This is a genomic window from Stenotrophomonas sp. 14P6.2.3 (assembly GCF_057799055.1).
In genome coordinates this window covers 1-57,671 of record NZ_JBYOLA010000012.1, presented here as the reverse complement: position 1 = coordinate 57,671, position 57,671 = coordinate 1, and the positions used below count along the sequence as shown (strand labels likewise).

Here is a 57,671-nt window from a genome sequence, read left to right as displayed (position 1 = left end):
CAAGCCGCGCGAGTACGACGTGATCGTCACCGAGAACATGTTCGGCGACATCCTCACCGATGAAGCCTCGATGCTGGCCGGTTCGCTGGGCCTGCTGCCGTCGGCATCGCTGGGCGAGCCGGGAGCGGTCGGCATCTACGAACCGATCCACGGTTCGGCACCTGACATCGCCGGCAAGGGCATCGCCAACCCGTACGCGACGATCTTCAGTGCGGCGATGCTGCTGCGCCATTCGCTGGGGTTGGAAGCCGAAGCCGCAGCAGTGGAAGCGGCGGTGCACGCGGTGCTGGACGATGGCGTGTTCACCGCGGATCTGGCCGCCAAGGGGCACGCGGTGAGCACGGCGACGGCCACCGACGCGGTGCTGGCCAAGCTGGGATGAAGCACGCGGGTGCCGGGACATGCCCGGCACCCTTTGCATGTCCATCGGTAGCGGCGAGCCCTACCCCGCCTGCTGCTGGTTGCCCGGCACGAGATCCGCTCAGCGCGACGTGCTGCGCGCGTAGTCGCTGGCGCAACCGGCAACAACGCGACCTTCGTCGGTGCGCATCACGATGTGCTGCGGGATCCAACTACCACCGCTGAAAGCAACCGGCGGCAACAGGCGCTGCCACGCATCCTTGCCGACCGTATGCGAGGTGTCCATGCCCGCCTGGGCTAGCACTGGCGCAACCGCAACACCCCCCAGATCCGCGCCGAAGAATCCACCGAACGCCAGCGCAATCGTATGCGTGGAAACGCCGTACGCCTGGACAGGCACCTGCAACCCGATCAGCAGCAGGTGCAGATCATCATCACCAACGGTGTAGTTCACCTCGTTGACCGAACGGACATCCTGCGGCCATTCGAACTGCGGCTGTTCGGAAAGCCGCTGCCAGAACGCCTGCAGCCGGCGCATGCCGCCTTCATCGGCGCGGCAGTGAATGGCATCCTGCAGGTCCTGGACTTCAACAGCCGGCAGCTGACGCACCGCTGCCCTGTTACCGTTCGTGGAAGGAGCACAGCCCAGTCGATAGCCGTCGCCCACACTGCGTACGATGATCGGTGTGGTGGGCGTCGACCATAGCTCGAACGGCTCCTGCAGCGTGCTCGACTGCAGCCGCAAGCCGTGCGCAGCGACGATACGATCGCGCTGTGCGGGGTCCAGCGCAATCGAGAACCCGAACGCATCAGCGAACAGCCGTGGCACTTCGACACCGTGGACGGTGATCGACTGTGGCGGAGTGATGACGGTCACCCGGTGATCGTCATCCTCACCTTCCTGCTCGAATCGCCAGTCGCGCAGGTACGGCAGTCGTTCGGCAGCGTCGGCGTAGCGTGCCGCGCGCAGGCGGCTGACGACGGCCTCCTGGACGTCCGCGCTCGCGCCGCACTCAAGTACGTCCCGCAGGTCATGCTGGAACAGCAGAGCATCGGCGTCTGCCGGCTGCGCAATGGCAGAGCCGCTGCAGGCGACCAGCAGCAGCGCCGAGGCGCAGGTCGTACGGAAGAACATGGCAGGCGCTCCGGCCCTGGAACTGGCCGCTATTGTGCCCGTGAACGCTCTGAAGCTGTCCACTTGGGGACCAACAGTAGATCCACGCCATGCGTGAATGAAGCCAGGAGCATCCACGCATGGCGTGGAACTACGGCATGAACTCAAGCCTCGCGTGCCTCTACTTTGTGGTGTAACCACCATTGACCAGGATGGTCTGCCCGGTCATCCACCAGCCGTCGGTCACCAGGAAGCGGATCCACGGCACGATGTCGGCGATGTCGGTCAGGCCGGTGCGGGTGAACGCCGACAGCGCCGCGGCGGTCTTGTGATACGCCTGCGCATCGGCACTCTCGGCCGGATAGAAGAACGGCGTATCCATCGGCCCGGGGCCGATCGCGGTCACCGAAATCCCACGCTCGCCAAATTCCTTCGATGCTGCGCGGGTGAAGTGTTCCACCGGCGCCTTGGTGCCGGCATAGCTGGAGTAGAACGGAGTGAACGCGCCGAGCAGTGAAGTGACCAGCGTGCAGATGCGGCCACCTTCGTTGACATGGCGTCCGGCCTCCTTGAGAAAGAAGAACGCCGTCTTCGCGTTGACCGCGCTCATCTGGTCGTACTCCGCTTCGCTGATCTCCAGCATCGGCTTCTTCAGCACTTTGCCGACGGTGTTGATGGCGATGTCAGGGCGACCGACGGCGGCAACCGCGTCGGCGAACAGCCGCTCCATTGCCGCGGCCGAGGTCAGATCGGCCTGCAACGCCACGGCCTTTGCACCTGCGGCCTGCACGGCTGCAACGGTCGCCTCGGCATCGGCTTGGGTGACGGCGCTGTTGTAGTGGATGACGATGGCCTTGGCGCCCTGCTCGGCGAAGTCGCGGGCGATCAGCCCCCCGAGGTTCTTGGCACCGCCGGCGATCAGCACGGTCTTGCCCTGGATACGGTGGTCGGTCATGGCATCGGTCCCGGTAGGGGGCTGCCGGACTGGCAACCCTGTGCTGACGACGATATCGTGCAGAAATCGCGGATAAAGCCCGCAACATTGACTTAACTTTCCAGGGTGGGCGAACAATGGACCGGATCGAGCGTTTCCGCATCTTTGCCCGGGTGGTGGAGTGCACCAGCTTCACCCGCGCCGCCGACCAGCTCGGCCTGCCCCGCTCCACCGTCTCGGCGGCCGTGGCGGAACTGGAGCAGCGTCTGGGCACACGCCTGCTGCAGCGCTCCACCCGCAGGGTTTCCACCACGCACGATGGCGACACCTTCTACGTGCGCTGCCTGCGCCTGATCGCCGAAATGGAAGATGCCGAGTCGCTGTTCCGCCAGGACGACGCACAGCCGAAGGGCCTGTTGAAGATCGATGTGCCCAGCCGGATCGGTCGCCGCATCATCGCCCCGGCCCTGCCCGACTTCTTCGCACGGCATCCGCAGGTCGAGCTGGACCTGGGCATGACCGATCGCGCGGTGAATCTGATCGAGGACGGCTGCGATGCGGTGCTGAGGGTGGGCCAGCTGGGTGACTCCAGCCTGGTGGCCCGCACGCTGGGCCAGCTGGACTTCGTCAACGTTGCCGCGCCTGCGTATCTGCACGAGCACGGCGTACCGCAGCATCCTGCCGACCTGCAGCAGCACCGCGCGGTGAACTACGCATCGCCGACCACGGCGCGGGTGGAGGCGTGGGAATGGCAGGACGGCGCGCAGCTGCGCACGCTGCCGATGACCGGCTGGGTGCGGGTGAACAGCGCCGAGGCATCGATTGCCTGCTGCGTCGCAGGGCTGGGACTGCTGCAGATTCCGCGCTACGACGTGCAGGCCGAACTGCACTCCGGTGTACTGGTGGAAGTGATGCCGCAGCACGTCGCGCAGCCGCTGCCGGTGACCCTGTTGCTGCCGCATCGGCAGCATCGCGCGCAACGTGTGCAGGTGTTCCTGGATTGGCTGGAGCCCTTGTTGCGGGGCGGTTTGCACCTGCAGTAGATCCACGCCATGCGTGGATGGGCGGGCCAGGACATCCGCAGCCACCCATGGGGTGGCTCTACTGGTAGATCCACGCCATGCGTGGATGCATGCATCCGTGCCAACCAAGGTTGGCACCTACCAGGGCAGCGGCCAGTTGCAGTAGATCCACGCCATGGGTGGATGCATGCATCCGCGCCAACCAAGGTTGGCACCTACCAGGGCAATGGCCAGCTGCAGTAGATCCACGCCATGCGTGGATGACGGAGCCCGGAAGCCCGCAGCCACCCATGGGGTGGCTCTACTGGTAGATCCACGCCATGCGTGGATGCACGCATCCATGCCAACCAAGGTTGGCACCTACCAGGGGCGGCGGCCCGGGAAACCCGGGGCATTACGCCCCGGATTCGTCCGGCTTGACCCGGAACCACGCCGCATACAGCGCCGGCAGGAACACCAGCGTCAGCACCGTGCCCACGATCAATCCACCCATGATCGAAATCGCCATCGAGCCGTAGAACGCACTGCGCGACAGCGGAATCATTGCCAGCACCGCGGCCAGCGCGGTCAGCACGATCGGGCGGAAACGCCGCACCGTCGCATCGATGATCGAATGCCAGCGGTCATGCCCGGCATCGATGTCCTGCTGGATCTGGTCGATCAGGATCACTGAATTACGCATGATCATGCCCGCCAGCGCGATGGTGCCCAGCAACGCCACGAAGCCGAACGGCGCGCGGAACAGCAGCAGGAACAGCGTCGCACCGATGATGCCCAGCGGCGCGGTCACCAGCACCATCGCTGCACGCGAGAAGCTGCGCAGCTGCAGCATCAGCAACGTGGCCACCACGATCAGGAACAGCGGCATGCCGGCCTTGATCGAGTTCTGGCCGCGTGCCGAATCCTCCACCGAGCCGCCGGTTTCCAGCAGGTAGCCGCTGGGCAACTCGGCACGGATGCCATCCAGCGTCGGCACGATCTGCTGCACCACGTCCAACGGCTGCTTGCCATCACTGATGTCGGCACGCACGGTCACCGTCGGCAGGCGGTTGCGGTGCCAGATGATGCCGTCCTCGAAGGCGTATTCCAGCCGCGCGACCTGCGACAGCGTCACCGCGGTGCCACTGCTGGTCGGAATCGCCAGGCTGCCGAGCAGGTCCAGCTGCGCGCGCTCGTTGTCCGGGCCACGCAGCAGCATCTCGATCTGGCGGTTGCCTTCGCGATAGGTGCTCACGCTCATGCCCGACAACGAACTGCTGAGGAACTGGCTGACCTGCGCACTGCTGACACCCAGCGCGCGTGCGCGGTCCTGGTCGATCACCAGCCGCACCACCTTGCTCGGCTCGCTCCAGTCCAGGTTCACGTTCATCACGTGCGGGTTCTCGCGCACCTTGGCCTCGACCTTGCGCGCAATCGCCTGCACCTGTGCGATGTGCTCGCCGGACACGCGCATCTGCACCGGATAGCCGACCGGCGGCCCATTCTCCAGGCGCGTCACGCGCATCTGCACATCGGGGAACTGCTTTATAACTTCCTTCAGCATCCAGTCGCGGGTCGATTCCCGAGCCTTGGCGTCTTCGGTGAGCACCACGAACTGGGCGAAGTTGGTGGCCGGCAGCTGCTGGTCCAACGGCAGGTAGAAGCGCGGCGAACCGGTACCGACGTAGGCCACGAAGTTGCTGATGCCTTCGCGGCCCTTCAACAGCTTCTCCAGCTTGTCGGCCTGTGCCTGGGTCGCGGCCAGCGACGCACCTTCGGCCAGTTCGATGTCCACCATCAGTTCCGGGCGGGTCGAATCGGGGAAGAACTGCTGCGGCACGAAACGGAACAGCATCAGCGAGCCGATGAACAGTGCGATGGTCGCACCGATCACCCACCAGCGATGGCGCAGGCAGGTATCCAGGAACGACCGGAAGCGGGTGTAGAACGGCCGCTGGTACGGATCATGATCGTGCGCATGCTCCTTCGGCGCGATCCAGCGCGCGAGCGACGGATGGCGGTCAGCCCACTGCAGGCGTTTGGCGCGCCAACGGCCGGCCAGACTGTCCGGCTTGGGCAGCTGCGGATTGAACAGGTCCGGCAGCATCTTGTCGCCCAGGTACGGGATGAACAGCACTGCCGCGATCCACGACACCACCAGCGCGATGGTCACCACCTGGAACAGTGAGCGGGTGTATTCACCGGTGCTCGATGCGGCAGTGGCGATGGGCAGGAAGCCGGCAGCAGTGATCAGGGTGCCGGTCAACATCGGGAATGCAGTGGATTCCCAGGCGAAACTGGCCGCGCGCAGGCGGTCGTAGCCCTGCTCCATCTTGGTGGCCATCATCTCCACCGCGATGATCGCATCGTCCACCAGCAGGCCCAGCGCCAGCACCAGGGCACCCAGCGAAATCTTGTGCAGGCCGATATCGAAGTAGTGCATGACGAAGAAGGTCATCGCCAGCACCAGCGGAATGGTCACGCCCACCACCAGGCCAGTACGCAGGCCCAGAGAGAAGAAGCTGACCAGCAGCACGATCACCACCGCTTCGGTGAGCACCTGCACGAACTCGCCCACCGACTCTTCCACCGCATGTGGCTGGTCGGACACCTTGCGCAGCTGCATGCCGGCCGGCAGGGTCTTCTGCAGGCGTTCGAATTCGGCATCCAGGGTGGCGCCGAGCTTGAGGATGTCACCGCCGTCCTTCATCGCCACCGCCAGGCCGATTGCATCCTGGCCCATGAAGCGCATCTTCGGCGAAGAGGGGTCGGCAAAGCCGCGCTTGACCTCGGCGATGTCGCCCAGGTGCAGCGTGCGTTCGCCCGCCTGGATCGGGAATCTGCGGATGTCCTCGATCGAATCGAACTGCCCGGTCACGCGCAGCTGCACGCGGTCGGTCGGGGTTTCGAAGAAGCTGGTGGCGCTGACCGCATTCTGGTCGGCCAATGCCTGCTGCACCTGCTGCAGCGATACGCCCAGCGTGGCCAGCTTGGTGTTGGACAGCTCGATCCACACCTTCTCGTCCTGCAGGCCGACCAGGTCGATCTTGCCGACGTCGGGCACGCGCTGCAGCTCCAGCTGGATGCGGTCGGCATAGTCGCGCATCACGGCGTAGTCGAAGCCTTCGCCGGTCAGCGCATAGATGTTGCCGAACGTGTCGCCGAACTCATCGTTGTAGAAGGGCCCGACGATTTCCCTCGGCAGCGTCGCGCGGATATCGCCCACGCGCTTGCGCACCTGGTACCACAGGTCCGGGATCTGCTTGGAGCGCAGGCTGTCGCGCGCCATGAAGATCACCTGCGATTCGCCCGGCCGCGAGTACGAGCGGATGAACTCGTACTCGCCGGTGTTCATCAGTGCTTTTTCGATCGGCTCGGTCACCTGCCGCGAGACCTGCTCGGCGGTGGCGCCCGGCCACATCGTGCGTACCACCATCGCCTTGAAGGTGAACGGCGGATCTTCGGACTGGCCCAGGTGCTTGTACGACCAGGCACCGATGACGGCGAACGCCAGCATCGCGAACAACACCAGCGCACGGTTGCCCAGCGCCCATTCGGAGAGATTGAAGCGGCGCACGGGTCAGTGCCCCTTGCCTGCGGCCGGCGCCGGCGTGGCGGCCGACGGTGCCAGCACCGGGCGGTTCTGGCGATCGACCGGCGTCACCACCTGGCCTTCGCGCAGCAGATGGCCGCCGGCAGCGACCACCCAGTCCGCCGCGCCCACACCGGACACGACCGGCACGGCCTGCGCGCCATAGGCACCGACCTGCACGGGAGTTGCCTTCAGCGCACCATTGGACGGATTGACCACCCACACGCTGGCCTTGCCATCACTGCCGCGCAGTACGGCCGCCAGCGGCAGCTGCAACGCACCGCTGCGCCCGGCGGTGGCGAACACCCGCGCACTCTGGCCCAGTTCCACTTCGCTCAGCGCTTCCGGCGCCAGGCTGACCCGGGTGGCATAGGTGCGGGCCTGTGCATCGGCGGCCGGTGCGATCTCGCGCAGGGTGCCCGGCAGCAGCTGGCCCGGGCGGTTCCACAGTTCCACCTGTACCGACTGGCCGACCTTGTAGTCGCGGATGTTGCTTTCCGGCAGCGCGATCAGCACCTCGCGGCCACCGTCGGCGGCCAGGGTGAACACCGTCTGCCCAGCGCTCACGACCTGCCCGGCTTCGGCCTGGCGGCTGGCGATCACGCCATCGGCGGGCGCGCGCAGCTGCGCGTACTCGGCCTGGTTGCGGGCCACGGCAAGATTGGCCCGGGCGGCATTGGCCTGGCCTTGTGCGGCCTTGAACGCCGCCGTCTGCTGGTCCAGTGCCGAGCGGCTCACCAGCTGGTCTTCGGCCAGCTTGGCGTAGCGCTTCTGGTCATCACGGGCGCGTACCAGGTCTGCTTCCGCCGCCGCCAGCTGCGCCTGCGATGCCGCCGCCTGCGAGGCGTAGTCGGCCGCATCCAGCTCAGCCAGCAGCTGGCCCTTCTTCACCCGCTCGCCTGCGTCGACGTGACGCTTGACCAGATTGCCGCCAACGCGGAACGACAGCGGGCTTTCCTGGCGGGCACGCACCTCGCCGGGGTAGGCGGCCGCGGCTTGTCCGTCCTGCGTGGTGGGATGCACCACCAGCACCGGAATGGCCGCCACCGGCTCGGCAGCCTGTTTGCCGCACGCTGCCAACACCACGACCAGTACGCCTACGCCCAACCAACGCATGTTTTTCATGAGGTACAGGACCTGAAAAGAAATCCGGGGGGAACGCGCCGGCAACATACTGTTGCAACGCGGACATTAGTGAACCAGCCGGTATAGTATAAATATCGAACCGCTTGGTCTAGTATTAGCGGAATGAGTTCTCCCACTTCCCGAAAGCCGTCGGCCAAGCCCGCTGCCAAGGCTGCCGGTCCCGGGCGCCCCAAGGATCTGGGCAAGCGCGCGGCGATACTCGAGGCAGCCAAGACACTGTTCATCGAACAGGGCTACAGCGGCGTGAGCATGGACAGCATCGCGGCCCAGGCCGGCGTCTCGAAGCTGACCGTATACAGCCATTTCGGCGACAAAGAGACCCTGTTCTCCGAAGCTGTGCAGTCCAAGTGCATCGAGATGCTGCCCGACGCGCTGTTCGTGGCCGACGTCGAAGGCCCCCTGCGCGACCAGTTGCTGGGCATCGGCATGGCGTTCTTCGAGATGATCACCTCCGACGCGGCCCTGTCGATCCAGCGGGTGATGATGGCCCCGGAGACCGACGAGCGCCTGCGCGAACTGTTCTGGCAGGCCGGCCCCCAACGCACCTGCGAGGCGCTGGCCGATTTCATGCGCTTGCGTGCCGAGCGCGGCGAACTGGACATCCCCGACTGCTACATCGCCGGCCAGCAGTTCCTGACCCTGGTGAAGGGCGAAGTGCACATGCATATGATGTGCGGCATGCCACTGTCACCCGTCGAGACCGATGCTGCGATCCACGTGGCCGCCAGCGTGGATTTCTTCCTCCGCGCCTACGCCCCGCGAGAGGCTGGAACCGCTGGATAACCAAAACTGAACGAACCGGAGGTCGCGATGACTTCCGGCACTGCGACCCCGGCCACCCCGCAGCAGATGCTCTGGGCGCGCCGCCGGCCTCCGGCACCGGTAAAATGGCCGGCCCACTGCGCTGGATTTGAACCTCATGACGATTGATTACGCCCACGCCCGCGAACTGATGGTGGAACAGCAGATCCGTCCCTGGGACGTGCTGGACATCAAGGTGCTCGACGTCCTGGCCCGCCTGCCGCGCGAGGCCTTCGTCGCCGACGCGCACCGGGCGCTGGCCTATGCCGATGTCGAACTGCCGATCGGCAACGGCCAGAAGATGATGAAGCCGGTCGTCGAGGGTCGTACCCTGCAGGCACTGGATCTGCAGCCGGGTGACGAAGTGCTGGAAATCGGCACCGGCAGCGGCTTCCTGTCGGCCTGCATCGGCGCGCTCGCGCGCGACGTGCTGAGCCTGGAAATCGATCCGGAGCTGGCCGCCGCTGCGCGCGCCCGCCTGGATACCACCGGCCTGGGCACCAACGTGCGCGTGGAAGTGGCCGATGGCCTGGCCTGGCAGACCGAACGCCGCTTCGACGTGATCTGTGTCACTGGCGCCGTTGACGTGGTGCCGTCACAGTTCGCTTCGTGGTTGCGTCCGGGTGGTCGTCTGTATGTCATCCAGGGCCGTTCGCCGGCCATGGAAGCGCTGTTGGTGAAGGCCGATGGCAGCACCGAGTCGCTGTTCGAGACCGATATCGATTACCTGCGTGGTGCCGCCCCGGCCCCCCAGTTCCACCTCTGAGTCCAAGGAAGCCGCAATGATCCGCCGATCCCTCGCTGTTGCGCTGGCCACTGCCCTGCTGCCGTTGTCCGCCCATGCCGCCGACCTGCTGCAGGTCTATGAAATGGCGCGCAATGGCGACCCGCAGCTGTCCGCCGCCGAATCCACCCGGCTGTACGACAAGGAAGGCGCCGTGCAGGCGCGCGCTGCCCTGCTGCCGCAGATCAATGGCCAGGCCACGCTGAACCGCACGCGTAGCGAGGCCAATGCCGATGCCAACTCCGGTTCGGTCACCAGCAAGCGCCGCAACTACACGGTCGATGGCACCCAGACGCTGTTCAACTGGACGCAGATCAACAACCTGCGTTCGCAGCGCGAGCTGAGCAAGGCGGCTGATTTCACCCTCGACTCGGCCAACGACAACCTGATCGTGCGCACCTCGGCGGCCTACTTCAACGTGCTGGTGGCGATCGAATCGCTGAACGCCGCACAGACCAACGAAGCGGCCGCGAAGAAGCAGTTCGACTTCGCCGACAAGCGCCTGGAAGTGGGCCTGGCGCCGATCACCGACGTGCACGAAGCACGCGCCCAGTACGACCAGGCGCGCGCCAACGCGATCGTTGCGCAGAACACCCTGGCCGACAACTACCAGGCCCTGACCGAACTGACCGGCCAGCCGGTGATGAACCTGAAGGGCCTGCCGGCCGATTTCCGTCCGGAAGTGCCGGCCAACCGCGGCAACCTGGACCAGCTGGTGCAGCAGGCGACCACGCAGAACCCGGCGCTGAAGGCGCAGGAACTGAAGGTCGGTGCCGCCGAAGCCGGCGTGCAGGCGGCCCGTGGCGGCCACTATCCGACCCTGTCGCTGGGCGGCAGCTGGGGCAAGAGCGCGACCTGGGGCGACAGCGTCGGCGCCGGTTCGCTCTCACCCGATGCACGCACCAACAGCATCGGCCTGACCCTGAGCGTGCCGATCTTCTCTGGCGGCGCCACCCAGTCCGGCGTGCGCCAGGCCCTGGCCCAGCGTGATATCGCCCAGGATGGTTTCGAGCAGCAGAAGCGCGCGCTGGACCGCAACACGCGCAATGCCTACCAGACCCTGGTACAGGGCATCAGCGAAGTGGAAGCCCGCCGTCTGGCCGTGGTTTCCGCACAGAGCGCCTACGACGCTTCGCAGGTCGGCCTGGAAGTGGGTACCCGCACGGTGCTGGACGTGATCCAGAACCAGCGCATCCTGTTCTCCGCCCAGCTGGATTACGCGCAGGCCCGCTACAACTTCCTGCAGAACCGCCTGCTGCTGAGCCAGGCCGTGGGTGGCCTGGATGTCGCCGAACTGCAGGACCTCAACCGCCTGCTGACCCAGGACGCGGGCAACCCGTCCACGACCACGAACTGAGTCGGCGCCACCGGTCTGATAAGAAAGCCACCCGCGAGGGTGGCTTTTTTTATTGATTGCAGATGGAAGGCGCCGCGCATGGTGCTAGCGCGAACGCCCCGCATGTCGACGTATCAGGGCGGCTGCCAGCACGACCGCCAGCACCATCAGCACCGGTACGAACAAGCGGGACGTGACTGCCGGCAACAGACACAGTGCGGTCGCTACAGGAGCGAGCAGCATCGGGATGAGCCGCCGTTCGCCAGCCGCCGCCCGCGCCTGCCATTGGCTGCGGGCAACGCCGAGGCATACGGCGGCCAGTACCAGCAGGCCAGCAGGCCCCGGCAGCTGTGGAAGCCAGCCCTCCGGCATCGACAGCGCCAACGTCGCCGCCAGCATGGTCAGCGCAATCGTCACCCGCAGATGCGCATCGGTGCCCGCATCGCCCGGCTCCGGCGGCCAGACCTCCACCCCCAAGCGCGCGGCCAACAGCAGCGATACCAACTGCAGGGCCGCCAGCCCCGCGCCGCCCGCCAACGGCAACAGTGGCAGCAACCATTGCAGCTGCGGCACACCCTGCAATGCCACCGACAGCGGTCGCGTGCTGGCCAGCGCAGAAAATTCGACCAGGCCGGACTGCAGCGCCGCCAATACCATCAGCCACAGCATCGCCATCAGCACCGCTGCGCCGGCGGCTCTGGAAACCTGCGAACGAGGCTGCGGCACCCCGCCGGCAAACCCTGCCAGCAAGCCTGCACCGAGCAGCACACCGAGCAATGCCACGCCAGCTGCAAGCACGCCGCCCAGCCCGAAGCGATAGGGCGCGGTAGCCGATGGCAGCCATGAAATCCAATTCGCATAGTGCACATGACGTGCTGCCAGCAACAACAGCAGCAGGCCAACGCCCAGCTTCACTGTCAGCAGTGCACTGGCCAACAGCAGCACGCGCGGCGTCCGCAGCACTGCAGTGGCGGCCCCCAGCAGCAACACCATGATCGAAGCCGCCAGCGGCAATGTCACCCATTGCGCGGGAGCCGCATCGATGACCTCAGCGGCTGCATACAGATGGCGCGCCATCGATTGCGCCAGGCCTGCGGTGGTCGCCGTCAGCTCCAGCAGCAGGGCAATCACCAGTACATCCGCGAACAGCTTGCCCCAGGCGGCACGCAGCAGAGCATGCAGACCTGAAGGATTCGGTAGACGCCGCATCGCCATACGAAGGCAATACAGCATCGGCACCGCACCCAGCGCCGCCAGCAACAGACTGAGAACAATGGCGGGCCCCGCCTGCGCCGCCGTGTGCTGGCCGACCAGGGCGACAACGCTGCCCCCCAACAGCAGGGTCAGCGCCACCACCAGCAGATGGTCGGTGCCCAGCCCCCCGGTCTTCTCGCTGGGCTGCTGCGCGCTTCCGTTGTCGCCAATCATTCAAAGCTCCCTTGATGTCGCCCAAGCGTGGTCGACAACAGGCTGGCAGCCTGACGCGGTAGGCGGAATCGGAATCGGCGCCGTAGCCACGATGATGTGACAGCCTGCACGCCGCGAGCGGTGGGAGCGGTCCGGCTACGACACTTTCAACGCCATCAAGCAGGCTTGATGCAGGCGATCACGACAGGGCCAAGGCCGGGTTGGCCTTGAGACCCCTGATGGCAACTGGCAGGGTCTCAGGCCAGCGGTGGCGGCAGGTGCGGAGCCACCAGCTGCAGGGTCCGCTGCAGCGCGCCGCGCCCATTGCTGACCAGTGTGCAACCGGCGCGGGCCATGTCCTCGCGCGCCTGCGCGTCGTCGAGCAGGTGCAGCAGCAGATCGCCCACCGCCTGCGCGTCCTCGCCGATCAGCAGTGCGCCGGCTTCACGCATGCGCCGCGAGATCTCGGCGAAGTTGTGCAGGTGCGGGCCGGTCACCGCTGCGGTGCCCATTGCCGCAGGCTCCAGCAGGTTGTGCCCACCGATGGCCTGCAGGCTGCCACCGACGAAGGCAACCTGGGCGCAGCCGTAGAACGGCATCAGTTCACCCAGCGTGTCGATGACGAAGACATCGCTGCCGGCCCCTGGCCACTGCTGCGCGCGCCGCGTCGCCACGCTCCAGCCCTGCTCGCGGGCCAGCGCTTCCACCTTTGGGAAGCGCTCGGGATGCCGCGGCGCCCACAGCAGCAGCAGGTCCGGATGCTGCTGGCGCAGACGGCGGTGCAGGTCGATCACCGCCTGCTCTTCGCCATCATGCGTGCTGGCCGCGATCCATACCGGGCGCGTGGCCGGTACATGGGCATGGAACTGTTCGATGAAGGGCTGCACGTCCGGTGTGGCGATGTCGAACTTCAGGTTGCCCAGCGCCTGCACCTGTTCCGGCGCCGCGCCCAGCTGCACGAAGCGTGCGGCGTCATCCTGCGATTGTGCGGCCACGCAGGTGACCGTGCGCAGCGCACGCCGGATCAGTGCTGCCAGCACCCGGTAGCCACGCAGCGATCGGGCCGACAGGCGTGCATTGAGGATGTAGACCGGAATGCGACGGTCGCGGCAGCCGAACAGCATGTTCGGCCACAGCTCGGTTTCCAGGATCAGCGCCAGGCTGGGCTGGAAGTGGCCGAGGAAGCGGTTGACGCTGCCCGGCACGTCGTACGGCAGGTACACATGGTCGAGCGCGTCGCCCCACAGCGCGCGCACCCGTTCCGAGCCGGTCGGGGTGATGGTGGTGATGACCCAGCGGATGTCCGGCCGCTGCTCGCGCAGTGCATTGACCAGCGGCGCAGCGGCGTTGACCTCGCCCACCGAGACCGCATGCAGCCAGACCCGTGGCTGGCCGCTCGGCTGCGGATAGGACGCATAGCGTTCATCCCAGCGCCGGAAGTATTCACGGACCCGGAAGCCGCGCCAGACCAGGTGGTACACGGTGATCGGCAGCAGGAGGTACAGCACGGCCGAGTACAGGCCACGCAGGATCCATTCGACAGGGTCTTTACGCATGCGGCAAGGATACGGGAGCCCCCCGGGAAAGACACGCGGCCGGGTTGGTAGAATGGCGGCATGTCCGATGCCACCACCGCCGTCCGTCCGTCGCTGCGTGATCCACGCAACTGGCCGATGTTTGCCGTCATGTTCACTGCCTTCGGGATCGCCCGGCTGCCGTGGATGCTGCAGCGCGCGCTCGGCCGCGGGGTCGGCTCGATCGCCTGGCGTCTGGCCGGCAGCCGCCGCCATGCCGCCGAGGTCAACCTCAAGCTGTGCTTCCCCGAGAAGGAAGAGGCCTGGCGCAAGCGCCTGGTGCGCGACAGCTTCGATGCACTGGGCGTGGGCATCTTCGAATGCGCGCGCTCCTGGTGGGGCAGCATCGACAGCATCCGCCCGCAGGTGCACATCGAAGGGCTGGAACACCTCAAGCAGATGCAGGCCGAAGGTCGCGGCGTGCTGCTGGTCTCGGGCCACTTCATGACCCTGGAGATGTGCGGCCGCCTGCTGTGCGACCACGTCGACCTGTCCGGCATGTACCGCAAGCACAAGAACCCGGTGTACGAGTGGGCGGTGAAGTTCGGCCGCCTGCGCTATGCCAAGGCGATGTACGCCAACGAGGATATCCGCGCGACGGTGCGCCACCTGAAGAAGGGCGGCTTCCTCTGGTACGCGCCCGACCAGGACATGCGCGGCAAGGACACCGTGTTCGTGCCGTTCTTCGGCCACACCGCATCCACCATCACCGCGACCCACCAGCTGGCGCGGATGACCGGTTGCGCGGTCATCCCCTACTTCCATCGCCGCGAAGGCGGGAAGTACTTCCTGAAGATTGGTGCGCCGCTGGAGAATTTCCCCAGCGAAGATGTAGAAGCCGATACCGCGCGGGTGAACCAGGCCATCGAACAGATGGTGCGCGAGGCACCGGACCAGTACCTGTGGATCCACCGCCGCTTCAAGCGCCAGCCCGGTGGGCGGAGCGATTTCTACAAGTGATATGACGGGCGGTCGGAAACGCCCCATCCATGCATGACGTGGATCTACTGCTTCCCAGGTAGATCCACGCCATGCGTGGATGCTCTCCGTTCCGATGCCGGAATCTACAACGGCCAACGACACCAGGCGTGGGGGTATTCCCCCAACTCGCCGGCCAGTCCGGCCCGCACCGGATTGGCCAGGATGTACATCGCCTTTTCATGAAGGGATTCATCGGTGCGTACCGCATGGTCGTGGTAGCCGTGCTGCCACAGCGGCCCTTTCTGTCCCAGTTGCCGGTTCAGCAGCCGACTGCTGCGTGATTTGAGCACGGCCATGCACTGGGCCAGCGTTCCCTTCTGCAGTTCCATCAACCAATGCAGGTGGTCGGGCATCACCACCCAGGCGAGGCTGTGGCTGAAGGCATTGCGTTCGATGAAGCGCAGGGTATCGACCAGGACCGCCACGTTGGCGGCATCGGCGAACAAGGGGGCACGGCCGTGGGTCGCCGTGGTCAGGGAATAGATGTTGCCTGTGCGGGAGTAGCGACCGTAACGGAGTCTGGGGCTGGCCATGGGCACAGACTGCGGGTTGCGCGACCCTGCGTGCATTGGCGGACCACCTCGCGGCAGGTCGGGAAAAGCCGCGACGACGGCCAATGTTCATGGGAAAGCCCATCCACGCATGGCGTGGATCTACTGATCAGACACGACCAATGTCCCCGCGCACTCCGGTAGATCCACGCCATGCGTGGATGCGGACATTACGCGGCGCGCGGCAGATCGTCCGGTTCGCGCGCCAGCAACGTGCCGACGAACAGCGCGGCCAGCAGCACGGTCAGGCCGCCCCAGAACGCGGAATAGAACGCCAGGTGGGTATTGAGCGGGAACACGGTAACCGCCAATGCCAGCATCGCCGGCCGTGCACGCTCACGCGCCGCTGCCGGCGCGAAGCGCCATGCACGCCATGCCTGCGCCACCGCTGCCAGCCACAGCAACAGGCCAAGCACACCGGTCTCGGCAAGGATTTCCAGCACGATCTGGTGGGCGTGCAGCGCCGGCATCGTGCCCCACACCGCCGGCCCTTCATCCGCAACGCAATGGGGATAGGCATCGCGGAAGCCACGTGCACCGACACCATTGATCGGATGCGCTTCGATCATGCAGGCCGCCGCGCTCCAGATGCGGGTACGACCGGACAGTGCCTGTTCGACCCCGTCCTCGCCATCGCCCCAGGCCATTGCCGTGCGCGCCACACGCTCCCGCAGCTGCGGCACGCTGGCAGTCAGTGCGCCCGCCGAGAGAACACCCACAAGCGCCAGCAAGCCCAACCGCTTCCACCCCAGTTGGCGCACGCCGCTGTAGACAACCACCAGGCCGAAGGTGATCCATGAGGCACGGGAGCCGGCCAGCAACAGCACCACGCCCACCGCAGCAGCAGCCAGCAACCAGCCCGCATTGCCGAAACGGCGCGCCACCGGCAACAACAGGAACGGCGAAAGGCTGGCCAGCACCTGGCCGAATTTCAGGTTGCACGGCCCAAGCGCCCCGCTGAGACGATCAGCCAGCGCGGCTTCATCGGCCGGGCACAACGCGTGGCCGCTGATGGCCAGCTTGAGCTGCTGCAGCGACCAGAACCAGGGGCTGGTGCCTGCCAGTGCCTGCACCAGCGCATCGAGCGTCCACAGCCCGGTGATCACCGCCAGTCCGCCCAGGGTCAAGCGCCGCCGCTGCGGGGTGGCCACGGCGATCGCCACCAGCCACATGAAAGGCAGATAGCGCAGCCCGGCCGCCGCCTTGGTCCACGACGCCGACGGGTCGACGGCATCGAAGGCCGAGAACGCCTGTGGCAACCAGTAGCCAAGGAAAAGAATCGATGTCAGCGCCCACGCTGCCGGGCTCAGCAGATGCGGTCGATGCTGTACCCGGCGGATGACCATGCGTGCGGCGGCGTACAAGGCTCCCAGGCCCAGCACCGTTTCGGCAATGCCTGGCAGCGGCCACAACGCGACGTAGGCCAGCACCCACCAGGGTGCCCAGCGGCCAGCGCGCTCGTCGCGCAGGGTCGGCGTGGCGTCAGCCAGCGAGGTCGGCATAAAGGCGGAGGGTATCGCGCTGCATGGCCTGCAGGGTAAACGGGATACGGCCCGGCAGCGATGGCGGCTGGGCCAGCAGCGCCAGCGCACGTTCACCCAACAGCTGCGCATTGCCCAGCGGCACGGCACCACTGGGCTGCAGTTGCTGCAGCAGTTCGCCGACGCCGCCGTGGTTCCAGCCCAGCACCGGCCTGCCGACCGACAACGCTTCGACCACAGTGCGACCGAAGGCCTCCGGCTTGTCCGACAGCTGCAGTACCAGATCGCTGGCCGCGTACGCCTGGGCGATGCGCGCAGTCGGCGTGCTGATGTGCACGGCCCCGGTCACGCCAAGCATATCTGCCTGCCTGCGCAGCTCTGCCACATAGGCTTCGCGGCCAGGCTCGTCGGTGCCCAGCATCCACAGCTGCGCCGGCACGCCCGCTGCACGGACATCGGCCAGCAACTGCAGCGCGTGGGCGTGGCCTTTCAGCCGGGTGCCGCGACCGGGCAGCAGCAACAGCGGTCCATCGACCTGGGCCAGCCAGGGATAGTCCGCCGCCAGCGCCAGCCGAGGCCGTCGATCGGCGCGTGCCACACGCGGGAACTGGCTGACATCCACCCCACGCGGGATCACCTGCAGCCTGTCGCGGGCCACCGTGGGGTAATGCGTGTGCACGTAGTCGCGCACGCTGTTGGATACACAGATCACGCGTTCGCCGCTGGTCATCACCGCGCTGTAGCGGCCGGGCGAATTCAGCCCATGCACGGTAGTGACCCAATGCGGGCGCTGCGCCGGCTGCATCGCACGGATCGCATACAGCCCCAGCCACGCCGGCAGGCGCGAACGGGCGTGGACAATGTCGGCGCCCACTTCGGTGAACAAGCGACGCAGCGTGGGCAGATGGCGCAGCGTCAGCAGCGACTTGCGGCCGATATCCAGGGTCAGATGCTCGGCACCGCTGTCGAGCAGCGGCTGCACCAGGCGACCGCCGGCCGACACCACCAGCGCGCGATGGCCGGCAGCGACCAGGGCCGCGGCGATTTCAAGGGTCGAGCGCTCGACGCCGCCGGAGTGCAGCGCCGGCAGCAACTGCACCACGGTCAATCGGCGCATCGAGGGGGCGGCCGCTTAGTCGGCCAGCACGAACACGGCGCCGCAGTAAGCACACTGCGCTTGCCCGTTGGGTTCGTCTTCGATCGGCAGGTACACCCGCGGATGCGAGTTCCAGAGCGCCATTTCCGGAGTCGGGCAGCTCAGCGGCAGATCGCTGCGGTGCACGGTGTAGCGCTTTTCGGCGTTGGCGGGCGCGGTGGCGGTATGGCTCATGGCGGATGTCGATGAACGGATTGCGAGGCCTGCAATTCTAGCATCTGGGCCCGGCAAACACCGTGCGCGGCGTGGCCGCTGCGCGCGGCGGCCAGCTTTACCCCCACGCCCTGGCCCCGCCATGCAACCGCCCTGCCCACGCCCAGGCGGCGGCGCCGAGCTACGGCGGCAGGAAATCCCCAAGCGCACCAGTCAGTTCCGTGCAGAACCGGTCTTCGTGCGAATTTCCCGCATTTGGATCGAACTAAATGGCACTTGTCAGGGCGCTGCCAGCTGTTGCAGCATCGGGTCCGATCCATTCCTGACCCGATCGCATGGCCCGCCCCCCACCGGACCTGCATCGCCTCCCGACTGCCCCGTGGCGGGTGGGGCGATGCTGTCCGTGGTGTTCGCCGATGCGGGTTCTGCCTGCCGCCTGCCCTACCGGGAGACCCTGCATGACCCTGTCCGATCCACGCCGCGCCCTGCTTCCGCTCGCCCTGGCCCTGGCCTGTGCGACCACTGCGACACCGGTGCTGGCGCAAGGGCTGCAGACCTCCTTCGAGCCGGGCGAGCCGGCACCGGCCAGATCCGCTGGCGCGCTGTCCGTTGAAGTCGGCAGCGGCCCCGGCGCGCCGTACGCGGCCAAGCGCAACGTCGGCTACAGCGGCCTGCATGCGTTGCACTACAGCGCCAATGGCGGCCAGGCGCGCCGCGAACTGTTCAAGACCGATCTGCCCATCGACACCGACACCACGCTGTCCTGGCTGGTACTGCCGGAGATCGTCGGCAAGGACACCGTGGCCTCCACCTATGTCTCGCTGGACCTGCTGCTGGACGATGGCAGCCGCGTATCCGCCAGCGGCGCGCGCGACCAGCACGGCGTGGCGCTGGGCGCACAGGCGCAGGGCGACTCGAAGACGCTGTATCCGCAGCAGTGGGCGCGCAAGGCGGTACGCCTTGGTGATGTGCCCGCGTTGAACGGCCGCCGCGTGATCGGCATCGAGCTCGAGGTGGCCAGCGCCGATGGCGCCCCCGTGTCGGGCTGGATCGACGACGTGCGCCTGGACGTGCAGCCACAGCAGGCACCGCAGCGTGTCTCCGACTGGGTGTTGACCACGCGCGGAACCCAGGCCAATGGCACTTTCTCGCGCGGCAACAACTTCCCAGCTACCGCTGTACCGCACGGCTTCAACTTCTGGACGCCGGTGACCGATGCCGGCGCACTGAACTGGCTGTACCGCTGGAACGAGCAGAACGATGCGAAGAACCGGCCGCAGCTGCAGGCGCTCGCCCTGAGCCACCAGCCCAGCCCCTGGATGGGCGACCGCCAGACCTTCCAGGTGATGCCCTCCGCCACGCGCGGTGTGCCTGAAGCTGATCGCAGCAAGCGTGCACTGCCCTTCGACCGCGCACAGGAAAGCGCGCGCCCGTATCGCTACGACGTGCGCTTCGACAACGGCATCGCCGCATCCATCGCCCCCACCGACCATGCCGCGCTGTTCCGCTTCGATTTCCCCACAGGCGGCGACGCCAACCTGCTGTTCGACAACGTCGATGCGCGTGGTGGGCTGACCCTTGATGCCGCCACGCAGACGTTGTCCGGCTACACCGATACCCGTAGCGGCCTGTCCAACGGCGCCACCCGCATGTATGTGGTGGCCAGCTTCGACAAGCCGTGGCGCAGCAGCGGCCAGATCAGTACCGGCCGCCCGACCGGCTACATCAAGTTCGACGCAGGCAGCGAGCAACGGGTGACGATGCGCATCGCCACCTCGCTGATCTCCGTCGAGCAGGCGCGCCACAACCTGGCGCTGGAGATCGCCGCAGCCGATACGCTGGAAAGCGTGGCCGGGCGTGCACAGGATGCGTGGGATGCGCGCCTGGCCCGCTTTGACATCGGCAACGCCAGCGACGACCAGAAGACCACGCTGTACTCCAGCCTGTACCGGCTGTACCTGTATCCCAATTCCGGCCACGAGAATGCGGGCACCGCCGCCGTTCCCGAATGGCGCTATGCCAGCCAAGCCAGCGCCGCCGATGACAACACCGACGGCAGCGCGACGCGCAGCTTCGCACCGGTGCGCGACGGCAAGGTCTTCGTCAACAACGGCTTCTGGGACACGTTCCGCACCACCTGGCCGGCGTATGCGCTGTTCACCCCGGAAGATGCCGGGCAGCTGGTACAGGGTTTCATCGAGCAGTACCGCGCCGGTGGCTGGATCGCGCGCTGGTCCTCGCCCGGCTACGCGGACCTGATGGTCGGCACCAGTTCGGATGTGGCCTTCGCCGATGCGTGGCTGAAGGGTATCGGCGGTTTCGATCCCGAAGAGGCCTATGCCGCAGCGCTGAAGAACGCCACCGTGGTACCGCCGGACCGCCATGTCGGCCGCAAGGGCATGGACCGCTCAACGTTCCGCGGCTATGCCAGCGCCGACGTGCACGAGGGCATGTCGTGGACGATGGAAGGGGCGCTCAATGATTTCGGCATCGCCAACATGGCCGAAGCGCTGGCCAAGCGCGCGACGACATCGTCCGCGCGCGAACGCTACACCACCGAAGCCGACTACTTCCGCTACCGCGCCGCCAGCTACGCGACGATGTTCGATCCGGCCGCCGGCTTCTTCCAGGGCCGCAAGCCCGATGGCAGCTGGCGCCTGCAGGCCAAGGATTACGACCCGCGCGTGTGGGGCCACGACTACACCGAATCCAATGGCTGGACGTTCGCCTTCACCGCCGCGCACGATGGCGAAGGCCTGGCCGCGCTGTACGGTGGCCGCGACAAGCTGGCCGCCAAGCTCGACACCTTCTTCGCCACGCCGGAAACCGCCGACGCCGCGTTCGCCGGCTCCTACGGCGGCACCATCCACGAGATGACCGAAGCGCGCGATGTGCGCATGGGCATGTACGCGCACAGCAACCAGCCGGCACACCACATCCCGTGGATGTACCTGTATGCCGGACAGCCGTGGAAGACCCAGCAGCATGTGCGCGAGATCCTGTCGCGGCTGTACGTCGGCAGCGAGATCGGCCAGGGCTATCCGGGCGACGAGGACAACGGCGAGACCTCAGCGTGGTACGTGCTGGCCTCGCTGGGCCTGTATCCGCTGCGGATGGGCGCGCCGGAGTACGCGATTGGTTCGCCGGCGTTCCAGCATGCGCGCGTCGAACTGCAGGGCGGCGCGGTATTGACCGTCAATGCAGCGCAGAATTCGCGTGAGAACGTGTACGTGCAGTCGCTGAAGATCAACGGCAAGCCGTGGACGAAGACCTGGGTGCCGCACGAGGTGATCGCCAAGGGAGCGACCCTGGACTTCGTGATGGGCCCGCAGCCGTCACGCTGGGGCAGCGGCGTGGATGATGTGCCGCGCTCGCTGACCGCGCGTGGCCAGCGACCGCAATTGCTGCACGATCTTCTGGGTGGCGGCGCACAGGCAACGCTGGCCGACGGTCGCGCCCTGCCCGCGCTGATGGACGACGATGCCACGACGGCAGTGCCGCTGGGTGGTGGCGCGACCATCGCGCTGAGCCACGTGGGCGATGGCGTACCGACGATGTATACGCTGACCAGCGGTGATGCCGCTATCCGCGGCGGCGAATGGACGCTGGAAGCACGTGCCGGCAATGGGCGTTGGGTAACGCTGGACCAGCGCCGCGGAGAAGATTTCACCTCGGCCCGGCAGACCCGCCCGTTCCGTATCGCTTCGCCCTCACGCTACGCCGAGTACCGTCTGCGCCTGGCTGCGCCGGGGCGCCTGCAGCTGGCCGAGATCGAACTGTTGGCGCCCTCCCCCCTACAATGACGTCCATGCGCCTACGTTTCCTCCCCCTCGCTCTTGCCGCCCTTGTATTTCCAAGTCTCAGCCAAGCACAGCCGCAGACCCAGGCCTTCGATGGCCAAGTCAGCCGTGACGGGGTAACGCTGTACTACCAGGACGCCACCGGTGCGCTGGCCGCGCCGGTGCGCAAGCGCATCATCGATACGTTCTACTTCGCCTACCTGCGCGAGCGTGCGGACTTCCGCCCGGCCGCGCCGAACGAAGTGCGCATCGTGATCGATCCGGCGTACAACGGCGTCGCCTTCGTCGGCGACAAGGACAAGGCCAGCACCATCACCATCAATCCGGGCTGGCTGGCCCAGCACCCGGATGACATCGATCTGGTGACCCACGAAGCAATGCACATCGTGCAGGGCTACCCCAGCTACGGCGACAAGCGCGTGCCGGGCTGGCTGGTGGAGGGCATCGCCGACTACGCACGCGATCGCTACGGCATGAACAACGCCGCTGCGGGCTGGGCGTTGCCGGACAAGCTGAGCCAGGGCCAGACGGTGGAAAGTGGCTATCGGGTGACCGGTGCTTTCCTGAAGTGGGCCGAAGCGGCGCACCCGGGACTGGTGCTGGCACTGGACAAGGATCTGCGCGACGGGCGCTATGCACCCGCGCTGTGGCAGAAGCACACCGGCAAGACCCTGCCGGCGCTGTGGACGGAGTACGCCAAGCCGCGCTCCCCGGCCCCTGCGCCGCCGCCCGCACGACGCGCGAAGCGGCGGTAAGTTCAACGTTGCCGGGGCGATGCCCCGGCAGCCTTCAACGCGATTGCACGAAACCGGCGTACAGCGCGAACAACTGCTGGAAATACCGCTTGCTCACTCGACTGCGCATGACACTGCTCCGCCCATGGAAAGTTGGTCGGGCCCAGGGTGGGAAGGCCGGTCCGGTCCCTTCCCACGGCCAGGCCGCGTGGGCGTATTGGGCCGCAGCGAGGTTGCAGGGCGATTACCGGGCGGCTGCAGTTCTCCGGTAGCGCCGGGCCACGCCCGGCGGAATGCGAGAAGCGCCGCGCTGCGCGCTCGCCGGGCATGGCCCGGCGCTACCCGATCCGGTTTCCGCGTTGCGGAAACAGAAACGCGCCCCGAAGGGCGCGTTTCTGCAGATCGCAGCGGAACGAAGGCTTACGCCTTCTTTTCCGCTTCGATCTGCTTGCGGATCTGCGCATCGACGGCGGCAATCGCGGTCATGTTCAGGATCCGGCGCGAGGTCGCGCTGGTGGTCAGGATGTGCACCGGCTTGTTCACGCCCATCAGGATCGGGCCGATCGCCACGCCATCGGTGAACACGCGCACCAGGTTGTAGGCGATGTTGGCCGCTTCCAGGTTCGGCAGCACGAACAGGTTGGCACGGCCCTGCAGGGTCGAGCCCGGCAGCAGCTTCTGGCGCAGGGCTTCATCCCATGCGGTATCACCCTGCATTTCGCCGTCTACGTTCAGACGCGGGTTGCGCTTGAGCAGCAGCTCGCGCACCTGGCGCATCTTCAGCGCATCCTTCGAATCGTGGCTGCCGAAGTTGGAGTGCGACAGCAGTGCCACCTTCGGCTCGACGCCGAACAGCTTCATGCGGTACGCCGCCTGCAGGGTCGCTTCGCACAGCTGCTCTGCGGTCGGGTCTTCCTGCACGTGGGTGTCGACGAAGAAGAACACGCCCTGCTGGTTGATCACGCCGGTCATCGCCGAGGTCGAGGTGACCTTCGATTCCAGCGGCAGCACGCTGCGCACGTAACCCAGCTTCTTGTGGAAGCGGCCGACGATGCCGGTCAGCATCGCATCGGCTTCGCCACGGGCCACCATCACGGCGGCGATCAGGGTCGGCCGCGAACGCATCAGGTTCTTGGCGGCGGCCACGGTGACGCCACGACGGCCGGTCAGGCCGTGGTAGTACTGCCAGTATTCGTTGAAGCGCGGGTCGTCATTGATGTTGGTGACTTCAATGTTCTCGCCGATCTTCAGGCGCAGGCCGAGGCGTTCGATGCGCGATTCGATCACTTCCGGGCGACCGATCAGGATCGGATGTGCCAGGCCGTCATCGACCACGTTCTGCACCGCCTGCAGCACCACTTCCTCTTCGCCTTCGGCATACACCACGCGCTGCTTGTCGCTGCGCGCGCGGTCGTAGACCGGCTTCATCATCAGGCTGGTGCGGTAGACGAACTGCGACAGCTTCTGCCGGTAGGCTTCCATGTCGGCGATCGGACGTGCCGCCACGCCCGAATCCATCGCGGCCTGGGCCACGGCAGCCGAGAGCTCCACCAGCAGGCGGCGGTCGAACGGACGCGGAATCAGGTACTCGCGGCCGAAGCTCGGGGTCTCGCCGCCATAGGCCGAGCCCATGTCGGTGGCGGCGCGACGGGCCAGCGCGGCGATAGCACGCACGCAGGCGATCTTCATTTCCTCGTTGATCGCGGTCGCGCCGACGTCCAGCGCACCGCGGAACAGGTACGGGAAGCACAGCACGTTGTTGACCTGGTTCGGGTAGTCCGAACGGCCGGTACCGATGATCGCGTCCGGACGCGCAGCGCGCACCAGTTCCGGCATGATTTCCGGGGTCGGGTTGGCCAGCGCGAAGATCACCGGGTCCGGCGCCATCGTCTTGACCATCTCGGCGGTCAGGATGCCCGGCGCCGACAGGCCCAGGAAGATGTCCGCGCCGTCGACGATCTCGGCCAGGGTGCGCTTGTCGGTGTCGCGCGCATAGCGCAGCTTTTCCGGGTCCAGATCGGTACGGCCGGTGTGGATCACGCCCTCGCGGTCGAAGGCCAGGATGTTCTCCGGCTTCAGGCCCAGCTGCACCAGCATGTTCACGCAGGAAATGCCGGCCGCGCCCATGCCCGTGGTCGCCAGCTTCACTTCTTCGATCTTCTTGCCGGTGATCGCCATGGCGTTCAGCACCGCGGCGCCGACGATGATCGCCGTGCCGTGCTGGTCGTCATGGAACACCGGGATCTTCATGCGCTCGCGCAGCTTGCGCTCGACGATGAAGCACTCCGGTGCCTTGATGTCTTCCAGGTTGATGCCGCCGAAGGTCGGCTCCAGCGAGGCGATGATGTCGACCAGCTTGTCCGGGTCGTTCTCGTCCACTTCGATGTCGAACACATCGATGCCGGCGAACTTCTGGAACAGCACGCCCTTGCCTTCCATCACCGGCTTGCCGGCCAGTGCGCCGATGTTGCCCAGGCCCAGCACCGCAGTGCCGTTGGAGATCACCGCCACCAGGTTGCCGCGGGCAGTCAGCTCGCTGGCCTGCTGCGGATCGGCCTTGATCGCTTCACAGGCGTACGCCACGCCCGGCGAATACGCCAGCGACAGGTCGCGCTGGGTCAGCATGGGCTTGGTAGCGGAAACCTTGATCTTGCCGGGCGGAGACATCCGGTGGTAATCGAGGGCGGCCTGTTTGAAATCTTCGTTGGACATCGATGTGGGTTACATGAATGGGCAGAAGGGACAGGGGATCATACCCCCGTTGGAGCGGTCGGACCTGTCGCTATGCTGTCGCAGTGATGCTGCGACCGCACAATTCCATGGCGTATGCGACGTTATCAGAGCACAGCTTCGGCGCTGGCGATGACAGCCGTGGGACGCCTTGAAACGCTGCGGGGCCGTGCCACTGTCGTGACCGGCCCCGCAGTACCACACACCCGGATCAGCCCTTGGCGGGCAGCGCCTCGGTCATTGCCAGCGGCACGGCATCGACCGGCGGCGGCAGTTCGCTTTCGCGACCATCCAGCGCCAGCTTCAGGCGGTCGCGGTCCAGCGCACCTTCCCAGCGCGAGACCACCACCGTGGCCACCGCGTTGCCGATGAAGTTGGTCAGCGAACGGCATTCGCTCATGAAGCGATCCACGCCCAGGATCAGCGCCATGCCGGCCACCGGCACTTCCGGCACCACCGCCAGGGTGGCGGCCAGGGTGATGAAGCCGGCACCGGTGACGCCGGCCGCGCCCTTGGAGCTGAGCATCGCCACCAGCAGCAGCGCGATCTGGTGGCCCAGGGTCAGTTCGGTGTTGGTGGCCTGGGCGATGAACAGCGCGGCCAGGGTCATGTAGATGTTGGTGCCGTCCAGGTTGAACGAGTAGCCGGTGGGAACCACCAGGCCGACCACCGACTTGCTGCAGCCGGCACGTTCCATCTTCTCCATCAGCGACGGCAGCGCCGACTCCGACGACGAGGTGCCCAGCACCAGCAGCAGCTCGGCCTTCAGGTATCGGGCCAGCTTGAACACCGAGAAGCCGCACAGGCGGCAGACCACGCCCAGGATCACCGCCACGAACAGGAAGGCGGTGAGGTAGAACGAGCCGACCAGCCAGGCCAGGTTGACCAGCGAGCCGACGCCGTACTTGCCGATGGTGAAGGCGATGGCACCGAATGCACCGATCGGCGCGGCCTTCATCAGGATGTGCACCAGCTTGAACACCGGGGCGACCAGCGCTTCCAGGAAGTTCTGGATCGGCTTGCCCTTCTCGCCCACCGAGGCCAGCGCGATGCCGAACAGCACCGCCACGAACAGCACCTGCAGGATGTTGCCGTCAACGAAGGCACTGAGCAGCGTCTTCGGGATGATGTCCATCAGGAAGCCGACCAGGGTCAGGTCGTGCGACTTCTCGACGTAGCTGTGCACCGCGGTCTGGTCCAGCTCGGCCGGGTTGATGTTCATGCCGGCGCCGGGCTGCACGACGTGCGCCACGATCATGCCGACGATCAGCGCCAGCGTGGAGAAGAACAGGAAGTACGCCATCGCCTTGGCGAACACCCGGCCCACCGTGCGCAGATGGGTCATGCCGGCGATGCCGGTGACGATGGTCAGGAAGATGACCGGCGCGATGATCATCTTCACCAGGTTGATGAAGGCATCGCCGAGCGGCTTCATCTTCTCGCCGATCAGCGGCTCGTAGTGGCCGAGGACAGCGCCCAGGACGATCGCCACGATCACCTGGAAGTACAGCTGGCGGTAGAGCGGCAACGGCTTGCTGGGCACCGGCGCAGCGGTCGGGATGTGCATGGCGGACTCCGGAAGGGGCGTTTTCAGGCACGTACGGCCCCGGAAATGCACGGGAACCGTTACCGTGGAAACTGATCGCATGCCCCTCGATTGCAGGCACAGGGGTGCGACCAATGGACGCCTTTGTACGCGCCACGCACCGCCACGCAGATAACCTATTGGTACTAGCCCCCCGGTTCAGGTGGCTGCGCTGCCTACACTGGCGCCGCACCGCTGATCGCGGGGATGCCGGTGGCCCGACCTGAACGGCCGGGCGCGTCATTGCGAAAGTTCCGGCCATTGCGGCCGTTGTTGTCCTGTCCACACGCATCTGAGAGAGCCGCACCATCATGCGCCCGATTCCCACCTTGCTCGCCCTTTCCCTGGCGGCGCTTCCCGCCTTCGCTTCGGCTGCCGATTTCGACAACTGGCCGACCAAGTACACCTTCGGCGACGGCACCGAACTGGCCGCTACCGCCAACATCGCCTACGACTACAACGACTTCTCGTCCGCCAGCGGCATCGAAGATGACGACGCGGTGCGCCGCAAGGAATTCGGCGCGACCCTGAAAAAGAAGGGCGTGTACGACGCGATGGTCTACTACGACTTCCAGGCCGATACCTGGCTGGACGTGTTCGTGCGCTTCGAGAGCAAGGCGTTCTTCGGCCGCGATGTCGGCCGCTTCCGCTTCGGCTACATGAAGACCCCGGTCGGCCTGGACGCCAACACCTCTTCGCGCGCCGGCAGCTTCCTGGAGACCGCGCTGCCCGTGCAGGCGTTCTACGCAGGCCGCCGCACCGGCGTGGAATGGGTGCTGGAGCGTCCGCAGTACCTGCTGCAGGCCGGCGCCTATGGCGGCAAGGACCTGCAGGGCGACAACCCCGGCACCACCCAGGCGGTGCGTGCGGTGTGGACGCCGGTAAAGGCACCGGGCGATGTGATCCACCTGGGCCTGGCCTATTCGCAGGAAAACCCGCGCGGTTACCACGATGGCCGCGACGTGCATCATGAAGCCAGCGCGCGCCTGCGCGCCCGTCCGGAAGCCGGCCTGACCGACATCCGCCTGGTCGATTCGGGCGCGCTGGTCACCGCCGACCAGATCCGTCGCACCGGCCTGGAAGGTATCTGGATCCGCGGTCCGTTCTCGCTGCAGGCCGAAGCGCTGCAGGCGACGGTCACCCGCAATGATGGCAAGCCCGACTACACCGGCCACGGTCAGTACGCGATGGCCAGCTGGGTGCTGACCGGCGAATCGCGCCCGTACAACGCCGGCGCCGTTGCCAACATCAAGCCGGCGCACGACTACGGCGCGGTGGAACTGGTGGCCCGCTACAGCCGCCTGGACCTGGACGACGGCAGCATCCTCGGCGGCCGCCAGCACGACCTGACCCTGGGCGCGAACTGGTACCTGACCAGCCACTTCAAGTTCCAGGCCAACTACGTGAAGGTCGACGCCAGCCGTCGCGGTATGCACAGCACCCCGGAGATCTTCGAACTTCGCGCGCAGATGCACTTCTGATCCCTTCCACGTGTCAGATCCCGGCGGGCGTGTACACCGCGCCCGCCGGCCCTGCGTAGACTGCCGCCATGTATTGGCTCAGCCGCCACCGCCTGCAGTTGCTGACCATTCTGGTGATGGTGGCCGGCACCGTGCTGTGCGCGGTCGCCGCCGGCCACTACGCCTGGCGTCGCGCCCTGGGCACGGAAAGCGCACAGGTGCAGCGCCAGCTGCAGCTGTATGGCCAGGGACTGCAACAGCGCATCGACCGGTTCGGCACCCTGCCGCAGGTGATGGCGCTGGATCCGGACCTGCAGCACGCACTGCGGGTACCGCCCTCGCCCGCCGAGCGGCAACGCCTGAACCTGAAACTGCAGCGCGCCAACCAGGTTACCCGCACCTCGACGCTGACCCTGGTCGGCCGCGATGGCGTGGCCGTGGCTGCCAGCAACTGGGACCAGCCGACCAGCAACGTCGGCGAGGATTACAGCTACCGCCCCTACTACCAGCAAGCACTGGCTCATGGCCGTGGCCGTTTCTACGGCATCGGCATGACCACCGGCGTGCCCGGCTATTTCATGTCCGAGGCCATCCTGGACGCCGACAGCCAGCGCATCGGCGTGATCGTGATCAAGATCGAGCTGTCCGCGCTGGAACAGGAATGGTTGAACAGCCCGGACGTGGTGCTGACCAGCGACAACCACGACGTGGTGTTCCTGGCCAACCGCGATGCCTGGCGCTACCGCCTGCTGCGCCCGCTCGGCGCGGAGGAACGCAACGAGATGCGCGCGGCACGGCAGTATGCCGATCGCTCGCTGCAACCGCTGCGCGTACGCACCGAAGATGTGCTGGCCGATGGCGGCCGCATGGTCCGCCTGCTCGACCCGCCACTGCCGCAGGCAATGCTGTGGCAGACCCTGGCGCTGCCCGACGAAGACTGGAGCCTGCATCTGCTGCATGACGCGAGCGCCGCCACCAGCGCTGGCCGGGGCGCGGCCGTGGCTGGCGCCGCCGCATGGCTGGCGCTGGGATTCCTGGTGTTGTTCGTGCAGCAACGGCGCCGCCTGTCCAAGCATCGCCAGCGCAGCCGACGCGAACTGGAAACCCTGCTCAAACAGCACGCGCAGGAGCTGCGCACCGCCCAGGATGGCCTGCTGGAAGCCGCCACCGACGCCGACGTCGGCTTGAGCCGCAGCCTCGAACATCTGCCACAGGGCGTGGTGGTGATCGACAAGGAGCAGCGTCTGGTGGCGTGGAATTCTCGCTATCTGGAGCTGTTCCGTTTCCCGGCGGGGCTGGTGCGGGTGGGCCGCCCGATCGAAGAACTGTTCCGTTTCAATGCACGTCGTGGCCTGTTGGGCCCCGGTCCGATCGACGAGGCCATCGAACGGCGCCTGACCCACCTGCGCAGCGGTCGCCCGCATATGCGCGAGAGCGAGAAGGACGACGGCACGGTGCTGGAGATCCGCGGCAACCCGCTGCCCGATGGTGGATTCGTCACCAGCTATGCCGACATCACCAGCTACAAGAACGCCGCACGCGAACTGCGCTCGCTGGCCGATGCGCTGGAACACCGCGTGGCCGAACGCACCCAGGATCTGGACGAAGCACGCCGCGAAGCCGAACAGGCCAACCGCTACAAGACCCGCTTCGTGGCCTCGGCGGTGCACGACCTGCTGCAGCCGCTGAATGCCGCGCGCATGTTCGTGTCGGTGCTGCGCGGAAAGCTGAGTGACCCCGCGCAGCAGCAGACCAGTGACCATATCGACGCCGCACTGGCAGCGCAGGATGCGATCCTCAACAGTCTGCTGGATATCTCGCGGCTGGAATCGGGATCGTTGCAGGTCCGCGTGCGCGCTTTTGCGCTTTCGCCTTTACTGGAAACCCTGGCGCGCGAGTTTGGCATCGCCGCACAGAGCCGTGGCCTGCAGCTTGACTGGGTTGACACTCACGCGGTTGTGGTCAGCGACGAAGCGCTGCTGCGGCGCATCCTGCAGAACTTCCTGTCCAATGCGCTGCGCTACACGCCACGTGGACGCGTGCTGATCGGCTGCCGACGCGCAGGTGACCAGTTGCGCATCGAGGTGCATGACCAGGGCCCGGGCATTCCGGAAAGCCTGCAGGGCGAGATCTTCGAGGAATTCCGCCGCTTGAATGATGGCGTGGAGCAGGAACGTGGCGCCGGCCTGGGCCTGGCCATCGTCGAGCGCATCGGCCGCCTGCTCGGCCACCGCATCAGCCTGCGTTCCACGCTGGGCAAGGGCAGCGTATTCGCCGTCAGCGTGGCACTCGGACGCGCCGACGAGGTGATTGCACCGCCGGCGGCGCCGGTCATCGCGACCGAGCCGTCTGATGACAGCCCACTGCGCCAATGTCGGGTATGGAGCATCGATGATGACCCGCATGTCTGTGCGGCGACCCGTGCCCTGCTGGAACGCTGGGGCTGCAATGTGGAACTTGCCGACGGCCCGCAGGGCGCGGTGGAAATCGCCAGCGCGTTGAACGTGCCGCAGCTGTTGCTGCTGGACGTGCGCATGGGGCAGTGGCACGGACCAGACCTGTATGAAGCGCTGTGCACGCTGTGGCAGGCGCGGCCGCCAGTGATCCTGGTGACTGCCGAGCGCGATGATGCGCTGAAGGCGCATGCTGCCGAGAACGGTTGGGGCTTCCTGCTCAAGCCGGTGCGGCCACCGGCGCTGCGTGCATTGATGACGCAGTTGCTGTTGCGGCATCGCGGGTAAAGCTGTCGCACAACGCGCGGACCATCGGCCGCTCTTTGAGAGAAGGCTGAAAAGTGACCCACCCATGGATAGAGGATGGGCATGGTCTGAACAGCAGACGAGCAATTGCCCTACTTACCACCGTTGCTGAAGATCAGAAAATTGCATGACCGGGCCAATCGGCCAGCCAGACCAGAGGCATTGATCGTGCCCGTTTCTCCCGTACCTCCTGCATTTACAAGATATTTCAGCCCGATCGTGGCGACGCTCCTCGGCCTTTGCTGCAGCGGATGCATCGATGGCAAATCACCGAAAGCAGACGGGAATCAACAGGGAACTACAGAAGAAGGCAGCATCGGCCAGCGTCATCCAGACACGCCCGACTCAGCCAACCCGCGTGGCCGCACATTGTCGAATCAGGGCATTTCGGCGTCGAGCGGGAATCGTACGGAACGCACATCCGAGTACCTTCAGGTCGAGTCTGGATTCATGGCAAACACGGGCATCTCAAGCCAGACGGCTGAAGACCTTCTGCGGTCGAGTCGTAGTACCCATGATGCAATCGACCGCATGACCATCGACGCAGCATCCAGCCCTGATGCGCAGGACCTGGCCAGGCACTATCGATCGTCTCTCATCCGCGCAATGGATCAGAACACCGTTCTTGAGCGCCTTGCGTGCGGCCTGAGCATATGCATTGGCATCGCTCGAGCCCGAAGCAATGCCGATCACCAGGCATGGGGCCAGAGGCTGGCGTCAGACCAATCGTCTCCCACATACAGCTACGCGGAAGTAGCTGAGGGTATCGGTGCGGGATACGAAAACAGATTCATTTTCTCTATCGATCCGGAACTGAACTCGATCAGCGGAAACTGATCGAGGAAGCGGAACAGAATCAACACCGACTCAGTACTTGATTCGATGTCCTGCCGCGATCAGCCATCCAACCCGGCGCGCGCGTCGCCTTCCGGTTCCAATGCCTTTACCAGCACCGCCGCCTGCGTGCGGCTGTGGCATTCGAGCTTCTTCAGGATCGCGGTCACGTGCACCTTCACCGTGTTCTCAGCCAACCCCAGCTCATAGGCGATCTGCTTGTTGAGCAGCCCATCGGCCAGGCACAGCAGCACCCGGAACTGCTGCGGCGTGAGCTGCGCCAGGCGGCTGGCCAGCAGCGCGTCGGCCTCGGAGCGCTCGGCCGCCATCGCCGGGAACCACAGGCCCCCATCGAGTACCGCCGCCACTGCTTCACCGATGGTTTCAGCAGGCGCGGACTTGGGAATGAAACCGGCTGCGCCGAACTGCTGGGCGCGGCGGATCACCCGCGGATGATCGTTGGAGGACAGGATCACCACCGGAATGTCCGGGTGCGAACCGCGCACGTGCAGCAGCGCGGAGAACCCATGTGCACCGGGCATGGTCAGGTCCAGCAGTACCAGATCCACATCGGGCTGTGCATCCAGCGCCGCAGCCAGTGCTTCGGCGCTGGCGACCTCGCGCACCTGCGCCAGCGGCAGGCTCTGCCGCAATGACTGCACCACCGCCGAACGCAGCAGCGGATGGTCATCGGCGATCAGGATGGTGTATTCGCTCATGGGGCAAGTTTGGCACGTCACCAAAGGGAATACCTTCTTCAGTTGCATCGCCGGCCAGTCGATGGCCCGGGAAGGGCTGCCGCGACCGCAGTGCAGACTCTCTGTGATTCAGAAAATGCGGCGCCAACCAGATCGTCAGATACACGACACCAAACAGCAGGATTGTTCCAACCTTGCCATACGTACTGCGCATCACTTCGTACAGATCCTCACGCAGGGTGGAAGGAACGCTGCCAATGCGCTGAAGATCCAACAATCGCTGCGCCGACCGTACGTCAATCCGCATCCGAGGGTAGTCACCTCTCTCCAGAACGTCTTTTCGATGTACCACAGCCGATCCCCGCTGGACCTCGGAGTACTTCAGGTCCGCAGCCCTGCACGCAAATTCCACGAGCGCGGCATTCCGTGGAGCCAGGCATTCATCGATCAGGTCCAGCAACTCCGCATATTGAATCGCGTCATCGTCCTGGCCAGCCGCTTTGGCTCGATAGTCACTTCGCTCCAATTGATACGAACTCAGATGATTGATCAGCAGAACGTACAAGCCGACCATAATCACCGAGGAACCGATAACCAGGAGTACTCGCCTCACCGCTGTTGTACGGGCCCAGTGCATGCTGCGCATGACACCTGAGCCAATCATTTCAACGTCTTCGAAGTTGTCCTTCAGCCTTCCCAATGGTCATTCCTCGCACGACAGGAAACATGATATCGGCGGGAATGGCACCTGGGTTTAGCGCCCCGCCGGCTCCACGCTGCTGCGCCAGGCATCCAGGAACTGGCGGCGCTTGAGCACATCCAGGTAGACCAGCAGGCCGGGGCCGAGCTGGATCGGGCGGCGGCTGCGCCCGGGCGCATCGTCGCCGCGCGCATCGCCGCGCACGATCGGCATCAGCCGGGCCTGGCGCGCGAGCACCTGCTGGCCGCGTGGCGACAGCAGGTAGTCGAGAAAGCGTCGCGCTTCCTGCGGGTGCGCTCCAGTGCGCGGAATCACCGCGGTGCGCAGTACCACCAGCGTGTAGTCCTCCGGCTCGACGATGGCCAGCGGTGCGCCCGCGTCGATACGCGCCTGCGCATACGAGCCCAGCACGTTGTAGACCAGCGACAACTGGCCGCTGGCCACCTGGTCCAGCAGCACGCCGGTGCGCTCCTCGCGTACCACCGCGTTGTCCCCCAGCGCACCGAGCAGGGCGCCGGCGATGCTGCCGCGCTGGGCATCCTGGGTCGCCAGCAGGTAACCCACGCTGCTGCGTTCGATATCGTAGGTACCGACCTTGCCGCGCAACGGCGCCCCTTCCGCACGCAGCAGGTCCAGCAGTTGTCGACGCGTGTGCGGCACTTTCGCGGCCGGCAGCCTGCGCGTGTTGTAGACCATCACCACCGGCTCGTAACTGATGCCGAACGCCTCGCCACGCCACTGAGCCCACGCAGGCAGCGCCTGGGTCTGCACCGAGCGGTGCGGCAACGCATGACCGTCGTTGACCAGCTTGGTCTGCAGGTCCATGCCGCTGGAGATCAGCAGATCCGGCGACGCAGGTCCGGTGCGGTCATGCAGGTAACGCGCGTACAGGTCCTGGGTGATGATGTCTTCGTACACCACCTCGCTGCCCGGATGCAGCCGCTGGTAGTCGGCAATGACCTCGGCGAAGACTTCGATATCGGTGGTGCCGTGGATGCGCAGCTGTGCAGTGGCGGTGCCCTGTGCGGGAAAGCGGCGTACATCGCCGGGCGCAGCGAGGGCCGGCACGGCCAGCAGCAGGGCAACAGTGGCGGCAAACAGGCGGATCATGTGCTGCTCCGGGGCAGGCGGATGGTGGCGACCAGGCCGCCCTGCGGTCGATTGCTGAGATCGATCTGGCCACCGTGGCTGTCGACCACCCGCTTGACGATGGCCAGGCCGAGGCCGGCACCGCCGGAGGGCGCGCCCTCGCCCCGTGCGAAACGCTCGAACACGCGTTCGGCATCCGCAGCGGCGATGCCCGTACCGTGGTCGGCGATGGTCAGCACGGCCTGCGCGCCCTCAGCGGTCAGCGCGATCTGCAACGGACCATCGCCGCCGTACTTCAGCGCGTTGTCGACCAGATTCTTGATGGCCTCGCGCAGCAACAGCGCGTCACCGTGCACCTGCACCGGCTCGGCCGTCATCGCCAGCTGCACGCGCGGGGCGGGCCCGGCCTGCGGCAGTGCTTCGTGCAGCGCCTGGTGCACGGTCTCGGCCAGGTCCACGGTGGCGAAGCGCTGCAGATGTGATCGATGGATCACGCTGGCATCGCTGAGCAGCTGGTTGAGCAGGCGGCTCATGTGGGTGGCGTTGCGCTCGATCGCCAGCAGGCTGCGCCGCATGTCCTGCGGGTCGTCGTCATCCAGCGCCAGCTGCGCCTGCGCGCGCAGCGCGGCCAACGGCGTGCGCATCTGGTGCGCTGCCTCGGCCATGAACGCACGCAGGGTTTCATTGCTGCTGGACAGGCGCTCCATGAAGCGGTTCAACGCTGCCACCATCTGGTCCATCTCGCGTGGTACGCGCGCGTCCAGCGGTTTCAGGTCGGACGGCTCGCGGCGTGACAGTTCGCGCTCGACCCGGACCAGTGGCCGGAACGCGCGGTGCACGCCGAAGGCCACCAGTGCCAGCAGCAACCCCGACAACACGCCGATCGCCAGCAGCGCGCGGTTGACCAGCTCCTGCGCCACCGCTTCGCGCGCACGCCGGGTCTGCCCCACCTGCACCTGCACCTCGCCCTGCGCGGAGGCGGCGGCAAAGCTGCGCCCGACCACTACGAAACGCACGGTCTCGCCGCTGTAGGCAGCATCGAACAACTGCGGTTGCGTACCCGGCCGACGCGGCGACGCTGGCAGGTCGCCGTAGCCGGTGATCAGGTTGCCACGGCTGTCGGTGACCCGGTAGAACACGCGGTCTTCCGGCGCCATCGCCAGCAGGTCCAGCGCCGCATACGGAAGGTCCACCTGCCACTGGCCGTCCACCAATGCAACCGAATCGGCGATCGACAGGGCCGAGGACACCAGCAGATGGTCGTAGGAGCGGTTGGCGGCGCGTTGGCCGTAATCGCGTGCAGCAAACAACAGCGCTACCGCGAACACCGCCAGCAACGCACCGAGGTACAGCAGCAGCGTGCGCCGCAGCGACCCCGGCGCGGCAGGCGCAGCGCGCGCGTCAGCCATCGACGTCGGTGCTGTCATCGCTGGCTTCCAGCAGGTAGCCGACACCGCGCACCGTGGTGATCCGCAGCGGCGCGCTTGCCAGCTTCCTGCGCAGGCGACCGATATACAGCTCGATGGCGTTCGGCCCCGCTTCGTCATCGAAGCCGAACAGGCCGTTGCCGATCTCGTCCTTGCCCACGACCTGGCCCATGCGCCCGACCAGGATCTCCAAGAGGCGATATTCGCGGTTGGGCAGCTCGATCGGCTCGCCATCCAGGGTCACCCGGTGCGCAGCGTTGTCGAACTGGAAGCCGCCGATCTGCACCACTTCGCTGGCCTGTCCGCGCGCACGTCGCAGCAGCACACGGCAGCGCGCCTCGAACTCGCGGAAGTCGAAAGGTTTGCCCAGGTAGTCGTCAGCGCCGACATCGAGTGCCTGCACGCGATCTTCGATGCCATCGCGTGCGGTCAGCATCAGCACCGGCGTGCTGTCGCCGCGCTCCCGCATGCCGGCCAGCACCCGCAGCCCATCCAGCTTGGGCAGGCCGATGTCCAGCACCACCAGATCGAAACTCTGGTAACGCAGCACGCTGGCGGCGGCCAGGCCGTCGGCCTGCCAGTCCACCGCGTGACCACTGCGGCGCATGCGACGGATGATCGCATCGGCCAGGTCCGGGTTGTCTTCGACCAGCAGCAGGCGCATGGGCGGGGGCGTGAGGGGGGAAGCGAATGCTACCGCATGGCGCAGGGTCCGCCCGCCGGTCATGGACCGGCGCTACCGGGGTACACCGCATGGGTAGCGCCGGGCCATGCCCGACGGTCTTTTACGCTGCACCGCACAAACCGCTGACAGGACGATGACAGCTTGCGCGACACAGACTGCGGCCGCGCACCGTCCGGTGCCCACGATTGCCGCGCGCCTGGCGTGCACCTGGGAGGGTTTGTGGAATTGAGCATTGCCTGGCGGCGTCCTGCCGCCATGATGGCCCTGGCTGCGCTGGCCGCGCCGGCCTTCGCAGAGGGCGAGCGTCCGGTGACCGCCACGGTCGGCGGCCGCCTGCACCTGGACTTCGCCACCTTCGACAACGACAACCGGGGTACGCCGAACAAGGACGACACCGAGATCCGCCGTGCCTGGGTTGACGTTTCCGGCAAGTTCTTCGTGGTCGACTACAAGCTGGAAGCCGATTTCTCCGGCGACCGCGTCGAGGCCAAAGACGTCTACCTGAGCCGCAGCTTCGGCGATGCCGGCCGGCTCACCGTGGGCCAGTTCAAGCAGTATTTCTCGCTGGATGACCGCACCGGTTCCAACTACGGCAGCTTCCTGGAGCGCGGCAACGCCGGCACCACGCTGGCGCCGCTGTACCGGCTGGGCGCGTCCTGGCAGGCCAATCCGGGCGATTTCACCTGGGCAGCCAGCGTGTACAGCCTGGAAAGCATCGATGCCTGGCAGGTCAAGGGCCGCGCCGCCGGCGGCCGCGTCACCTGGGCACCGGCCCCCAGCGACGGCAACGTGCTGCACCTGGGCCTGTCGCTGGCCCGCGAGGCCTACGACAACCCGGGTGGCAACGGCACGCCGGGCCTGAAGATCCGCCCGCGTCCGGCCGGCCATCTGTCCGACGAGAGCCGCCTGACCCTGGTGGACTTCTCCGCCGGCCGCGATACCGACGTCAACAAGTGGTCGCTGGAATACGCGCAGGTGCGCGGCCCGCTGTCATGGCAGGGCGAGTTCAGCGGCGCCACCTTCGATGATGGTGCCCAGCGCGGTGACGTGATGGCCGCCTACGGCATGCTCAGCTGGTTCGTCACCGGTGAGAGCCGCGCCTACGACCGCAAGACCGGCCGCTTCGCCCGGGTCAAGAACATCCGTCACAAGGCCGGTGCCTTCGAAGTGGCCCTGCGCTACGACCAGATGTGGGGCGCACAGCACCTCGATGGCCAACCCGACCTGCGCCGTGGCAGTACCGAAGGCTGGACGCTGGGCGGCAACTGGTACCTGCGCGACAACCTGCGCTTCATGCTCAACGTGATCGAAAGCCGCAACCGCGATCGCCTGGCCGGCACCACGGTGGACCGCACGCGCGCGGTCACCGGGCGCCTGCAGTTCGACTTCTAAACGCGTTTCCCCCGGGCGCGCACGCTCCCGGGCCCCTTCCACGTCCCACGTCCTGTTTCCTCTAGGAGTCCGCAGATGATGCTGAGCATCCTCGGCTTTGGCATGGTCATTACGTTCATGTACTTGATCATGAGCAAACGACTGTCGCCACTCGTTGCCCTGATCACCATTCCCATCGTCTTCGCCCTGATCGGTGGCTTCGCTGCCGGCATCGACGAAATGATGCTGGAAGGCATCAAGAAGATCGCGCCGACCGGCGTGATGCTGATGTTCGCCATCCTCTACTTTGGCGTGATGATCGATGCGGGCCTGTTCGATCCGCTGGTGCGGATCATCCTGCGTTTCGTCAAGGGCGACCCGATGAAGATCGTGCTTGGCACCGCCGTGCTGGCGATGCTGATCTCGCTCGACGGCGATGGTTCGACCACCTACATGATCACCGTCTCGGCGATGCTGCCGCTGTACCAGCGGTTGGGCATGAACGCGCTGAACATGACCTGCGTGACCATCCTCGCCGGTGGTGTGATGAACCTGACGCCGTGGGGCGGCCCGACCGCGCGTGCGGCCACCGCACTGCACGTGGACCCGGCCGATGTGTTCGTGCCGCTGATTCCGTCGATGGTGATCGCCTGCGCCGGCGTGCTGCTGCTGGCCTGGTACCTGGGCCTGAAGGAGCGCCGTCGCCTTGGCGTGATGACCCTGCCCAAGGGTGGCAGCTGGATGGACAACAGCGTGTCCGACGACGGCAATACGCTGCCGACCGTGGAAGATGCCGAAGACACCAAGCGCCCCAGGCTGCTGTGGGTGAACCTGGCGCTGACCGTGGCCCTGATGAGCGCACTCATCATCGGTGTGCTGCCGATGCCGGTGCTGTTCATGATCGGCTTCGCCATCGCGCTGGTGATCAACTATCCGAACCTGGCCGAGCAGCGCCGCCGCGTGGTCAGCCATGCCGGCAGCGTGCTGTCGGTGGTGGCGCTGATCTTCGCCGCGGGCATCTTCACCGGCATCCTCAACAACACCGGCATGGTCGAAGCGATGTCGCACAGCTTCCTGGCGATCATCCCCGACAGCTGGGGCCCCTACCTGGCGGTGATCACCGCTGTAGCGTCGATGCCGTTCACCTTCTTCATGTCCAACGACGCGTTCTACTTCGGCGTGCTGCCGATCCTGTCCGAGGCGGCCGGCAACTACGGCATCACGCCGGTGGAAATGGCCCGTGCTTCGCTGGCCGGGCAACCGGTGCACCTGCTCAGCCCGCTGGTGCCCTCCACCTATCTGCTGGTAGGGCTGGCCAAGGTCGAATTCGCCGACCACCAGAAGTTCACCCTGAAGTGGGCGATCGCCATTTCGTTGTTGCTGATGGTCGGCGGCCTGTTGTTCGGCCTGTACCCCTTCGCTGCCTGATCCCTTACCAAGGAGTCTTCTGCAATGACGCTTCGAATTGCTTACGTCACCAGCGGCATGGGCAGTGTCGGCACTGCCATCTGCCAGAGCCTGGCCCGATCCGGCCATACCGTGGTCGCCGGCTGCGCACCCAACTCGCCGCGCAAGGCCAACTGGCTGCGCGAGCAGCGCGAACAGGGCTTTGATTTCATCGCCTCCGAAGGCAACGCGACCGATTGGGCGTCGACCACGGCGGCCTTCGCCAAGGTGCGTGCCGAAGTCGGCGAGGTGGACGTGCTGGTCAACAACTCCGGCGGCAGCCGCGACCTGCTGTTCCGGCAGATGACGGTGGAGGACTGGAATGCGGTGATCGCCTCCAACCTCAACTCGCTGTTCAACCTGACCAAGCAGGTGGTCGATGGCATGGCCACGCGTGGCTGGGGCCGCATCATCAACATCGGTTCGGTCAGCGCCCACAAGGGCCAGATCGGCCAGGTGAACTACGCCACGGCAAAAGCCGCGATGCACGGTTTCAGCCGTGCGCTGGCCGCTGAAGTCGCCTCGCGCGGGGTCACCGTCAACACACTGTCGCCGGGCTACATCGCCAGCCAGGCGATCAGCAGCTTCCCGCCGGACGTGCTGGACCGGCTGGCCGCGTCGGTGCCGGTACGACGCCTGGGTCGCCCGGAAGAAGTGGCCGGCCTGTGTGCCTGGCTGGCCTCGGATGAGGCCTCCTACGTGACGGGTGCGGACTATCCGGTCAACGGTGGCCTGTACATGGGCTAGCTCTTTCCACGCAGGGCGTGGGTCTACTCCCCTCCCCCGGTAGGTTCACGCCCTGCGCGGCTTCCCCCACGGCGCCATTCGTTGGTTTTTCGTAAACAAGGTTTCATGTTCCGTTCGCATAGTGGCCACGCACCGCGCCCCCGGGCCGGTGACCATCCCCCATGCAATGGACCATCATGCAGACCCGATACCTGACGATCGCCGTGGCGATCGCGCTTTCCGCCGCCAGCGCCCACGCCGCTGAAGCCACCGACGCCACCGCCGATACCGCGCTGAGCGCGCAGACGCTGGATACCGTCTCGGTCATCGGCCAGGGCGAGACCCGCCAGGTGCAGCGCATCACCACCGTCGACAAGCAGGTGCTGCCGCCGGGTACCAGTGGCCAGAAGATCCTCGACCGCCTGCCCGGCGTGTCGGTGCAGTCCAACGATGCATTCGGTGCGAATGAAGAATCGCAGACCATCAGCCTGCGCGGCTTCGACAAGAGCCGCCTGGGCTACACGCTGGACGGCATTCCGCTGGGTGACAACAGCTACGGCAACTACAACGGCCTGAGCATCGCCCGTGCACTGATCGCCGAGAACCTGGCCGGCGCCGAGCTGTCGCAGGGTATCGGCTCGCTGGGCGTGGCCTCGACCAGCAACCTGGGTGGCACCATCCAGTACTTCTCGATGGATCCGTCCACCGAGTTCGGCGGCCGCGCCAGCATCACCGCGGGTGATGACAACCAGCGCCGCGGCTACCTGCGGGTGGACACCGGCGACATCAACGGCTTCTCGGCCTATGTCTCCGGCGTGCACCAGGACCAGGACATGTGGGCCGCACCGTACCAGAACCAGACCACCCGCCAGTTCAATGCCAAGGCGGTGTGGAACGTGGGCGACAACCGCTTCGGCGCCTTCGTCGCCACCTCGCGCGCCAGCCAGGCCAACTATGCCTACCTGTCCAAGGACATGCTGGCGCGCGGCCTGGGTTACGACTGGAACATCTATGCACCGGACTGGGATCGCGCCGTCGCGGCTGCGTACTGTGCACCGGGCACCTACAACAAGGCGCGCTGCGCGTTCAGCGGCGGCGTCAACAGCATCGACGATGCGTACTACCAGAGCCGTGCGCTGCGCGACGACAACCTGTACTCGATCGACGCCGACATCCGCCTGGGTGAGCAGGGCCGCCTGAAGCTGCTGGGCTACCACCATGAGAACCGTGGCCAGGGCCACTGGTGGGCACCGGGCCAGCCGTCCTACCCGGGCACCGACAAGATGCTGCCGATCTCGATCCGCAGCACCAACTACACCATCAACCGCGACGGCGTGACCGCCGCGCTGTCGTGGACGGTGGGCATCCATGAGCTGGAAGCCGGTGTGTGGTACGAACAGAACGACCATAACGTCTCGCGCAATTTCTACTACATCAGCGGCCCGTTCCTGGACGACCTGTACCTGCAGAACCCGGACCGCCGCCTGTTCAACCAGGACTTCGACATCCGTACCCGCCAGTTCTACGTGCAGGACCGGATGCGCTTCCTCGACCAGCGCCTGACCGTGGACGTGGGCATCAAGAGCCCCAACACGCGCATGACCGCCAAGGCCCAGCCGGGCGTGGAAACCAGCATCGCCTCGGGCACGCTGACCGCGAAGGAATCGGTGCTGCCGCAGCTGGGCGTGGGCTTCAAGCTCAACGCCAACAATGAGGTGTTCGCCTCGTATGCCGAGAACATCGCTGCCTTCGTCGGCGGCGGCAGCGGTGGCCCGCTGCAGGTGTCGCCGGAATCGTTCGCGGCCAGCGCCGGCCTGGAGCCGGAGAAGTCCAAGAGCCTGGAAGCGGGTTTCCGTACCTTCGGCGAGAAGTACCAGGCCTCGATCGCCGCCTACAACGTGAAGTTCGACAACCGCCTGCTGTCGTTGAACCCGTGCTCGAGCATCGAAGTCGGCACGCGTCCGGAGTGCGTGACGCGCTTCATCAACGTCGGTTCGGTGAAGAGCCACGGTGCCGAGCTGACCTTCATCCTCAAGCCGGTCGATGGCCTGCAGTGGTACAACGCGTTGTCCTGGAACAAGACCACCTACGAGGATGACTACACCTCGGGCGGTGCAATCGTGCCGGTGGCCGGCAAGATCACCGTGGATACGCCGCAGCGCATGGCCTCCAGTGAGATCAGCTGGAACCGCGACGGCTTCTTCGCCAGCCTGCGCGCCAAGTACACCGGCAAGCGCTACTACACCTACACCAACGACCAGTCGGTACCGGGCGTGACCACTTTCGATGCGGGTGCCGGTTACGACTTCGGCCCGGGCATGGGCCTGCGCAACGTGCGGGTGTCGTTGAACGCGACCAACCTGACCAACAAGCGCTATGCGGGCCAGCTGAGTTCGTTCGCACCGACCGATCCGAAGGGCACGCGGTATGCGATCCATGCGAGTGCACCGCGGCAGGTGTTCATGACGGTGGCGGCGGAGTTCTAAATCAAAAGCGGGCGCTGCGGCGCGGGGATGCCGCAGCGGGGCGAGGTGGGACGGGCCGAGGCAGGACACGCCGCAAGTACGTCCCTGTAGGCTCGGTCGGCGCATCCATGCGCCTCACGGTCCTGCCTCGGCCCGTCCCACCTCGCTCGACAGTTTCCCGCGCCGGCGCGGAGGCAATGGAAAGCAAGAGCAAAAGCAAAGAGCCGGGCAGTGCCCGGCTCTTTGCTTTTCAAGCTTTTCAAACGCAATCCCTCTGGTGGACCTGCTACCGCGCCCGCAGGAACCTGTCTGGAGGAGGCGGGGCACCCTGGTCAGGACCGTTGGCGCCATGGATGGCGCCATCGAGCACCATGGAGGGGCTTTTGCGTGTCCTGACCAGGGTGCCCCGCCTCCTCCCAGCCAATAGCAGACAGGCGCAGGAGGATCCGCCAACGCATTTCATTCCGGTGCCAGCTGGTCCATCCGGATGCGGTTGGCGAACAGCGAGAACGCCAGCATGCCGGCCAGGCCGTTCGCCCGGCTCATCCAATGCGGCAGCCAACGCGGTGGCTTCAGCACGCCCGATTCGAACAGCGGCGCGAACGCGATCGCATCGGTCAGGCTCATCTTGCCGGCAAACAACCAACGGCAGACCTGCAGGCGATCCTCGGCCAGCATGTGGCGGAAGAAGGTATGCACCGACACCAGCCCGCGCAGGTACACCGTGTCCTTGGTGAAGGCCAGGCCACCACTCGGCGGCACACCGCGGAATACCCGCTGCGCCGAGGCGAAGCTCTCTTCCGGGTTCTGTCCGGCATCGCAGAAGTAGCGGAATACCTCGATGAAGTCCGCACCCTCGCGCGCCATCGCAATCGCCTCGGTACGCAAGCTGATGCGCTTCAGTCGCTCGATGTCGATGCTGCCGGTGATCTGCTCGGCGAATGTCGCCAATCCTTCCTGGGTGGCCGTCACCCGTGGCGAGGACAGCGCCAGGCTTGGCAGCACCGGCTGCGCGCGACCGTTCAACGCTGTCAGCGAATGTACCAGCGCTTCGTGGTGGAACAACTGCGCGCGGTCGTAGGCGCTGAAACGCGCGCTGGTGCGCAGACGGATGCGGGTCGGTCCGGCCGCCGCCTTGGAGACCAGATCCGGATCCAGCTGCACCTGGATGATGCGTGATTCAAAGAACGCATCGAGGTCATTCTGCAGCTGCAGCTGCAACGCGATCGCCGAAACCGGCACCTGCTCTTCCGGCGCCAGCAGTTCGTGATCCAGTTCGGCAGCAATCTGGATGAAGTGGCGCGCTGCATCGCGCGTGCTCGGTCCGTTGCCGGGCAACGGTTGCTCGGGTGACCCGAACAACTGCACCGAACAGGCATCCACGGCCGCGGTACCGAGGCCTTCCAGCAGCTGTGCAGCCAGATCCCAGCTCTGCGCGGACTGCCGCACGTAATGGCCCAGCGGATGGCTTTCATCGCATTCGGCAGCGAGGGCGGCCAGTGCACGACGCTCCTCGCTGAAATCCAGCTTCGGGTAGTCGACCACCGGCAGCGTCGGCTGGCCGCGCGCAACGCTGTCCAGGAAGGGTGCCTGCAGGGTTGCCGGCCAGCTGGTCAGGCCCAGCAGGCGGATGCCTCCTACGGCCTCGACCAGGCGCGCATCGAGCGCTGCATGGTGGGCCACGTCACGGTCAAGCGTCGCGGTCGGTTCCATGGGCGGACTATAACGCCCTGCCCTTGCTTTGGTAGGTGCCAACCTTGGTTGGCAGCCGCCGACGGCGGGCTTCGGACGCGTTCGTGCCAACCGAGGTTGGCACCTACCAGAAGCAGGCAGCAGCGGGATCATTGCCGGGGGCAGAGCCCATTGCGGCGCAATGGGATCCGATCCCGCGATCCGGGTCAGCGCCTGCGCGGCTTGCCCGCGGGGCGGAACTGCTGGCCCTTGCCCTTCCTGCCGCCACGCTCCTGCGCGGTCTCAGCCTGGCGCACGGCCAGCTTTGCTGCAGCCGCTGCCACTTCTTCCTTCAACTTGAAGTAGTTCTGCAGCCGGCTCTCTTCAATCTCGCCAGCATCGATCGCCGCACGCACAGCACAGCCGGGTTCCTGCTGATGCATGCAGTCGTTGAAGCGGCACTGCGCGGCCAGCGCTTCGATATCGGCGAAACCACCTTCGGCCAGCGTTTCTTCGCCGGTCGGCTTCAGTTCGCGCATGCCCGGCGTATCGATCAGGCAGGCGCCCATCGGCAGTGGCATCAGTGCGCGGTGGGTGGTGGTATGGCGGCCGCGCGAATCGTTGGCGCGCACCGAGTTGGTCTTCATCCGCTGCTCGCCCAGCAGCGTGTTGGTCAGCGTCGACTTGCCCGCACCGGAAGAACCCACCAGCACCACTGTACGGCCGGGGCCCAGCCACGGCTCCAGTACTGCAACACTGTCTGCATCCAGGCCGTTGATCGCGTGCAGGGCAATGCCCTGCATCTCCAGTTCTTCCAGCACCGCCAGCGCGTCTTCGCTGTACTCGGTCTGGTCGGCCTTGGTCAGCACCACCACCGGTTCGGCACCGCCACCGCCCACCAGCAGCAGGTAGCGTTCAATACGGCGCGGATTGAAGTCCGCATCCAGGCCACAGACGATGAAGACGGTATCGATGTTGGCCGCGATCACCTGCTGGTGGTAATGCTCACCGGCGGCGCCACGCTTGATCGCGGTACGTCGCGGCAACAGGGCGACGATGCGGATGCCGTCCAGCAGCACCCAGTCGCCAACCGCTGGCCGTTCGTGGCTGGGAAAGCGCGGGCGCTGCCACTCCGGCAACGATTCGGCCTTGATCGACGCCTCCGGGCCATCCGCCACCACGTAGTGGGTGCGGTGCTGTTCGATCACCCGCGCCGGGCGGGCCTGCGGGTGTGCAGCCATCACAGCCTGCCAGTCGGCCTGCTGCGGCGGGCCCGGCCAGGGCCAGCCGATGGTCTGCAGGGCGGTGAAATCGGGGGTCTGGGTCATCGCCGCCATTCTACCTGTGCGATGCCGCCCAGCCCAATGTTGGCGGGCCCTGCAGCCCTTGCCATGCGCTGCAGCAATTCCGCTACCATGGAACCCCCATGCCTTCTGCGGCCCACCGCCCATGTCCACTCCCTCGCCCAAACCCCTGGTCATCCGCGAGCGCCTTTCCGAAGTGCGCTACGAAATCCGCGGAGAACTGGCACGGCGAGCCCGGGAGCTGGAAGCGCAGGGCCACAAGCTGATCAAGCTCAACATCGGCAATCCCGGCGCTTTCGGCTTCCGTGCACCGGAACACCTGCAGCGCGCGATCGCCGATGACATGGGCCGCACCGATCCCTACACCCATCAGCAGGGCCTGCCGGTCGCCCGCGAAGCCATCGCCGCCGCCTATGCCCGCCGTGGCGCGCCGGATGCCCACCCGGACCGCGTGTTCGTCGGCAACGGCGTCAGCGAGCTGATCGACCTGTCGCTGCGTGCGCTGCTCAACCCGGGCGACGAAGTGCTGGTGCCCTCGCCGGACTACCCGCTGTGGTCGGCCTCGACCATCCTCAATGATGGCCGCCCGGTGTACTACCGCTGCGCCGCCGAGAATGGCTTCCAGCCGGACCCGAGCGAGATCGAGACGCTGGTGTCCTCGCGTACCCGCGCCATCGTGCTGATCAATCCGAACAACCCCAGCGGCGCCAGCTACCCGCGCGAGCTGCTGGAGCGCGTGGTCGAGATCGCGCGCCGGCACAACCTGCTGCTGCTGGTCGATGAGATCTACGACCAGATCCTGTACGACGACGCGGTGTTCCAGCCGGTCGCACCGCTGGCCGGTGACCATCCCTGCCTGACCTTCAGCGGCCTGAGCAAGGTGCACCGTGCCTGCGGCTGGCGCGTGGGCTGGGCCCACCTCAGCGGCGACGACGCGCGCCTGGGCGACTTCCGCGCCGCGCTGGACCTGCTGGGCGCACTGCGCCTGTGCGCCAACGTGCCGGGCCAGTACGCCATCGACGCGGCAGTGAATGGGCCGGACACCATTTCCGAGCTGTGCGCACCGGGCGGCCGTCTGTATGAAACCCGGCGTGCAGTGATCGAAGCCTGCGAGGCCAGCGAGCATCTGTCGCTGGTCGCGCCCGCCGGAGCGCTGTACGCGTTCCCGGCCGTGGTCGGTGCCGCCGCCAAGGGCTTCGACGACCACAATTTCGCGCTGGACCTGATGAACAACGACGGCGTGCTGGTGGTGCCGGGCTCGAGCTTCAACGTGCCTTACCGCCACCACTTCCGCGTTACCCTGCTGCCAGAGGCGTCGGTGATGCGCGACGTGTTCGCCCGTATCGACCGCGCCCTCGCCCGCCGTGCCGAAGACGCCACCAAGGTGGTGCCGCTGAAGCCCCGCCGGTCGGTGGCTTGAGCGATGGGCTTGTCGTATCTGGCCCTGGGCGATTCCTACACCATCGGTGAAGCGGTCGCGGTCGAAGGCCGCTGGCCGCATCAGCTCGCCGCCGCCCTGCGTGCGCAGGGCATTGATCTGACCGACCCGCAGACGATCGCCACCACGGGTTGGACCACCGACGAGCTCGACGCCGGCATCGACGAAGTGGCGCCGCAAGGCCCGTTCGACTTCGTCAGCCTGTTGATCGGCGTCAACAACCAGTACCGCGGGCGCCCGCTGGGCGAGTACCAGGTGCAGTTCCAAGCCCTGCTGCAACGCGCGATCGGCTTTGCCGGTGGCCGCGCGGACCACGTGCTGGTGCTGTCCTTCCCGGACTGGGGCACCACGCCGTACGGTGCAGGCAGCGGTCGCGACCTGGCCCGCGTCGAACTGGAGACCGACGAGTTCAACGCTGCCGCCGAGGTGATCAGCACCCAGCAGGGCGTTGCCTTCGTCGACATCACCGATATCAGCCGCGACAACGGCGCTGACCCGGCGATGATCGCCGAGGATGGCCTGCACCCGTCCGCACGGATGTATGCGCTGTGGAGCGCGCGTGCGCTGCCGGTGGCCACGCACCTGCTGGGCAGAACGGACTGACACGATGGACGGCACGCCACGGAACGGCACGCCCCTGCCCTGTTCGCCGCTTGATGCCGGACAGGCGCGGCTGATCGCCGAGTCCTTCAGGCCGATGCAGGCCTGGGGCAGCCGCCGCGATTACTACTACACCCGCGGCAAGCTGGGCAGCGACCCGCTGTATGACGGCGTACTGCAGCACCTGCCGGACGACGGCCAGCCGGTGCTCGACCTGGGCTGTGGGCTGGGCCTGTTCGCGCACGTACTGCGCCAGCGTGGCCGCCAGCAGGTCTACCTCGGGATTGACGTGGACAGCGACAAGATCGCGCGTGCGCAGCGCGCCGGCACCGGCCTGGCCGATGCACGTTTCGACTGCCTGGATGTGCAGGCACCCTTGCCGGCGCATGCAGGGCATGTGTTGCTGCTGGATGTGCTGCAGTACCTGGACGAAATGCCGCAACTGGAACTGCTGCGCGCGGTGAGCGCGCGGGTCGCGCCCGGTGGCCGCCTGCTGCTGCGTACGCCGCTGGCGACCGGCGACCGCCGCGACCGCACCACGCGGGTGGCTGATCGGCTGGCGTGGCTGGTCGGCTGGATGGGCACGCGACCGCGTCACTACCCGGATCCGCAGCGGCTGCAGGCCACGCTGGCCGAGGCGGGGCTGCAGGTGGGCGAACTGCGGCCGTTGCACGGGCGAACGCCGTTCAACAGCTGGCTGTTGGTGGCTGAGCGCGCGGGAGCTGCGGCCAACGGCTGAGCCCCTCGTGGTGGGCGGCCAGAGTGATCGTGAGATGGCCGGGTGGGTGGACTGCACAGGGGGCGCTGCAAGTACGTCCATGTAAGCTCGGTCGCCGCATCCATGCGGCTCACGCCCCTGTGCAGCCCACCCACCCGGCCACGGACGGTTTACGGGTGCGTCCACCACGGAAGACAAGGGAGAAAAGCGAAGAGCAAACGCGGGTCGCTTCGCTCTTGCCGCGCTGCGCGCTCGCCGGGCGTGGCCCGGCGCTACCGCAAACGTGTCAGCCGGCCGGCAGTTCGGCCTTCAGGCCGCGCTCGTCCAGCGCCTGCAGCACGCGTTCGATGATGGCCAGGTTGTGGCCGTGGGCGGCACCTTCATGCAACAGCACGATCGCGCCCGGGCGCAGGTCGGGCAGCAGACGCGCCAGCACGCCGTCCGGTGTGCAGCCGACGCCGTCGTAGCCGCGGGCGCTCCAGCCCACGCGCACCAGGCCCAGCTTGCGCAGTACCGGTGCCACGAACGGGTTGGTCATGCCCACCACCGAGCGGTACCAGCGTACCGGTCGCCCGCTGACCGCCTGCAGCGCCTGCTGGCAACCCTCGATCTCCGCCGCCATCGTGCCCGGACCCAGCCGCCAGAAGCGCGCCTGCGGATGGCTGTGGCTGTGGTTGCCGAGGTCGTGTCCGCGACGCAGGATCTCCTCCACCAGGGCCGGATGCGCCAATGCGCGCTCGCCGACCAGGAAGAAGGTCGCCCTTGCCTGGTGTCGGTCCAGCAGATCCAGCACCGCGGGGGTCTGTTCACTGGGGCCGTCGTCGATGGTCAGCCAGACGCTGTTGCCGGCATCGGGCAACCGGCTCAGCACCGGCGCGTAGAAGCGGCTGTTGGGCAGGAATACCGGCACCATGAACAACGCGTGGCTTGCCACCATCAGCGCAAGGCCCCAGTGCCAGCCGGCCAGCACCCAGGTCAGGATCACAGCCAGCTGCGACAGCCCCAGCCAGGGTACCCAGCGCCAGGGCCGGGTCGGGATGCGATGCAATGTTCCTGCGCTGGTCATTCCCCATGATGCCATGGGGGGTAGAATTGATGATTCGAATTTTTCGGACCCATGACTGCCATGTCCCTCGATCCCGCCCTGCGTTCGCGCATCGAAACCATCCTCAACGACGACCGCGTCGTGCTGTTCATGAAGGGCCAGCCTTCGATGCCGCAGTGCGGTTTCTCGGCCAAGGCCGTGGGTGCCCTGCAGGACCTGGGCGTGGAGTTCGCCCACGTCAACGTGCTGGCCGACGCGGAGATCCGCGAAGGCATCAAGGCCTATGGCGACTGGCCGACCATCCCGCAGCTGTACATCGACGGCGAACTGGTCGGCGGCAGCGACATCGTGCTGCAGATGGCCGCCAGCGGTGAGCTGAGCAGCGTGCTGGGCCTGGCTGCACCGGACCGCACCCCGCCGCGCATCACCGTCACCCCGGCTGCGGTGGAAATGCTGAAGGGCGCGCTGGCCGATTCGCCGGGTGCGTCGCTGCAGCTGGGCATCGATGCCCGCTTCCAGCCGAACTTCCAGCTGGCCCCGTACGACGAAGGCGCGATCGCCGCCGAGTCCAACGGCCTGCGCGTGCAGTTCGACCTGGCCAGCGCCCGTCGCGCCGACGGCATCACCATCGACTGGGTCGACGACATCCGTGGCAAGGGCCTGGCGATCGACAACCCGAACGCACCCAAGCCGGTGCAGGAAATCAGCGTGCGCGATGCCGACGACCTGGTGCGTGCCGGCAACGTGATGCTGGTGGACGTGCGCCCGGCCGAAGAACGTGCCATCGCCGCTGTCGGCGTGCCGTTCAAGAGCTTCGATGGCAACGGCCGCGCCGAGCTGGAAGCCCTGCCGAAGGACACCGCCCTGGCCTTCCTGTGCCACCACGGTGGCCGCAGCGCGCAGGCAGCAGAGCAGTTCCGTGCGCTGGGCTTCAGCAAGGTGTTCAACGTCACCGGCGGCATCGACGCCTGGTCGGACGAAGTGGACAACGGTGTGCCGAAGTACTGATCGGCTGCAGTTGAAACCCACAAAAACGCCGGCGAAAGCCGGCGTTTTTATTGAAGAGGGGACGGAGGGGATTAAGTCGTTTGTGGCACAAACGACTTAATCCCCTCCGTCCCCTTTTTCCTACCCGGCAAACCCGCCTTCGGCCAGGTAGTCCAGTTCTTCCGGCGACGGCATGCGGCCGAGCACCGCATTGCGATGCGGGAACCGGCCGAAGCGGCGGATGATGTCGCGGTGCAGTTCGGCGTATTGCAGGTATTCCTTGTCGCCCAGCACGTCGAACATCGCCACCGAGCGGTCCTGATCCAGCGGATCTTCGGAGTGCTCGAACGGCAGATAGATGAAGGCGCGCAGCTTGGGAACCAGCTGCAGGTCCAGCCCCTCTTCGATCGCGCGCATGGCGTAGTGCCGTGCCAGGCCATCGGTGGCATAGGAATGGGCCGTGCCGCGGAAGCAGTTGCGCGGGAACTGGTCCAGCAGCAGCATCAGCGCCAGCGCACCCTCGGCGCTGCCCAGCCAGTGCTCGCGCGCGCGCGATGCGGCGGCATGGTGTTCGTCCGCGAACAGCGTACGGAACCGTGCGTCGAACGCATCATCGCGGGCGAACCACTTTTCAGGGCCCGCGTCTTTCCAGAATTCCACCACTTGCGCGGCAACGTCCATCACCTACTCCCAGGGCCGGCGCACCGCGCCAGGCCATCATCATCATTCGTCGAAGCGCAGATGGCGGACCGACTTGCCGTTGCGCCGGATAAGCTTAAGCGCCTCGATGCCGATCTGGATATGGTTTTCCACGAACTGCGAGCTGACCTTGGCGTCGGAAGCCTCGGTTTTCACCCCGTCCGGGATCATCGGCTGGTCTGAAACCAGCAGCAGGGCGCCACTGGGAATGTGGTTGGCGAAGCCGGCGGCGAAGATCGTCGCGGTTTCCATGTCGATGGCCATGCAGCGCATCGCCCGCAACCGCTCCTTGAAGGCCTCGTCGTGCTCCCAGACCCGGCGGTTGGTGGTGTAGACGGTGCCGGTCCAGTAATCGTGGCCAAGGTCGCGGATCATGGTGGAGACCGCACGCTGCAGGGCAAAGGCGGGCAAGGCCGGCACTTCCGGCGGCAGGTAATCGCCCGAGGTGCCTTCGCCGCGGATGGCCGCGATCGGCAGCACCAGGTCGCCCAACTCGTTCTTGCGCTTCAGCCCCCCGCACTTGCCCAGGAACAGCACGGCCTTGGGCATCACCGCCGACAGCAGATCCATGATGATCGCGGCATTGGGGCTGCCCATGCCGAAGTTGATCATGGTGATGCCGTCGATGGTGGCACTGGCCATGGGCCGGTCCAGGCCGATCACCGGCGCACCGGTCAGCGCGGAGAACGTATGCAGGTAGCCCCCGAAGTTGGTCAGCAGGATGTGCTGGCCGAACTGGTCCAGGGGCACGCCGGTATAGCGCGGCAGCCAGTTGTCGACGATGTCCTGCTTGCTCTTCATGGGCGGTCCGGTGCGGCGTGGGGAGCACCATTTTCCGGGAGGCGGACGTTGCCGTCGAGATGGCAGATGACGCCCCGTGAAAAAGGACACTTGGCAAGCAGGCCGGTCCCCGGCTAGCGTCGGTGGGTTGAACACGCTGCCAAGGGGATCTGCATGACATCGACGTTGTTGCGCGCCGGGTTGGGTCTGGCGCTGGTATCGCTGAGCACGGCGCCGGCCGTGGGCGCTTCGCGCTTCGTAGCCGATCCCTACCCGAGCACCTACCAGGCGCATCCCGATGGGCCGTTGCTGATCCAGAACGCCACCGTGCTGACCGGCACCGGCCAGCGCCTGGACAACGCCGATGTGTTGCTGCGCGATGGTCGCATCGTCGCCGTCGGCGATGCGCTGCAGGTCGACGCCAGCGTCACCCGCATCAACGCCGACGGCAAATGGGTGACCCCGGGCCTGATCGACGTGCATTCGCACCTGGGCGTCTATCCCAGCCCCGGCGTAAGCGCGCACAGCGACGGCAACGAGATGACCGCGCCGGTCACCGCCAATGTCTGGGCCGAGCATTCGGTATGGCCGCAGGACCCCGGTTTCCAGGCCGCACTGGCCGGCGGGGTGACCAGCATGCAGGTGCTGCCCGGCTCGGCCAACCTCGTTGGTGGCCGCGGCGTGACGTTGAAGAACGTGCCTGCCACCACCTACCAGGCGATGAAGTTCCCCGGTGCGCCGTGGGGCCTGAAAATGGCCTGCGGCGAGAACCCCAAGCGCGTCTACGGTGGCGGCAAGGGCGTGGCACCTGCAACGCGGATGGGCAACGTGGCCGGTTACCGCGCAGCCTTCATCGACGCGGCCGACTACATCGCCAAGAGCACGCCGAAGCCGGCCAAGCGAAAGGGCTGGTTCGGCAGCGACAAGGGCGACAGCGCCGGTGACGCCGGCGGCAAGCGCGACCTCAAGCTGGACACCCTTGCAGGCGCGATCCAGGGCGATATCCGCGTGCACATCCACTGCTACCGCGCCGATGAAATGGCCACCATGCTCGACCTGTCCAAGGAATTCGGCTTCAAGGTGGCCGCCTTCCATCACGGCGTGGAGGCGTACAAACTGGCCGACCGGCTGGCTGCCGAAGGCGTGTGCGGCGCACTGTGGGCCGACTGGTGGGGCTTCAAGATGGAAGCCTTCGATGGCATCGCCGAGAACATCGCGCTGGTCGACCGGCCGAAAAACAGCTGCGCCATCGTCCACTCCGACTCGCCCGAGGGCATCCAGCGCCTGAACCAGGAAGCGGCCAAGGTGATGGCGGCCGCGCGCCGCGCGCACATGCCGGAGATCGCGCCGGAACGGGCCATCACCTGGATGACCGCCAACGCCGCCAAGGCGCTGGGCATCGAAGCGCAGACCGGCACACTGGAGGCCGGAAAGATGGCCGACGTGGTGATCTGGAACGGCAACCCCTTCAGTTCGTATGCACTGGCCGAACAGGTGTTCGTCGATGGCCGCCGTGTGTACGACCGCAGCACGCCACCGGCGACGCCGCGGTCGGATTTCCAACTTGGGCAGGAGCTGCGCTGATGGGCATGTTCAAGGCAATGGCGAAGCCTGCCGCAACGCTCGGCGCTGCCGTCATGGCGCTGGCCTGCATTGCGCCGCCTGCGCAGGCGCAGGATCTGCTGGTGCGCGGTGCGACCGTCGCTACCGCCAGCGCACGCGGCAACGTGGAGGACGCCGACGTGCTGGTGCAAGGCGGCATCATCCGCGCGGTGGGTCGCGGCCTGTCCGCACCGGCTGGTGTGCCGGTGGTCGAGGCCAAGGGCCGCACGCTGACCCCTGCCCTGTTCGGCGGTATCACCGAGATCGGCATCGAGGAAGTGTCCGGCGAATCGAGCACGGTCGACAGCGCGCTGAAGATCGGTGAGCAGCCGCTGCGTCCGGAGTTCGACGTGACCCTGGCCTACAACCCCGCTTCGGTGCTGATTCCGGTGGCACGCCTGGACGGTATCGGCTTCACGGCACTGGGCGCTGCCACCGGCGGTGGCTTCGTCGCCGGCCAGGGTGGCGTGGTGCGTTTCGATGGCAGTGCCGACCCGATCGGCCCGCGCGCCCTGTTCCTGCGCCTGGGTGCGGCGGCGTCTGAACTGACCGGGCAATCGCGCGCGGCGCAGTGGATGCTGCTGCAGCAGATGGTCGACGAAGCGCGTGGCCAGGTCGCCGCCGACTCGCCGCATGCGCTGCTGACCCCGGCCGGTCGCCGCACGCTGGCCCGCTATCTGTCCGGCCAGGGCCGCATCGTGGTGGAAGTGGACCGCGCGGCCGACATCCGCCAGCTGCTGCGCTGGGCGGCCCGCGAGAAGGTGAAGATCGCCATCGCCGGCGGTGCCGAGGCCTGGCAGCTGGCACCGGAACTGGCAGCGGCCAAGGTGCCGGTGTTCGTCGACGCGCTGGGCAACCTGCCGGCCACCTTCGACCAGATCGGCGCCACCCTGGAAAACGCCGCGCGGTTGCAGCGCGCCGGCGTGCCGGTGGCCTTTGCCCAGCGCGACGATGCCTCGCACAATGCGCGAAAGATGCGCCAGCTTGCGGGCAACGCGGTGGCCAATGGCCTGCCCTGGGCCGACGGCCTGGCCGGGCTGACCCGGGTACCGGCCGAGGTGCTGGGTGTGGCCGACCAGATCGGCAGCATCGAGCCGGGCAAGCGCGCCGACCTGGTGCTGTGGGAAGGGGATCCGCTGGATGTGGCGCACTATGCCGAACAAGTCTGGCTGGGCGGTCGTGCGATGCCGATGCGCTCGCGCCAGACCGAACTGCGCGACCGCTACCTGCAGCGCAACGCGCAGCCCTGATCGTTACAAGGAGCCACCGATGCCCACCCTGCGCTGGTATTTCGACTTCGTCTCGCCCTATTCCTACCTGCACTGGCAGAAGGTGAAGCGGCTGCCGCAGTTCGAGCACATCCAACCGGTACCGATCGCCTTCGGTGCGGTCCTGCACCATCTGGGCAATCTCGGCCCGGCGGAGATCCCGGCCAAGCGCCGTTTCATGTACCGCCAGCTGCTGTGGACCGCGCAGGCCGAGGGCACCCCTCTGCGCTTCCCGCCCGGGCATCCGTTCAACCCGCTGGCGGCGCTGCGCCTGTGCCTGGCCGCGGGCGCCAGCACCGAGGCGGTGGATGTGCTGTTTGACTGGATCTGGCGCGACGGCCACGCGGCCGACAGCGCCCCGGCCCTGCGCGAACCCGCCACCCGGCTGGGTATCAGCGATGTGGAGGCGGCCATTGGCGAGCCGGCAATCAAGGAACAGCTGCGACGCAACACCGACGCGGCAATCGAGGCCGGCGTATTCGGCGTGCCGACCCTGGCCATCGGCGGCGAACTGTTCTGGGGCAACGATAGCCACCCGCTGATGGCGGCAGTGCTGGACGACCCGGGCCTGCTGGATCGGCCGGACTGGCAGCAGGCGGTGGCCCTGCCGATGGCAGTGCAGCGCAGTCGCTGAACAGGCAGTGGCGCATTTCCCTCGCGCGCCCGATCCGGTTTTGAGATAGTTTTCACATTTCCGAACCTACAACCGCCCTGGAGGGGGAGCCGCGGATGCGCATCGGAATCGTCGTCGACTCGGCCTGCGACCTGCCGCAGGACTTCATTGCCGAGCACAACATCGTGCTGTTGCCGATCACCGTACGGATCGGCGAAGCCGTGCTCGCCGATCACCGCGACGAGCAGGCCACGCTGAGCTTCCTGCACGCGCACGTAGCCGAACACGGCGCCGAAGCGGAGACCATCCCCTTCAGCGTCAACCAGATCCGCGACCTGTTCCTGCAGCGGCTGGTGATCGACTACGACCACGTGTTCTGCATGACCATCACCAAGACCCGCAGCCCGATCCACGACAACGCACTGCAGGCCAGCTTCGCCATCCTCAACGACTACAAGCCGGTGCGGCAGGCGGCAGGCTACAACTCGCCGTTCGCGCTGCGCGTTCTGGACACCCAGAACCTGTTCGCCGCACAGGCAGTGACGGCGGTGGAAGCGGTGCGCCTGCGTGCCAGCGACGCCAGCGTGCAGCAGATCCGCGAGCGCTTGGAAGAACTGGCGGGCAACGTGCACGGCTACATGGTCACCCGCGACCTGTACTACATGCGTGCCCGCGCCCGCCACAAGGGCGACCGTAGCGTCGGGCTGCTCAGCGCGGCGCTGGGCAGTGCGCTGGACATCAAGCCGGTGCTGCATGGCTATCGCGGCGAGACCGGGCCGGTGGCGAAGATCAAGGGTTTCGACAATGCCGTGCTGAAGCTGTTCGGCGTGGTCGGCCAGCGCGTACGCGCCGGACTGATGACGCCCACCGTGTGCGTCAGCTACGGCGGCGAGCTGGACGAACTGCGCGCCCTGCCCGGCTACGCGCAGATGAAGGAGGTCTGCGCCGGCCATGGCGTGACCGTGTACGAATCGGTGATGAGCCTGACCGGCATGGTCAACGTCGGCAAGGGCGCGGTCACCGTGGGCTTCGCCGATGGGCCGCATCGGTTTGAATGAAGGCCAACCACGCATTGGAATCTGCACATCGATTCCACCGCGCTTATGCCAGCCTAGCGCCACCTCAAGGAGATCAACATGCCTGCGCAGTACCACATCAGCCTGCCCGAACCGTCCAAGGCCCGCGGCAACGACCCCGACCTGTCTTTCCATTCGCAGGGCGCGGCCGGCTTCGCCGAAGAACTGCAGAACGCGCTGCGCAATGGCAGCCTGTTCGAGCGCTGGCGCGACAAGCAGCCGGACCCGGATGCGGTGGAACCGCAGTGGGGCGTGACCGATCCGGAGGCCACCGTGACCGGTGAGCAGAAGGATCTGCGCATCAACCTGGTGGCCACCACCCGCATCGACAGTGACGTGTTCAAGCAGCGCCTGCGCCTGCTGGCCGGGCACCACTGGGAACTGCGCGACGTGCGTTGAGGCCACCCGCTTTGGTAGGTGCCAACCTTGGTTGGCGCTTTCCAAAAAGATGCCAACCAAGGTTGGCATCTACCGACTCCTCGTTGCCGGCACTACCGAGCACCAGGATCTGCTGCTATGGTGCCGCCGCCAACGGTGACTGCAGGGATTGCACATGGAGCCCAAGCTCAAAGCCCTCATCGAGCAGACCAACCTGTCGGACCTGCTGCCGTCGGCGCCCAAGGAAATGGACCTGCAGCAACCGGTTGCGCCGCCGGAACCCGCAAAGCCGCAGCCCGCCCGTTCCACCAACGATGCACTGCAGGTGTATTTCGGTGGTACCGACATGGTCGGCAAGCTCGCCAACGCGCCCACCAGTGGACGCATAAAGACCTTCGCGATGATCCTGCTGGGCGGGCCGACCATCGTGCTCGGCCTGCTTCTGCTGGGCATGGTCTGGACCGAGCCTGGCAAGTCGGTGTTCGCGCTGGTCTACGGCACAGTCATCGCAGCGGTGTTGATCGGCATCTGGCCTTATCTGCTGTTCCGCAAGCGCGAGAAATCGTCGGACTGACGACCAGGGTAGTGGGGGGGGGGGGGGGGGGGGAACAG

47 protein-coding genes (1 of these 47 running past the window's edge) are annotated in these 57,671 nt (G+C 66.5%); 25 read left to right on the top strand and 22 right to left on the bottom strand.

The genetic code is table 11. The features are described 5' to 3' along the window. A protein-coding gene (gene leuB, locus AC27VL_RS11500) for a 3-isopropylmalate dehydrogenase (RefSeq protein ID WP_488766491.1) crosses the window boundary here: on the top strand, nt 1–382 show its 3' end. It extends 680 nt beyond the left edge of the window; the window shows 382 of its 1,062 coding nt (coding positions 681–1,062); its start codon lies beyond the left edge, outside the window; the stop codon is at nt 380–382. 99 nt (nt 383–481) lie between these two features. On the opposite strand, the gene AC27VL_RS11495 is transcribed toward leuB, so the two are convergent. Together AC27VL_RS11495 and AC27VL_RS11490 are read right to left on the bottom strand one after the other, a co-directional pair. Beyond that, a complete protein-coding gene (locus tag AC27VL_RS11495; protein ID WP_488766489.1) occupies nt 482–1,612 on the bottom strand; it encodes a hypothetical protein in 1,131 nt (376 codons plus the stop codon). A 43-nt stretch (nt 1,613–1,655) separates the two neighbouring features. Beyond that, on the bottom strand, nt 1,656–2,429 hold the full coding sequence (locus AC27VL_RS11490) for an SDR family oxidoreductase (protein ID WP_488766487.1): 774 nt from the start codon (nt 2,427–2,429) through the stop codon (nt 1,656–1,658). 116 nt (nt 2,430–2,545) lie between these two features. Here AC27VL_RS11490 and AC27VL_RS11485 point away from each other — a divergent pair, with 116 nt between their 5' ends. Further along, a complete protein-coding gene (locus tag AC27VL_RS11485; protein ID WP_488766485.1) occupies nt 2,546–3,451 on the top strand; it encodes a LysR family transcriptional regulator in 906 nt (301 codons plus the stop codon). Between the two features lie 373 nt (nt 3,452–3,824). Here AC27VL_RS11485 and AC27VL_RS11480 read toward each other — a convergent pair whose 3' ends face one another. Then, nucleotides 3,825–6,986 carry an efflux RND transporter permease subunit gene (locus tag AC27VL_RS11480; protein WP_488766483.1) on the bottom strand — a complete coding sequence of 1,054 codons (3,162 nt, stop codon included), beginning with the start codon at nt 6,984–6,986 and terminating at the stop codon, nt 3,825–3,827. A 3-nt stretch (nt 6,987–6,989) separates the two neighbouring features. After that, on the bottom strand, nt 6,990–8,126 hold the full coding sequence (locus AC27VL_RS11475) for an efflux RND transporter periplasmic adaptor subunit (protein ID WP_100553499.1): 1,137 nt from the start codon (nt 8,124–8,126) through the stop codon (nt 6,990–6,992). 123 nt (nt 8,127–8,249) lie between these two features. Between AC27VL_RS11475 and AC27VL_RS11470 the strand changes: the two genes are divergently transcribed. The 3 genes from AC27VL_RS11470 to AC27VL_RS11460 all read left to right on the top strand — a co-directional run bounded on the left by AC27VL_RS11470 (nt 8,250) and on the right by AC27VL_RS11460 (nt 11,089). Then, the gene (locus AC27VL_RS11470) at nt 8,250–8,930 is read left to right on the top strand and encodes a TetR/AcrR family transcriptional regulator (protein ID WP_089236754.1); all 681 of its coding nucleotides are present in this window, start codon (nt 8,250–8,252) and stop codon (nt 8,928–8,930) included. 136 nt (nt 8,931–9,066) lie between these two features. Continuing rightward, the gene (locus AC27VL_RS11465; RefSeq protein WP_488766480.1) at nt 9,067–9,714 is read left to right on the top strand and encodes a protein-L-isoaspartate O-methyltransferase family protein; all 648 of its coding nucleotides are present in this window, start codon (nt 9,067–9,069) and stop codon (nt 9,712–9,714) included. Between the two features lie 16 nt (nt 9,715–9,730). Then, the gene (locus AC27VL_RS11460; RefSeq protein ID WP_100553502.1) at nt 9,731–11,089 is read left to right on the top strand and encodes a TolC family outer membrane protein; all 1,359 of its coding nucleotides are present in this window, start codon (nt 9,731–9,733) and stop codon (nt 11,087–11,089) included. An 84-nt stretch (nt 11,090–11,173) separates the two neighbouring features. On the opposite strand, the gene AC27VL_RS11455 is transcribed toward AC27VL_RS11460, so the two are convergent. Both AC27VL_RS11455 and waaA read right to left on the bottom strand, forming a co-directional pair. Further along, nucleotides 11,174–12,496, bottom strand: coding sequence for an amino acid transporter (locus AC27VL_RS11455; RefSeq protein WP_488766477.1), 1,323 nt, complete (start codon nt 12,494–12,496; stop codon nt 11,174–11,176). A gap of 236 nt (nt 12,497–12,732) precedes the next feature. After that, nucleotides 12,733–14,031 carry a lipid IV(A) 3-deoxy-D-manno-octulosonic acid transferase gene (gene waaA / locus AC27VL_RS11450; protein ID WP_100553503.1) on the bottom strand — a complete coding sequence of 433 codons (1,299 nt, stop codon included), beginning with the start codon at nt 14,029–14,031 and terminating at the stop codon, nt 12,733–12,735. A gap of 60 nt (nt 14,032–14,091) precedes the next feature. Here waaA and AC27VL_RS11445 point away from each other — a divergent pair, with 60 nt between their 5' ends. Beyond that, nucleotides 14,092–15,009, top strand: a complete 918-nt coding sequence (locus AC27VL_RS11445; RefSeq protein WP_488766475.1) for an LpxL/LpxP family Kdo(2)-lipid IV(A) lauroyl/palmitoleoyl acyltransferase — start codon at nt 14,092–14,094, stop codon at nt 15,007–15,009. A 104-nt stretch (nt 15,010–15,113) separates the two neighbouring features. Here AC27VL_RS11445 and AC27VL_RS11440 read toward each other — a convergent pair whose 3' ends face one another. The 4 genes from AC27VL_RS11440 to AC27VL_RS11425 form a co-directional block, all read right to left on the bottom strand. Further along, nucleotides 15,114–15,563: an REP-associated tyrosine transposase gene (locus tag AC27VL_RS11440; RefSeq protein ID WP_100553504.1), complete on the bottom strand. Its 450-nt coding sequence runs from the start codon at nt 15,561–15,563 to the stop codon at nt 15,114–15,116. Between the two features lie 188 nt (nt 15,564–15,751). Further along, a complete protein-coding gene (locus tag AC27VL_RS11435; RefSeq protein WP_488766473.1) occupies nt 15,752–17,083 on the bottom strand; it encodes an O-antigen ligase family protein in 1,332 nt (443 codons plus the stop codon). Then, the gene (locus tag AC27VL_RS11430) at nt 17,064–18,179 is read right to left on the bottom strand and encodes a glycosyltransferase (RefSeq protein WP_100553506.1); all 1,116 of its coding nucleotides are present in this window, start codon (nt 18,177–18,179) and stop codon (nt 17,064–17,066) included. The genes AC27VL_RS11435 and AC27VL_RS11430 overlap by 20 nt, the downstream gene beginning before the upstream one ends. Nucleotides 18,180–18,194: 15 nt before the next feature. Next, a complete protein-coding gene (locus AC27VL_RS11425) occupies nt 18,195–18,392 on the bottom strand; it encodes a zinc-finger domain-containing protein (RefSeq protein ID WP_025874129.1) in 198 nt (65 codons plus the stop codon). Nucleotides 18,393–18,829: 437 nt separating this feature from the next. Between AC27VL_RS11425 and AC27VL_RS11420 the strand changes: the two genes are divergently transcribed. Together AC27VL_RS11420 and AC27VL_RS11415 are read left to right on the top strand one after the other, a co-directional pair. Beyond that, nucleotides 18,830–22,174: a GH92 family glycosyl hydrolase gene (locus AC27VL_RS11420; protein ID WP_488766470.1), complete on the top strand. Its 3,345-nt coding sequence runs from the start codon at nt 18,830–18,832 to the stop codon at nt 22,172–22,174. Beyond that, on the top strand, nt 22,171–22,926 hold the full coding sequence (locus tag AC27VL_RS11415; RefSeq protein ID WP_100553508.1) for a basic secretory protein-like protein: 756 nt from the start codon (nt 22,171–22,173) through the stop codon (nt 22,924–22,926). Before AC27VL_RS11420 ends, AC27VL_RS11415 begins: the two co-directional genes overlap by 4 nt. Nucleotides 22,927–23,325: 399 nt before the next feature. On the opposite strand, the gene AC27VL_RS11410 is transcribed toward AC27VL_RS11415, so the two are convergent. Both AC27VL_RS11410 and AC27VL_RS11405 read right to left on the bottom strand, forming a co-directional pair. Continuing rightward, nucleotides 23,326–25,617: an NADP-dependent malic enzyme gene (locus tag AC27VL_RS11410; RefSeq protein ID WP_025874126.1), complete on the bottom strand. Its 2,292-nt coding sequence runs from the start codon at nt 25,615–25,617 to the stop codon at nt 23,326–23,328. Nucleotides 25,618–25,846: 229 nt separating this feature from the next. Then, nucleotides 25,847–27,202 (bottom strand): dicarboxylate/amino acid:cation symporter, encoded by a 1,356-nt coding sequence (locus AC27VL_RS11405; protein ID WP_099820994.1) that lies wholly within the window; start codon nt 27,200–27,202, stop codon nt 25,847–25,849. A 329-nt stretch (nt 27,203–27,531) separates the two neighbouring features. On the opposite strand from AC27VL_RS11405, the gene AC27VL_RS11400 reads away from it, so the two are divergent. The 3 genes from AC27VL_RS11400 (at nt 27,532) to AC27VL_RS11390 (ending at nt 32,276) form a co-directional block, all read left to right on the top strand. After that, nucleotides 27,532–28,701, top strand: a complete 1,170-nt coding sequence (locus AC27VL_RS11400) for an OprO/OprP family phosphate-selective porin (RefSeq protein ID WP_488766467.1) — start codon at nt 27,532–27,534, stop codon at nt 28,699–28,701. Between the two features lie 68 nt (nt 28,702–28,769). Beyond that, on the top strand, nt 28,770–31,421 hold the full coding sequence (locus AC27VL_RS11395) for a hybrid sensor histidine kinase/response regulator (RefSeq protein WP_488766466.1): 2,652 nt from the start codon (nt 28,770–28,772) through the stop codon (nt 31,419–31,421). Nucleotides 31,422–31,607: 186 nt separating this feature from the next. After that, a complete protein-coding gene (locus AC27VL_RS11390; protein ID WP_488766464.1) occupies nt 31,608–32,276 on the top strand; it encodes a hypothetical protein in 669 nt (222 codons plus the stop codon). Nucleotides 32,277–32,335: 59 nt separating this feature from the next. Here the strand turns inward: AC27VL_RS11390 and AC27VL_RS11385 are convergent, their stop codons facing one another. The 5 genes from AC27VL_RS11385 to AC27VL_RS11365 are packed head-to-tail and all read right to left on the bottom strand — an operon-like array spanning nt 32,336 to nt 36,851. Then, nucleotides 32,336–32,992, bottom strand: a complete 657-nt coding sequence (locus tag AC27VL_RS11385) for a response regulator (protein ID WP_180165958.1) — start codon at nt 32,990–32,992, stop codon at nt 32,336–32,338. Then, the gene (locus AC27VL_RS11380) at nt 32,961–33,671 is read right to left on the bottom strand and encodes a hypothetical protein (protein ID WP_488766462.1); all 711 of its coding nucleotides are present in this window, start codon (nt 33,669–33,671) and stop codon (nt 32,961–32,963) included. The genes AC27VL_RS11385 and AC27VL_RS11380 overlap by 32 nt, the downstream gene beginning before the upstream one ends. 54 nt (nt 33,672–33,725) lie before the next feature. Continuing rightward, nucleotides 33,726–34,781, bottom strand: a complete 1,056-nt coding sequence (locus AC27VL_RS11375) for an ABC transporter substrate-binding protein (protein WP_100553512.1) — start codon at nt 34,779–34,781, stop codon at nt 33,726–33,728. After that, nucleotides 34,778–36,169 carry a sensor histidine kinase gene (locus AC27VL_RS11370; RefSeq protein WP_191078567.1) on the bottom strand — a complete coding sequence of 464 codons (1,392 nt, stop codon included), beginning with the start codon at nt 36,167–36,169 and terminating at the stop codon, nt 34,778–34,780. The genes AC27VL_RS11375 and AC27VL_RS11370 overlap by 4 nt, the downstream gene beginning before the upstream one ends. Then, complete coding sequence (locus tag AC27VL_RS11365) at nt 36,162–36,851, bottom strand: response regulator (protein WP_488766459.1); 690 nt, start codon at nt 36,849–36,851, stop codon at nt 36,162–36,164. The genes AC27VL_RS11370 and AC27VL_RS11365 overlap by 8 nt, the downstream gene beginning before the upstream one ends. A 276-nt stretch (nt 36,852–37,127) precedes the next feature. On the opposite strand from AC27VL_RS11365, the gene AC27VL_RS11360 reads away from it, so the two are divergent. From AC27VL_RS11360 to AC27VL_RS11345, 4 genes are all read left to right on the top strand, one after another. Next, a complete protein-coding gene (locus AC27VL_RS11360) occupies nt 37,128–38,264 on the top strand; it encodes an OprO/OprP family phosphate-selective porin (RefSeq protein ID WP_488766572.1) in 1,137 nt (378 codons plus the stop codon). 78 nt (nt 38,265–38,342) lie between these two features. Then, nucleotides 38,343–39,671 carry a CitMHS family transporter gene (locus AC27VL_RS11355; RefSeq protein WP_488766570.1) on the top strand — a complete coding sequence of 443 codons (1,329 nt, stop codon included), beginning with the start codon at nt 38,343–38,345 and terminating at the stop codon, nt 39,669–39,671. Between the two features lie 24 nt (nt 39,672–39,695). Beyond that, nucleotides 39,696–40,436, top strand: coding sequence for an acetoacetyl-CoA reductase (phbB, locus tag AC27VL_RS11350; protein ID WP_025874115.1), 741 nt, complete (start codon nt 39,696–39,698; stop codon nt 40,434–40,436). Nucleotides 40,437–40,612: 176 nt separating this feature from the next. Next, nucleotides 40,613–42,901: a TonB-dependent receptor gene (locus AC27VL_RS11345; protein ID WP_089238098.1), complete on the top strand. Its 2,289-nt coding sequence runs from the start codon at nt 40,613–40,615 to the stop codon at nt 42,899–42,901. Nucleotides 42,902–43,339: 438 nt separating this feature from the next. Here the strand turns inward: AC27VL_RS11345 and AC27VL_RS11340 are convergent, their stop codons facing one another. Beyond that, entirely contained in the window at nt 43,340–44,593 is a 1,254-nt protein-coding gene (locus AC27VL_RS11340) for a flavohemoglobin expression-modulating QEGLA motif protein (RefSeq protein ID WP_346579757.1), read from the bottom strand. Nucleotides 44,594–44,778: 185 nt separating this feature from the next. Then, entirely contained in the window at nt 44,779–45,888 is a 1,110-nt protein-coding gene (gene rsgA / locus AC27VL_RS11335) for a ribosome small subunit-dependent GTPase A (protein WP_191078512.1), read from the bottom strand. A gap of 112 nt (nt 45,889–46,000) precedes the next feature. Here rsgA and AC27VL_RS11330 point away from each other — a divergent pair, with 112 nt between their 5' ends. The 3 genes from AC27VL_RS11330 to AC27VL_RS11320 are packed head-to-tail and all read left to right on the top strand — an operon-like array spanning nt 46,001 to nt 48,632. Beyond that, nucleotides 46,001–47,275, top strand: a complete 1,275-nt coding sequence (locus tag AC27VL_RS11330; protein WP_100553518.1) for a pyridoxal phosphate-dependent aminotransferase — start codon at nt 46,001–46,003, stop codon at nt 47,273–47,275. A gap of 3 nt (nt 47,276–47,278) precedes the next feature. Next, nucleotides 47,279–47,896 (top strand): SGNH/GDSL hydrolase family protein, encoded by a 618-nt coding sequence (locus tag AC27VL_RS11325; RefSeq protein WP_100553519.1) that lies wholly within the window; start codon nt 47,279–47,281, stop codon nt 47,894–47,896. A 4-nt stretch (nt 47,897–47,900) separates the two neighbouring features. Beyond that, entirely contained in the window at nt 47,901–48,632 is a 732-nt protein-coding gene (locus AC27VL_RS11320; RefSeq protein WP_100553520.1) for a class I SAM-dependent methyltransferase, read from the top strand. Between the two features lie 265 nt (nt 48,633–48,897). On the opposite strand, the gene AC27VL_RS11315 is transcribed toward AC27VL_RS11320, so the two are convergent. Continuing rightward, nucleotides 48,898–49,677: a polysaccharide deacetylase family protein gene (locus tag AC27VL_RS11315; protein WP_488766454.1), complete on the bottom strand. Its 780-nt coding sequence runs from the start codon at nt 49,675–49,677 to the stop codon at nt 48,898–48,900. 60 nt (nt 49,678–49,737) lie between these two features. Here AC27VL_RS11315 and grxD point away from each other — a divergent pair, with 60 nt between their 5' ends. Next, on the top strand, nt 49,738–50,664 hold the full coding sequence (gene grxD, locus AC27VL_RS11310) for a Grx4 family monothiol glutaredoxin (protein WP_089238100.1): 927 nt from the start codon (nt 49,738–49,740) through the stop codon (nt 50,662–50,664). Nucleotides 50,665–50,784: 120 nt separating this feature from the next. On the opposite strand, the gene AC27VL_RS11305 is transcribed toward grxD, so the two are convergent. Together AC27VL_RS11305 and AC27VL_RS11300 are read right to left on the bottom strand one after the other, a co-directional pair. Next, nucleotides 50,785–51,324 (bottom strand): DUF924 family protein, encoded by a 540-nt coding sequence (locus tag AC27VL_RS11305; RefSeq protein ID WP_089236798.1) that lies wholly within the window; start codon nt 51,322–51,324, stop codon nt 50,785–50,787. 42 nt (nt 51,325–51,366) lie between these two features. Continuing rightward, nucleotides 51,367–52,143 carry an AMP nucleosidase gene (locus AC27VL_RS11300; RefSeq protein WP_025874105.1) on the bottom strand — a complete coding sequence of 259 codons (777 nt, stop codon included), beginning with the start codon at nt 52,141–52,143 and terminating at the stop codon, nt 51,367–51,369. A gap of 153 nt (nt 52,144–52,296) precedes the next feature. Between AC27VL_RS11300 and AC27VL_RS11295 the strand changes: the two genes are divergently transcribed. The 6 genes from AC27VL_RS11295 to AC27VL_RS11270 all read left to right on the top strand — a co-directional run bounded on the left by AC27VL_RS11295 (nt 52,297) and on the right by AC27VL_RS11270 (nt 57,633). Then, complete coding sequence (locus AC27VL_RS11295; RefSeq protein ID WP_100553522.1) at nt 52,297–53,706, top strand: amidohydrolase; 1,410 nt, start codon at nt 52,297–52,299, stop codon at nt 53,704–53,706. Between the two features lie 17 nt (nt 53,707–53,723). Further along, nucleotides 53,724–54,974, top strand: a complete 1,251-nt coding sequence (locus AC27VL_RS11290; RefSeq protein WP_425507173.1) for an amidohydrolase family protein — start codon at nt 53,724–53,726, stop codon at nt 54,972–54,974. Between the two features lie 19 nt (nt 54,975–54,993). Next, nucleotides 54,994–55,626 carry a 2-hydroxychromene-2-carboxylate isomerase gene (locus AC27VL_RS11285; protein ID WP_100553524.1) on the top strand — a complete coding sequence of 211 codons (633 nt, stop codon included), beginning with the start codon at nt 54,994–54,996 and terminating at the stop codon, nt 55,624–55,626. 95 nt (nt 55,627–55,721) lie between these two features. Next, nucleotides 55,722–56,663, top strand: coding sequence for a DegV family protein (locus AC27VL_RS11280; protein WP_049464775.1), 942 nt, complete (start codon nt 55,722–55,724; stop codon nt 56,661–56,663). 78 nt (nt 56,664–56,741) lie between these two features. Next, nucleotides 56,742–57,080, top strand: a complete 339-nt coding sequence (locus tag AC27VL_RS11275; RefSeq protein ID WP_100553525.1) for a hypothetical protein — start codon at nt 56,742–56,744, stop codon at nt 57,078–57,080. 154 nt (nt 57,081–57,234) lie between these two features. Further along, nucleotides 57,235–57,633 (top strand): hypothetical protein, encoded by a 399-nt coding sequence (locus tag AC27VL_RS11270; RefSeq protein WP_488766451.1) that lies wholly within the window; start codon nt 57,235–57,237, stop codon nt 57,631–57,633. Nucleotides 57,634–57,671 lie beyond the last annotated feature (38 nt).

Coding starts and splice junctions, on each gene's coding strand:
- AC27VL_RS11325 (WP_100553519.1), top strand. CDS start 47,279: ATGGGCTTGTCGTATCTGGCCCTGGGCGATTCCTACACCATCGGTGAA.
- AC27VL_RS11365 (WP_488766459.1), bottom strand. CDS start 36,851: ATGCGCCTGCTGCTGGTCGAAGACAACCCGGACCTGGCCGATGCGATC.
- AC27VL_RS11370 (WP_191078567.1), bottom strand. CDS start 36,169: ATGGCTGACGCGCGCGCTGCGCCTGCCGCGCCGGGGTCGCTGCGGCGC.
- AC27VL_RS11470 (WP_089236754.1), top strand. CDS start 8,250: ATGAGTTCTCCCACTTCCCGAAAGCCGTCGGCCAAGCCCGCTGCCAAG.
- AC27VL_RS11415 (WP_100553508.1), top strand. CDS start 22,171: ATGACGTCCATGCGCCTACGTTTCCTCCCCCTCGCTCTTGCCGCCCTT.
- AC27VL_RS11420 (WP_488766470.1), top strand. CDS start 18,830: ATGACCCTGTCCGATCCACGCCGCGCCCTGCTTCCGCTCGCCCTGGCC.
- AC27VL_RS11285 (WP_100553524.1), top strand. CDS start 54,994: ATGCCCACCCTGCGCTGGTATTTCGACTTCGTCTCGCCCTATTCCTAC.
- AC27VL_RS11445 (WP_488766475.1), top strand. CDS start 14,092: ATGTCCGATGCCACCACCGCCGTCCGTCCGTCGCTGCGTGATCCACGC.
- AC27VL_RS11275 (WP_100553525.1), top strand. CDS start 56,742: ATGCCTGCGCAGTACCACATCAGCCTGCCCGAACCGTCCAAGGCCCGC.
- AC27VL_RS11435 (WP_488766473.1), bottom strand. CDS start 17,083: ATGCCGACCTCGCTGGCTGACGCCACGCCGACCCTGCGCGACGAGCGC.
- AC27VL_RS11375 (WP_100553512.1), bottom strand. CDS start 34,781: ATGATCCGCCTGTTTGCCGCCACTGTTGCCCTGCTGCTGGCCGTGCCG.
- AC27VL_RS11345 (WP_089238098.1), top strand. CDS start 40,613: ATGCAGACCCGATACCTGACGATCGCCGTGGCGATCGCGCTTTCCGCC.
- AC27VL_RS11305 (WP_089236798.1), bottom strand. CDS start 51,324: ATGGACGTTGCCGCGCAAGTGGTGGAATTCTGGAAAGACGCGGGCCCT.
- AC27VL_RS11410 (WP_025874126.1), bottom strand. CDS start 25,617: ATGTCCAACGAAGATTTCAAACAGGCCGCCCTCGATTACCACCGGATG.
- AC27VL_RS11295 (WP_100553522.1), top strand. CDS start 52,297: ATGACATCGACGTTGTTGCGCGCCGGGTTGGGTCTGGCGCTGGTATCG.
- AC27VL_RS11460 (WP_100553502.1), top strand. CDS start 9,731: ATGATCCGCCGATCCCTCGCTGTTGCGCTGGCCACTGCCCTGCTGCCG.
- AC27VL_RS11355 (WP_488766570.1), top strand. CDS start 38,343: ATGCTGAGCATCCTCGGCTTTGGCATGGTCATTACGTTCATGTACTTG.
- AC27VL_RS11425 (WP_025874129.1), bottom strand. CDS start 18,392: ATGAGCCATACCGCCACCGCGCCCGCCAACGCCGAAAAGCGCTACACC.
- AC27VL_RS11455 (WP_488766477.1), bottom strand. CDS start 12,496: ATGATTGGCGACAACGGAAGCGCGCAGCAGCCCAGCGAGAAGACCGGG.
- AC27VL_RS11395 (WP_488766466.1), top strand. CDS start 28,770: ATGTATTGGCTCAGCCGCCACCGCCTGCAGTTGCTGACCATTCTGGTG.
- phbB (WP_025874115.1), top strand. CDS start 39,696: ATGACGCTTCGAATTGCTTACGTCACCAGCGGCATGGGCAGTGTCGGC.
- AC27VL_RS11315 (WP_488766454.1), bottom strand. CDS start 49,677: ATGACCAGCGCAGGAACATTGCATCGCATCCCGACCCGGCCCTGGCGC.
- AC27VL_RS11430 (WP_100553506.1), bottom strand. CDS start 18,179: ATGCGCCGATTGACCGTGGTGCAGTTGCTGCCGGCGCTGCACTCCGGC.
- AC27VL_RS11280 (WP_049464775.1), top strand. CDS start 55,722: ATGCGCATCGGAATCGTCGTCGACTCGGCCTGCGACCTGCCGCAGGAC.
- rsgA (WP_191078512.1), bottom strand. CDS start 45,888: ATGGCGGCGATGACCCAGACCCCCGATTTCACCGCCCTGCAGACCATC.
- AC27VL_RS11330 (WP_100553518.1), top strand. CDS start 46,001: ATGTCCACTCCCTCGCCCAAACCCCTGGTCATCCGCGAGCGCCTTTCC.
- AC27VL_RS11300 (WP_025874105.1), bottom strand. CDS start 52,143: ATGAAGAGCAAGCAGGACATCGTCGACAACTGGCTGCCGCGCTATACC.
- AC27VL_RS11270 (WP_488766451.1), top strand. CDS start 57,235: ATGGAGCCCAAGCTCAAAGCCCTCATCGAGCAGACCAACCTGTCGGAC.
- AC27VL_RS11360 (WP_488766572.1), top strand. CDS start 37,128: ATGATGGCCCTGGCTGCGCTGGCCGCGCCGGCCTTCGCAGAGGGCGAG.
- AC27VL_RS11385 (WP_180165958.1), bottom strand. CDS start 32,992: ATGAGCGAATACACCATCCTGATCGCCGATGACCATCCGCTGCTGCGT.
- waaA (WP_100553503.1), bottom strand. CDS start 14,031: ATGCGTAAAGACCCTGTCGAATGGATCCTGCGTGGCCTGTACTCGGCC.
- AC27VL_RS11320 (WP_100553520.1), top strand. CDS start 47,901: ATGGACGGCACGCCACGGAACGGCACGCCCCTGCCCTGTTCGCCGCTT.
- AC27VL_RS11340 (WP_346579757.1), bottom strand. CDS start 44,593: ATGGAACCGACCGCGACGCTTGACCGTGACGTGGCCCACCATGCAGCG.
- AC27VL_RS11405 (WP_099820994.1), bottom strand. CDS start 27,202: ATGCACATCCCGACCGCTGCGCCGGTGCCCAGCAAGCCGTTGCCGCTC.
- AC27VL_RS11465 (WP_488766480.1), top strand. CDS start 9,067: ATGACGATTGATTACGCCCACGCCCGCGAACTGATGGTGGAACAGCAG.
- AC27VL_RS11290 (WP_425507173.1), top strand. CDS start 53,724: ATGGCGAAGCCTGCCGCAACGCTCGGCGCTGCCGTCATGGCGCTGGCC.
- grxD (WP_089238100.1), top strand. CDS start 49,738: ATGTCCCTCGATCCCGCCCTGCGTTCGCGCATCGAAACCATCCTCAAC.
- AC27VL_RS11475 (WP_100553499.1), bottom strand. CDS start 8,126: ATGAAAAACATGCGTTGGTTGGGCGTAGGCGTACTGGTCGTGGTGTTG.
- AC27VL_RS11490 (WP_488766487.1), bottom strand. CDS start 2,429: ATGACCGACCACCGTATCCAGGGCAAGACCGTGCTGATCGCCGGCGGT.
- AC27VL_RS11400 (WP_488766467.1), top strand. CDS start 27,532: ATGCGCCCGATTCCCACCTTGCTCGCCCTTTCCCTGGCGGCGCTTCCC.
- AC27VL_RS11485 (WP_488766485.1), top strand. CDS start 2,546: ATGGACCGGATCGAGCGTTTCCGCATCTTTGCCCGGGTGGTGGAGTGC.
- AC27VL_RS11440 (WP_100553504.1), bottom strand. CDS start 15,563: ATGGCCAGCCCCAGACTCCGTTACGGTCGCTACTCCCGCACAGGCAAC.